This is a genomic window from Plasticicumulans lactativorans, from assembly GCF_004341245.1.
Lineage (GTDB): Bacteria > Pseudomonadota > Gammaproteobacteria > Competibacterales > Competibacteraceae > Plasticicumulans_A > Plasticicumulans_A lactativorans.
Map to the genome: position 1 here is coordinate 55,157 of NZ_SLWY01000005.1, position 54,348 is coordinate 109,504.

General features: G+C 65.8%; 62 protein-coding genes, 1 tRNA gene and 1 other RNA gene (2 of these 64 only partly in view). 60 read left to right on the forward strand and 4 right to left on the reverse strand.

Annotation, left to right across the window (positions count from 1 at the left end):
• From rpoB to EV699_RS05115, 48 genes are all read left to right on the forward strand, one after another.
• Positions 1 to 3,979 carry the 3' portion of a DNA-directed RNA polymerase subunit beta gene (rpoB, locus tag EV699_RS04880; RefSeq protein WP_132539554.1) on the forward strand. 98 nt of this gene lie to the left of the window's left edge, so only the last 3,979 of its 4,077 coding nucleotides appear in the window; its start codon lies off the left edge, out of view; the stop codon is at positions 3,977 to 3,979.
• Positions 3,980 to 4,045: 66 nt separating this feature from the next.
• Entirely contained in the window at positions 4,046 to 8,269 is a 4,224-nt protein-coding gene (gene rpoC, locus EV699_RS04885; RefSeq protein ID WP_132539556.1) for a DNA-directed RNA polymerase subunit beta', read from the forward strand.
• Between the two features lie 210 nt (positions 8,270 to 8,479).
• On the forward strand, positions 8,480 to 8,854 hold the full coding sequence (gene rpsL, locus EV699_RS04890) for a 30S ribosomal protein S12 (RefSeq protein ID WP_132539558.1): 375 nt from the start codon (positions 8,480 to 8,482) through the stop codon (positions 8,852 to 8,854).
• A gap of 56 nt (positions 8,855 to 8,910) precedes the next feature.
• On the forward strand, positions 8,911 to 9,381 hold the full coding sequence (gene rpsG / locus EV699_RS04895; RefSeq protein ID WP_132539560.1) for a 30S ribosomal protein S7: 471 nt from the start codon (positions 8,911 to 8,913) through the stop codon (positions 9,379 to 9,381).
• Between the two features lie 17 nt (positions 9,382 to 9,398).
• A complete protein-coding gene (gene fusA, locus EV699_RS04900) occupies positions 9,399 to 11,495 on the forward strand; it encodes an elongation factor G (protein ID WP_132539562.1) in 2,097 nt (698 codons plus the stop codon).
• A gap of 34 nt (positions 11,496 to 11,529) precedes the next feature.
• On the forward strand, positions 11,530 to 12,720 hold the full coding sequence (gene tuf, locus EV699_RS04905) for an elongation factor Tu (protein WP_132539540.1): 1,191 nt from the start codon (positions 11,530 to 11,532) through the stop codon (positions 12,718 to 12,720).
• Between the two features lie 6 nt (positions 12,721 to 12,726).
• A complete protein-coding gene (rpsJ, locus tag EV699_RS04910; protein WP_132539564.1) occupies positions 12,727 to 13,038 on the forward strand; it encodes a 30S ribosomal protein S10 in 312 nt (103 codons plus the stop codon).
• 78 nt (positions 13,039 to 13,116) lie between these two features.
• Entirely contained in the window at positions 13,117 to 13,761 is a 645-nt protein-coding gene (gene rplC / locus EV699_RS04915; RefSeq protein ID WP_132539566.1) for a 50S ribosomal protein L3, read from the forward strand.
• 11 nt (positions 13,762 to 13,772) lie between these two features.
• The gene (rplD, locus tag EV699_RS04920; RefSeq protein WP_132539568.1) at positions 13,773 to 14,393 is read left to right on the forward strand and encodes a 50S ribosomal protein L4; all 621 of its coding nucleotides are present in this window, start codon (positions 13,773 to 13,775) and stop codon (positions 14,391 to 14,393) included.
• Positions 14,390 to 14,686, forward strand: a complete 297-nt coding sequence (gene rplW / locus EV699_RS04925; protein WP_132539570.1) for a 50S ribosomal protein L23 — start codon at positions 14,390 to 14,392, stop codon at positions 14,684 to 14,686. The genes rplD and rplW overlap by 4 nt, the downstream gene beginning before the upstream one ends.
• Positions 14,687 to 14,739: 53 nt before the next feature.
• Positions 14,740 to 15,564 carry a 50S ribosomal protein L2 gene (rplB, locus tag EV699_RS04930; protein WP_132539572.1) on the forward strand — a complete coding sequence of 275 codons (825 nt, stop codon included), beginning with the start codon at positions 14,740 to 14,742 and terminating at the stop codon, positions 15,562 to 15,564.
• Positions 15,565 to 15,582: 18 nt separating this feature from the next.
• A complete protein-coding gene (gene rpsS / locus EV699_RS04935) occupies positions 15,583 to 15,855 on the forward strand; it encodes a 30S ribosomal protein S19 (protein ID WP_132539574.1) in 273 nt (90 codons plus the stop codon).
• A gap of 11 nt (positions 15,856 to 15,866) precedes the next feature.
• Positions 15,867 to 16,199 carry a 50S ribosomal protein L22 gene (rplV, locus tag EV699_RS04940; RefSeq protein WP_132539576.1) on the forward strand — a complete coding sequence of 111 codons (333 nt, stop codon included), beginning with the start codon at positions 15,867 to 15,869 and terminating at the stop codon, positions 16,197 to 16,199.
• Positions 16,200 to 16,213: 14 nt separating this feature from the next.
• Entirely contained in the window at positions 16,214 to 16,888 is a 675-nt protein-coding gene (gene rpsC / locus EV699_RS04945) for a 30S ribosomal protein S3 (protein WP_132539578.1), read from the forward strand.
• 75 nt (positions 16,889 to 16,963) lie between these two features.
• Positions 16,964 to 17,377 (forward strand): 50S ribosomal protein L16, encoded by a 414-nt coding sequence (rplP, locus tag EV699_RS04950; protein ID WP_132539580.1) that lies wholly within the window; start codon positions 16,964 to 16,966, stop codon positions 17,375 to 17,377.
• The gene (gene rpmC, locus EV699_RS04955; protein ID WP_132539582.1) at positions 17,377 to 17,577 is read left to right on the forward strand and encodes a 50S ribosomal protein L29; all 201 of its coding nucleotides are present in this window, start codon (positions 17,377 to 17,379) and stop codon (positions 17,575 to 17,577) included. The genes rplP and rpmC overlap by 1 nt, the downstream gene beginning before the upstream one ends.
• A complete protein-coding gene (gene rpsQ, locus EV699_RS04960) occupies positions 17,574 to 17,837 on the forward strand; it encodes a 30S ribosomal protein S17 (RefSeq protein ID WP_132539584.1) in 264 nt (87 codons plus the stop codon). Before rpmC ends, rpsQ begins: the two co-directional genes overlap by 4 nt.
• Before the next feature lie 73 nt (positions 17,838 to 17,910).
• Entirely contained in the window at positions 17,911 to 18,279 is a 369-nt protein-coding gene (gene rplN / locus EV699_RS04965; RefSeq protein ID WP_132539586.1) for a 50S ribosomal protein L14, read from the forward strand.
• 19 nt (positions 18,280 to 18,298) lie between these two features.
• Positions 18,299 to 18,616 carry a 50S ribosomal protein L24 gene (gene rplX, locus EV699_RS04970; protein ID WP_132539588.1) on the forward strand — a complete coding sequence of 106 codons (318 nt, stop codon included), beginning with the start codon at positions 18,299 to 18,301 and terminating at the stop codon, positions 18,614 to 18,616.
• Positions 18,617 to 18,628: 12 nt separating this feature from the next.
• Positions 18,629 to 19,168, forward strand: a complete 540-nt coding sequence (gene rplE, locus EV699_RS04975) for a 50S ribosomal protein L5 (RefSeq protein ID WP_132539590.1) — start codon at positions 18,629 to 18,631, stop codon at positions 19,166 to 19,168.
• Positions 19,169 to 19,182: 14 nt separating this feature from the next.
• On the forward strand, positions 19,183 to 19,488 hold the full coding sequence (gene rpsN, locus EV699_RS04980; protein WP_132539592.1) for a 30S ribosomal protein S14: 306 nt from the start codon (positions 19,183 to 19,185) through the stop codon (positions 19,486 to 19,488).
• An 80-nt stretch (positions 19,489 to 19,568) separates the two neighbouring features.
• A complete protein-coding gene (gene rpsH / locus EV699_RS04985) occupies positions 19,569 to 19,964 on the forward strand; it encodes a 30S ribosomal protein S8 (protein WP_132539594.1) in 396 nt (131 codons plus the stop codon).
• Positions 19,965 to 19,983: 19 nt separating this feature from the next.
• Positions 19,984 to 20,517 (forward strand): 50S ribosomal protein L6, encoded by a 534-nt coding sequence (rplF, locus tag EV699_RS04990; protein ID WP_132539596.1) that lies wholly within the window; start codon positions 19,984 to 19,986, stop codon positions 20,515 to 20,517.
• A gap of 11 nt (positions 20,518 to 20,528) precedes the next feature.
• Positions 20,529 to 20,882: a 50S ribosomal protein L18 gene (gene rplR, locus EV699_RS04995; RefSeq protein ID WP_132539598.1), complete on the forward strand. Its 354-nt coding sequence runs from the start codon at positions 20,529 to 20,531 to the stop codon at positions 20,880 to 20,882.
• Positions 20,883 to 20,893: 11 nt separating this feature from the next.
• Positions 20,894 to 21,403 carry a 30S ribosomal protein S5 gene (gene rpsE / locus EV699_RS05000; RefSeq protein ID WP_132539600.1) on the forward strand — a complete coding sequence of 170 codons (510 nt, stop codon included), beginning with the start codon at positions 20,894 to 20,896 and terminating at the stop codon, positions 21,401 to 21,403.
• 3 nt (positions 21,404 to 21,406) lie between these two features.
• Positions 21,407 to 21,595: a 50S ribosomal protein L30 gene (rpmD, locus tag EV699_RS05005; RefSeq protein ID WP_132539602.1), complete on the forward strand. Its 189-nt coding sequence runs from the start codon at positions 21,407 to 21,409 to the stop codon at positions 21,593 to 21,595.
• Positions 21,596 to 21,597: 2 nt separating this feature from the next.
• Positions 21,598 to 22,032: a 50S ribosomal protein L15 gene (gene rplO, locus EV699_RS05010; RefSeq protein WP_132539604.1), complete on the forward strand. Its 435-nt coding sequence runs from the start codon at positions 21,598 to 21,600 to the stop codon at positions 22,030 to 22,032.
• A gap of 5 nt (positions 22,033 to 22,037) precedes the next feature.
• A complete protein-coding gene (gene secY, locus EV699_RS05015; RefSeq protein WP_132539606.1) occupies positions 22,038 to 23,366 on the forward strand; it encodes a preprotein translocase subunit SecY in 1,329 nt (442 codons plus the stop codon).
• A 91-nt stretch (positions 23,367 to 23,457) separates the two neighbouring features.
• The gene (gene rpmJ, locus EV699_RS05020) at positions 23,458 to 23,571 is read left to right on the forward strand and encodes a 50S ribosomal protein L36 (protein WP_132539608.1); all 114 of its coding nucleotides are present in this window, start codon (positions 23,458 to 23,460) and stop codon (positions 23,569 to 23,571) included.
• Positions 23,572 to 23,668: 97 nt separating this feature from the next.
• On the forward strand, positions 23,669 to 24,025 hold the full coding sequence (gene rpsM, locus EV699_RS05025; RefSeq protein WP_132539610.1) for a 30S ribosomal protein S13: 357 nt from the start codon (positions 23,669 to 23,671) through the stop codon (positions 24,023 to 24,025).
• A gap of 49 nt (positions 24,026 to 24,074) precedes the next feature.
• Positions 24,075 to 24,464 carry a 30S ribosomal protein S11 gene (rpsK, locus tag EV699_RS05030; RefSeq protein WP_132539612.1) on the forward strand — a complete coding sequence of 130 codons (390 nt, stop codon included), beginning with the start codon at positions 24,075 to 24,077 and terminating at the stop codon, positions 24,462 to 24,464.
• 14 nt (positions 24,465 to 24,478) lie between these two features.
• Complete coding sequence (gene rpsD / locus EV699_RS05035) at positions 24,479 to 25,099, forward strand: 30S ribosomal protein S4 (protein WP_132539614.1); 621 nt, start codon at positions 24,479 to 24,481, stop codon at positions 25,097 to 25,099.
• A gap of 20 nt (positions 25,100 to 25,119) precedes the next feature.
• On the forward strand, positions 25,120 to 26,124 hold the full coding sequence (locus EV699_RS05040) for a DNA-directed RNA polymerase subunit alpha (protein ID WP_132539616.1): 1,005 nt from the start codon (positions 25,120 to 25,122) through the stop codon (positions 26,122 to 26,124).
• 78 nt (positions 26,125 to 26,202) lie between these two features.
• Positions 26,203 to 26,568, forward strand: a complete 366-nt coding sequence (gene rplQ, locus EV699_RS05045) for a 50S ribosomal protein L17 (protein ID WP_132539618.1) — start codon at positions 26,203 to 26,205, stop codon at positions 26,566 to 26,568.
• Between the two features lie 422 nt (positions 26,569 to 26,990).
• Positions 26,991 to 27,443, forward strand: a complete 453-nt coding sequence (gene rimP, locus EV699_RS05050) for a ribosome maturation factor RimP (RefSeq protein WP_132539901.1) — start codon at positions 26,991 to 26,993, stop codon at positions 27,441 to 27,443.
• A 26-nt stretch (positions 27,444 to 27,469) separates the two neighbouring features.
• Positions 27,470 to 28,969, forward strand: coding sequence for a transcription termination factor NusA (gene nusA, locus EV699_RS05055; RefSeq protein WP_132539620.1), 1,500 nt, complete (start codon positions 27,470 to 27,472; stop codon positions 28,967 to 28,969).
• Positions 28,970 to 28,994: 25 nt separating this feature from the next.
• A complete protein-coding gene (infB, locus tag EV699_RS05060; protein WP_132539622.1) occupies positions 28,995 to 31,901 on the forward strand; it encodes a translation initiation factor IF-2 in 2,907 nt (968 codons plus the stop codon).
• A gap of 11 nt (positions 31,902 to 31,912) precedes the next feature.
• Complete coding sequence (gene rbfA, locus EV699_RS05065; protein WP_132539624.1) at positions 31,913 to 32,299, forward strand: 30S ribosome-binding factor RbfA; 387 nt, start codon at positions 31,913 to 31,915, stop codon at positions 32,297 to 32,299.
• On the forward strand, positions 32,300 to 33,247 hold the full coding sequence (gene truB, locus EV699_RS05070; protein ID WP_243662565.1) for a tRNA pseudouridine(55) synthase TruB: 948 nt from the start codon (positions 32,300 to 32,302) through the stop codon (positions 33,245 to 33,247).
• Between the two features lie 94 nt (positions 33,248 to 33,341).
• On the forward strand, positions 33,342 to 33,611 hold the full coding sequence (rpsO, locus tag EV699_RS05075; protein ID WP_132539626.1) for a 30S ribosomal protein S15: 270 nt from the start codon (positions 33,342 to 33,344) through the stop codon (positions 33,609 to 33,611).
• Between the two features lie 46 nt (positions 33,612 to 33,657).
• Positions 33,658 to 35,739, forward strand: a complete 2,082-nt coding sequence (gene pnp / locus EV699_RS05080) for a polyribonucleotide nucleotidyltransferase (RefSeq protein WP_132539628.1) — start codon at positions 33,658 to 33,660, stop codon at positions 35,737 to 35,739.
• A gap of 92 nt (positions 35,740 to 35,831) precedes the next feature.
• Positions 35,832 to 35,922, forward strand: a tRNA-Ser gene (locus EV699_RS05085).
• A gap of 67 nt (positions 35,923 to 35,989) precedes the next feature.
• An RNA gene (gene ffs / locus EV699_RS05090) (signal recognition particle sRNA small type) lies at positions 35,990 to 36,086 on the forward strand.
• Between the two features lie 63 nt (positions 36,087 to 36,149).
• Complete coding sequence (dnaX, locus tag EV699_RS05095) at positions 36,150 to 38,015, forward strand: DNA polymerase III subunit gamma/tau (protein WP_132539630.1); 1,866 nt, start codon at positions 36,150 to 36,152, stop codon at positions 38,013 to 38,015.
• A 5-nt stretch (positions 38,016 to 38,020) separates the two neighbouring features.
• Positions 38,021 to 38,347, forward strand: a complete 327-nt coding sequence (locus tag EV699_RS05100; protein WP_132539632.1) for a YbaB/EbfC family nucleoid-associated protein — start codon at positions 38,021 to 38,023, stop codon at positions 38,345 to 38,347.
• A gap of 4 nt (positions 38,348 to 38,351) precedes the next feature.
• Positions 38,352 to 38,951: a recombination mediator RecR gene (gene recR, locus EV699_RS05105; protein ID WP_132539634.1), complete on the forward strand. Its 600-nt coding sequence runs from the start codon at positions 38,352 to 38,354 to the stop codon at positions 38,949 to 38,951.
• A 17-nt stretch (positions 38,952 to 38,968) separates the two neighbouring features.
• Complete coding sequence (locus tag EV699_RS05110) at positions 38,969 to 39,616, forward strand: alpha-ketoglutarate-dependent dioxygenase AlkB family protein (protein WP_243662567.1); 648 nt, start codon at positions 38,969 to 38,971, stop codon at positions 39,614 to 39,616.
• A 5-nt stretch (positions 39,617 to 39,621) separates the two neighbouring features.
• Entirely contained in the window at positions 39,622 to 39,960 is a 339-nt protein-coding gene (locus EV699_RS05115; RefSeq protein ID WP_132539638.1) for a histidine triad nucleotide-binding protein, read from the forward strand.
• Positions 39,961 to 40,037: 77 nt separating this feature from the next.
• Here the strand turns inward: EV699_RS05115 and EV699_RS05120 are convergent, their stop codons facing one another.
• The 3 genes from EV699_RS05120 to EV699_RS05130 form a co-directional block, all read right to left on the reverse strand.
• Complete coding sequence (locus EV699_RS05120) at positions 40,038 to 40,646, reverse strand: peptidoglycan-binding domain-containing protein (protein ID WP_165904036.1); 609 nt, start codon at positions 40,644 to 40,646, stop codon at positions 40,038 to 40,040.
• Between the two features lie 166 nt (positions 40,647 to 40,812).
• Complete coding sequence (gene rsgA / locus EV699_RS05125; RefSeq protein WP_132539642.1) at positions 40,813 to 41,826, reverse strand: small ribosomal subunit biogenesis GTPase RsgA; 1,014 nt, start codon at positions 41,824 to 41,826, stop codon at positions 40,813 to 40,815.
• Complete coding sequence (locus EV699_RS05130) at positions 41,823 to 43,091, reverse strand: M48 family metallopeptidase (protein ID WP_132539644.1); 1,269 nt, start codon at positions 43,089 to 43,091, stop codon at positions 41,823 to 41,825. Before EV699_RS05130 ends, rsgA begins: the two co-directional genes overlap by 4 nt.
• Positions 43,092 to 43,176: 85 nt before the next feature.
• On the opposite strand from EV699_RS05130, the gene orn reads away from it, so the two are divergent.
• Complete coding sequence (gene orn / locus EV699_RS05135) at positions 43,177 to 43,725, forward strand: oligoribonuclease (protein WP_132539646.1); 549 nt, start codon at positions 43,177 to 43,179, stop codon at positions 43,723 to 43,725.
• Between the two features lie 279 nt (positions 43,726 to 44,004).
• The gene (locus EV699_RS05140) at positions 44,005 to 44,394 is read left to right on the forward strand and encodes a hypothetical protein (protein ID WP_132539648.1); all 390 of its coding nucleotides are present in this window, start codon (positions 44,005 to 44,007) and stop codon (positions 44,392 to 44,394) included.
• An 87-nt stretch (positions 44,395 to 44,481) separates the two neighbouring features.
• Here EV699_RS05140 and EV699_RS05145 read toward each other — a convergent pair whose 3' ends face one another.
• Complete coding sequence (locus EV699_RS05145; RefSeq protein WP_165904037.1) at positions 44,482 to 45,306, reverse strand: sulfurtransferase; 825 nt, start codon at positions 45,304 to 45,306, stop codon at positions 44,482 to 44,484.
• 139 nt (positions 45,307 to 45,445) lie between these two features.
• Here EV699_RS05145 and EV699_RS05150 point away from each other — a divergent pair, with 139 nt between their 5' ends.
• The 10 genes from EV699_RS05150 to EV699_RS05195 all read left to right on the forward strand — a co-directional run.
• Complete coding sequence (locus tag EV699_RS05150; protein ID WP_132539652.1) at positions 45,446 to 46,495, forward strand: HDOD domain-containing protein; 1,050 nt, start codon at positions 45,446 to 45,448, stop codon at positions 46,493 to 46,495.
• 7 nt (positions 46,496 to 46,502) lie between these two features.
• Positions 46,503 to 47,456, forward strand: a complete 954-nt coding sequence (gene thiL / locus EV699_RS05155) for a thiamine-phosphate kinase (RefSeq protein WP_165904038.1) — start codon at positions 46,503 to 46,505, stop codon at positions 47,454 to 47,456.
• Complete coding sequence (locus EV699_RS05160; RefSeq protein ID WP_132539654.1) at positions 47,440 to 47,937, forward strand: phosphatidylglycerophosphatase A family protein; 498 nt, start codon at positions 47,440 to 47,442, stop codon at positions 47,935 to 47,937. Before thiL ends, EV699_RS05160 begins: the two co-directional genes overlap by 17 nt.
• Positions 47,938 to 48,012: 75 nt before the next feature.
• On the forward strand, positions 48,013 to 49,287 hold the full coding sequence (locus EV699_RS05165; protein ID WP_132539656.1) for a bifunctional O-acetylhomoserine aminocarboxypropyltransferase/cysteine synthase: 1,275 nt from the start codon (positions 48,013 to 48,015) through the stop codon (positions 49,285 to 49,287).
• A 7-nt stretch (positions 49,288 to 49,294) separates the two neighbouring features.
• A complete protein-coding gene (locus tag EV699_RS05170; RefSeq protein ID WP_165904039.1) occupies positions 49,295 to 49,882 on the forward strand; it encodes a thermonuclease family protein in 588 nt (195 codons plus the stop codon).
• Positions 49,883 to 49,911: 29 nt separating this feature from the next.
• Positions 49,912 to 50,832 carry a bestrophin family protein gene (locus EV699_RS05175; RefSeq protein ID WP_132539660.1) on the forward strand — a complete coding sequence of 307 codons (921 nt, stop codon included), beginning with the start codon at positions 49,912 to 49,914 and terminating at the stop codon, positions 50,830 to 50,832.
• A gap of 43 nt (positions 50,833 to 50,875) precedes the next feature.
• On the forward strand, positions 50,876 to 51,988 hold the full coding sequence (locus EV699_RS05180; RefSeq protein ID WP_132539662.1) for an MlaE family ABC transporter permease: 1,113 nt from the start codon (positions 50,876 to 50,878) through the stop codon (positions 51,986 to 51,988).
• Positions 51,988 to 52,755, forward strand: coding sequence for an ABC transporter ATP-binding protein (locus EV699_RS05185; RefSeq protein ID WP_132539664.1), 768 nt, complete (start codon positions 51,988 to 51,990; stop codon positions 52,753 to 52,755). Before EV699_RS05180 ends, EV699_RS05185 begins: the two co-directional genes overlap by 1 nt.
• 79 nt (positions 52,756 to 52,834) lie before the next feature.
• A complete protein-coding gene (locus EV699_RS05190) occupies positions 52,835 to 53,770 on the forward strand; it encodes an MlaD family protein (RefSeq protein WP_132539666.1) in 936 nt (311 codons plus the stop codon).
• Positions 53,771 to 53,790: 20 nt separating this feature from the next.
• Positions 53,791 to 54,348: the 5' portion of an ABC-type transport auxiliary lipoprotein family protein gene (locus EV699_RS05195; protein WP_165904040.1), read on the forward strand. It continues 90 nt past the right edge of the window; only the first 558 of its 648 coding nucleotides appear in the window; its start codon is at positions 53,791 to 53,793; its stop codon lies beyond the right edge, outside the window.

Genomic DNA, 54,348 nt, shown 5'->3' on the forward strand with positions numbered 1-54,348 from the left:
TTCGTATCGCGAGTTCCTGCAGGCCGAGCGTCCGCTGGATGCGCGGCGCGACATGGGGTTGCATGCTGCCTTCAAGTCGGTGTTCCCGATTACGAGCTATTCGGGCAACGCGGCGCTGGAGTACGTCAGCTACGAGCTGGGCGAGCCGGTATTCGACGTGCGCGAATGCCAGTTGCGCGGGCTCACCTATGCGCGCCCGCTGCGCGTGAAGCTGCGCCTCGTGATCTTCGACAAGGAGTCGGACAACAAGGCCGTCAAGAAGGTCATCGAGCCGGAAAGCGTCTACATGGGCGAGCTGCCCATCATGACCGAGAACGGCACCTTCGTGATCAACGGTACCGAGCGCGTCATCGTTTCGCAGCTGCACCGCTCGCCCGGCGTGTTCTTCGATCACGATCGTGGCAAGACACACAGTTCGGGCAAGCTGCTGTTCTCGGCGCGCGTGATTCCCTACCGCGGTTCGTGGCTCGACTTCGAATTCGACGCCAAGGACATCGTCTATGCGCGCATCGACCGTCGCCGCAAGCTGCCGGTGACGATCCTGCTGCGGGCGCTGGGTTACGGCAACGAGCAGATCCTGTCGATGTTCTTCGAGACCAACACCTTCCGTCTGCACGACGGGCAGGTGATGCTCGACCTCGTGCCCGAGCGCCTGCGCGGCGAAACGGCGAGCTTCGACATCCGCGTCGGCGAGCAGGTGATCGTCGAGGCCGGGCGCCGCATCACGGCGCGCCACATCCGCGATCTCAGCAAGGCCGGCATCAGCGAGCTCGAGGTGCCGCCGGAGTATCTGCTCGGCAAGATCCTCGCGCACGATGTCGTCAACACCCAGACCGGCGAGGTCGTCCTCACGGCCAACGAGGAGCTGACGATCGAGCAGCTCGAGAAGATCGCGATGGCCGGCGTGCGCGAGTTCCGCACGCTGTTCGTCAATGATCTCGACCGCGGGCCGTACATCTCGCAGACCCTGCGCATCGACCCGACCCGTACCGAACTCGACGCGCAGGTCGAAATCTACCGGATGATGCGTCCGGGCGAACCGCCGACCAAGGAAGCCGCGCAGAACCTCTTCAACAACCTGTTCTTCTCCGAAGAGCGCTACGACCTGTCGGCGGTCGGGCGCATGAAGTTCAACCGCCGCGTGGGCCGCGACAGCGACGTCGGCCCGGGCGTGCTCTCGCGCGAGGACATCATCAATGTCCTCAAGGTGCTGATCGACATCAAGAACGGCAACGGCAGCGTCGACGACATCGACCACCTCGGCAACCGGCGCATCCGCTGCGTCGGCGAGATGGCGGAGAACGTCTTCCGCGTCGGCCTCGTGCGTGTCGAGCGCGCCGTCAAGGAGCGCCTGAGCCTCGCCGAAAGCGAGAACCTGACGCCGCGCGATCTGATCAACGCGAAGCCGGTGGCGGCGGCGATCAAGGAGTTCTTCGGTTCGAGCCAGCTCAGCCAGTTCATGGACCAGAACAACCCGCTGTCGGAGGTCACCCACAAGCGCCGCGTGTCGGCGCTCGGTCCGGGCGGCCTGACCCGCGAGCGCGCGGGCTTCGAGGTGCGCGACGTGCACGCCACGCACTACGGCCGCGTGTGCCCGATCGAAACCCCTGAAGGCCCGAACATCGGCCTGATCAACTCGCTCGCCGTGTACGCGCGCACCAACGAGTACGGCTTCCTCGAAACGCCGTACCGGCGCGTGCTCGACGGCCGCGTCACCGACCAGATCGACTATCTGTCGGCGATCGAGGAAGGCAAGTACGTGATCGCGCAGGCCAACGCCACGCTCGACCAGGACGGGGCGCTGATCGACTCGCTGGTGTCGTGCCGCGTGCAGGGCGAGTTCACGCTGCGTTCGCCCGAGCAGATCCAGTACATGGACGTGTCGCCGAAGCAGATCGTCTCGGTGGCCGCGGCGCTGATCCCCTTCCTCGAGCACGACGACGCCAACCGCGCGCTGATGGGCTCGAACATGCAGCGCCAGGCGGTGCCGACGCTGCGCGCGGAGAAGCCGCTGGTCGGGACGGGCATCGAACGCGCCGTGGCGCGCGATTCCGGCGTGTGCGTGATCGCGCAGCGCGGCGGGGTGATCGACTCGGTCGATGCCGGGCGCATCGTGGTGCGCGTGCACGACGAGGAGACCGTCGCCGGCGAGCCCGGCGTCGACATCTACAACCTCACCAAGTACACGCGCTCGAACCAGAACACCTGCATCAACCAGCGGCCGCTGGTGAACCTGGGGGATGTCGTGGAGCGCGGTGACGTGCTCGCCGACGGCCCCTCGACCGACCTCGGCGAACTGGCGCTCGGGCAAAACCTGCTCGTCGCCTTCATGCCCTGGAACGGCTACAACTTCGAGGACTCGATCCTCATCTCCGAGCGCGTGGTGAAGGAGGATCGCTTCACGACGATCCACATCGAGGAGCTCACCTGCGTGGCCCGCGACACCAAGCTCGGGCCCGAGGAGATCACCGCCGACATCCCGAACGTCGGCGAGAGCGCGCTGGCCAAGCTCGACGAGGCGGGCATCGTCTACATCGGTGCCGAGGTCGCGGCGGGCGACATCCTGGTCGGCAAGGTGACGCCCAAGGGTGAAACCCAGCTCACCCCCGAAGAGAAGCTGCTGCGCGCGATCTTCGGCGAGAAGGCGTCCGACGTGAAGGACACCTCGCTGCGCGTGCCGACCGGCATGGACGGCACGGTCATCGACGTGCGCGTGTTCACCCGCGACGGCGTCGAGAAGGACAGCCGTGCCAAGAGCATCGAGGCCACCGAACTCACGCGCGTGAAGAAGGACCTCAACGACCAGCTGCGCATCCTCGAGGAGGACACCTACCTGCGCGTCGAGCGGATGCTGATCGGCAAGGCGGTCGAAGGCGGCCCCGAGGGGCTCGCGTCCGGTTCCAAGCTGACCAAGGCCTACCTCTCCCGGGTGCCGCGCGAACGCTGGTTCGAGATCCGCCTGAAGGACGACGAGTCCAACGAGCAGCTCGAACTGATCCAGGAGCAGATCCGCCAGCAGCGCAAGGAGTTCGACCGGCGCTTCGAGGACAAGCGCGCCAAGCTGATCCAGGGCGACGATCTCGCGCCGGGCGTCCTCAAGATGGTCAAGGTCTACCTCGCGGTGAAGCGTCGGGTGCAGCCGGGCGACAAGATGGCCGGCCGCCACGGCAACAAGGGCGTGGTATCGATGATCGTCCCCGAAGAGGACATGCCGTACATGGCCGATGGCACGCCGGTCGACATCGTGCTGAATCCGCTCGGTGTGCCGTCGCGTATGAACATCGGCCAGATCCTCGAAACCCACCTGGGATGGGCGGCGAAGGGGGTCGGCCTGAAGCTCGGCCGCATGCTGGATGCCAAGGCGAAGCTCGAGGAGCTGCGCGGCTATCTGCACGCGGTCTACAACACCACCGGTGGCGAGTCGGTCGACCTCGAGCAGTTCAGCGACGAGGAGGTCGTGCGCCTCGCGATCAACCTGCGCAGTGGCGTGCCGACGGCCACGCCGGTGTTCGACGGTTGCTCCGAGGACGAGCTGCGTCATCTGCTGCGCCTCGCCGAGTTGCCGGAGAGCGGGCAGACGCGGCTGATCGACGGTCGCACCGGGGACCTCTTCGACCGTCCGGTGACCGTCGGCTACATGTACATGCTCAAGCTGAACCATCTGGTCGATGACAAGATGCACGCGCGTTCGACCGGTCCGTATTCGCTCGTCACCCAGCAGCCGCTGGGTGGCAAGGCGCAGTTCGGCGGCCAGCGCTTCGGCGAGATGGAGGTGTGGGCGCTGGAGGCTTACGGGGCGTCGTACACCTTGCAGGAGATGCTCACGGTGAAGTCCGACGACGTGAACGGCCGTACCAAGGTCTACAAGAACATCGTCGACGGCGATCACCGGATGGAGGCCGGCATGCCCGAATCCTTCAATGTGCTGGTCAAGGAGATCCGCTCGCTTGCCATCAACATCGAGCTTGATCGGGACTGAGGCGCCATGCCCTCGGTTCAGATGGCACGCGGACGTTTAGACCGGTAACCCACGAGCGGTCACGAGATGAAAGACCTACTGAATCTGTTCAAGCAGACCGAAGCGCTGGACGATTTCGATGCCATACGGATCGGCCTCGCTTCCCCGGACATGATCCGGTCCTGGTCCTTCGGCGAGGTCAAGAAGCCGGAGACGATCAACTACCGCACCTTCAAGCCGGAGCGCGACGGGCTGTTCTGCGCCAAGATCTTCGGCCCGGTGAAGGACTACGAGTGCCTCTGCGGCAAGTACAAGCGGCTCAAGCACCGCGGCGTGGTCTGCGAGAAGTGCGGCGTCGAGGTCACGCTGGCCAAGGTGCGCCGCGAGCGCATGGGTCACATCGAGCTCGCGAGCCCGGTCGCCCACATCTGGTTCCTGAAGTCGCTGCCCTCGCGCATCGGCCTGCTGCTCGACATGACGCTGCGCGACATCGAGCGCGTGCTGTACTTCGAGTCCTTCGTCGTGATCGAGCCGGGTCTGACCCCGCTCGAACGCGGGCAGTTGCTGACGGACGAGACCTACCTCGATGCCATCGAGCAGTACGGTGATGACTTCGACGCCCGCATGGGCGCGGAGGCCGTGCACCAGCTGCTGAAGACCATGGACCTCAAGGAAGAGGCGACCAGGCTGCGTGAGGAACTCGTCGACTGCACCTCCGAAACCAAGCTCAAGCGCATCTCCAAGCGCCTGAAGCTGATGGAGTCGTTCCTCGAGTCCGGCAACCGTCCGGAGTGGATGGTGATGACGGTCCTGCCGGTGCTGCCGCCCGACCTGCGCCCGCTGGTGCCGCTGGACGGCGGGCGCTTCGCGACCTCGGATCTCAATGACCTGTACCGTCGCGTCATCAACCGCAACAACCGCCTGAAGCGCCTGCTGGAGCTGTCGGCGCCCGACATCATCGTGCGCAACGAGAAGCGCATGCTGCAGGAGGCGGTCGATTCCCTGCTCGACAACGGCCGCCGCGGTCGCGCCATCACCGGCACCAACAAGCGCCCGCTGAAGTCGCTCGCCGACATGATCAAGGGCAAGCAGGGGCGGTTCCGCCAGAACCTGCTCGGCAAGCGCGTCGACTACTCGGGGCGTTCGGTGATCGTGGTCGGCCCGACTCTGCGCCTGCACCAGTGCGGCCTGCCGAAGAAGATGGCGCTGGAGCTGTTCAAGCCCTTCATCTTCTCGAAGCTGATCCGCCGCGGTATCGCCACGACCATCAAGGCCGCGAAGAAGATGGTCGAGCGCGAGAGCGCCGAGGTCTGGGACATCCTCGAAGAGGTGATCCGCGAGCACCCGGTGATGCTGAACCGCGCCCCGACGCTGCACCGCCTCGGCATCCAGGCCTTCGAGCCGGTGCTGATCGAGGGCAAGGCGATCCAGTTGCACCCGCTGGTCTGCACGGCGTTCAACGCGGACTTCGACGGCGACCAGATGGCCGTGCACGTGCCGCTGTCGATCGAGGCGCAGCTGGAAGCGCGCGCGCTGATGATGTCGACCAACAACATCCTCAGCCCGGCGAACGGCGAGCCGATCATCGTGCCGTCGCAGGACGTGGTGCTGGGCCTCTATTACATGACCCGCGAGCGGGTCAACGCCGCCGGCGAAGGCATGCTCTTCACCGATGTCAAGGAAGTGCACCGGGCGTACGAGACGCGGCAGGTCGAACTGCAGGCGAGGATCCAGGTGCGGATCGAGGAGACCGTGATCCACGCCGACGGCAGCCGCGAGAAGATCAGGCGTCGGGTCGAGACCACCGTCGGGCGCGCCCTGCTGTTCGAGGTGTTCCCCGAGGGGCTGCCTTTCGAGCTCGCCAATCAGGTGCTGAAGAAGAAGACCATCTCGCAGCTGATCAACCAGTGCTACCGCCGGCTCGGGCTCAAGGACACGGTGATCTTCGCCGACCACCTGATGTACACCGGCTTCCACTACGCGATGCGTTCGGGGTCGTCGATCGGCTTCGAGGACATGGTGATCCCCACGGACAAGAGCCAGTTCCTCGAGCGCGCCGAGGCCGAGGTCAAGGAGATCGAGGGGCAGTACGCGTCCGGCCTGGTGACCAACGGCGAGCGCTACAACAAGGTCGTCGATATCTGGTCGCGCACCAACGACCAGGTTGCCAAGGCGATGATGGACAATCTCGGCACCGAGAGCGTCGTCAACCGTGAAGGCAAGACCGTACGCCAGCCCTCGTTCAACTCGGTGTTCATGATGGCGGACTCGGGCGCGCGCGGTAGCGCCGCCCAGATCCGCCAGCTCGCCGGCATGCGTGGCCTGATGGCCAAGCCGGACGGCTCGATCATCGAAACGCCGATCACCGCCAACTTCCGCGAAGGCCTCGACGTCCTGCAGTACTTCATCTCGACGCACGGTGCGCGCAAGGGTCTCGCCGACACCGCGCTGAAGACGGCGAACTCGGGCTACCTGACGCGCCGTCTGGTCGACGTCGCGCAGGATCTGGTGGTGACCGAGGCCGACTGCGGCACGACCGAGGGCTTGCTGATGACCCCGATCGTCGAGGGTGGCGACGTGGTCGAGCCCTTGCGCGAACGCGTGCTCGGTCGCGTGGTCGCCGTCGACGTGTGCCGGCCGGGCAGCGAGGAGGTGGTCGCACCGGCCGGCACCCTGCTCGACGAGCACTGGGTGGACGAGCTCGAGGCGAACGGCATCGACCAGGTGCTGGTGCGCTCGTCGATCACCTGCGAAACCCGCTACGGTGTGTGCTCGGCCTGCTACGGCCGCGACCTCGCGCGCGGACATCGCGTGAACATCGGCGAGGCCGTCGGCGTCATCGCGGCGCAGTCGATCGGCGAGCCCGGCACGCAGCTGACGATGCGCACCTTCCACATCGGTGGTGCGGCGTCGAGGGCGGCCGCGGTCAGCAGCGTGCAGGTGAAGGCCAAGGGCTCGATCCGGCTGCACAACCTGAAGCACGTCACCAACCGTGACGGTCATCTGGTCGCCGTGTCGCGCTCGGGCGAAATCACGGTGATGGATGAGTTCGGGCGCGAGCGCGAGCGCTACAAGGTGCCGTACGGCGCGGTGCTGAGCATCAAGGACGGCGACGGCGTCGAAGCCGGCCAGATCGTCGCCAACTGGGATCCGCACACCCATCCGGTGGTGACCGAGGTGGCGGGGCGCGTGCGCTTCGTCGACTTCGAGGAGAACGTCACCGTTCAGCGCAAGACCGACGACATCACCGGCTTGTCGAGCCTGGAGGTGATGGATCCGAAGCTGCGCGGATCGCTCGGCAAGGACAAGCGTCCGACCGTGAAGCTGGTCGATGCCGCCGAGCAGGCACTCAAGCTCGCGGGTACCGACCTCAATGCGCAGTACCCGCTGCCGGCCGGCGCCATCGTCAACCTGGCCGACGGCGCCGAGGTGGCGGTGGGCGACGTCATCGCCCGTATTCCGCAGGAGTCGTCGAAGACGCGTGACATCACCGGCGGTCTGCCGCGCGTGGCCGACCTGTTCGAGGCGCGCAAGCCCAAGGAGCCGGCGATCCTCGCGGAGATCTCGGGCTCGGTGAGCTTCGGCAAGGACACCAAGGGCAAGCAGCGCTTGATCATCACCGACAAGGATGGCGACACGCACGAGGAGCTCATCCCGAAGTGGCGGCACGTCAACGTGTTCGAGGGCGAGTTCGTGCAGCGGGGCGAGGTCATCGCCGATGGCGAACCGAACCCGATGGACATCCTGCGCCTGCTCGGTGTCCGCGAACTCGCGGCTTATCTGGTCAAGGAGATCCAGGACGTCTATCGCCTGCAGGGCGTGAAGATCAACGACAAGCACATTGAGGTGATCATTCGCCAGATGATGCGCAAGGTCGAGGTCAACGACCCGGGCGACGCCCGTTTCATCAAGGGCGAGCAGGTCGAGCGTACCCGCGTGTTCGAGGAGAACGACCGCGTGTTCGCCGAGAAGGGGCAGGACGGCGTGCCGGCCAGGTGGCAGCCGCTGCTGCTCGGCATCACCAAGGCGTCGCTGGCGACCGAATCGTTCATCTCGGCCGCGTCGTTCCAGGAAACGACGCGGGTGCTCACCGAGGCGGCCGTGCGCGGCAGCCGCGATGATCTGCGTGGGCTGAAGGAGAACGTGATCGTGGGACGCCTGATCCCCGCCGGCACCGGGCTGGCCTACCACGCCGATCGGCGTGGCGGGCGCACCATGCCGCTGCCGTCGTCGTCGAGCTTCAACTCCGAGTTCAGCACGGCCGAGTTCGGCACCGCCGATTTCGGCGCCGAGACGGAGAGCGATGCCTGAGCGAACCCCGTGCGGTGACGGGGGCGACGTTCGAAACGCTGGGTGAACGGGTCGGAGAAGGTCTTGACTTTACAGGGCCTTCCCGTCCGCTCAGCTTGACACCCTGGGGGCACCCGCCTAGAATCCCGCGCCTTCGTGAGGCTGCGGGTCGGCGAGCGGCCTGTCGTTCATGTTTGAAGGTTCAGCGCGAATTCCGGAGTAATCAAGCCGATGTCAACCATCAACCAGTTGGTGCGCAAGCCGCGTACCCACAAGGCCGAAAAGAGCACCGTTCCGGCTCTTAACGGCTGCCCGCAGAAGCGCGGTGTGTGCACCCGCGTGTATACGACGACGCCGAAGAAGCCGAATTCGGCGCTGCGTAAAGTTGCTCGCGTGCGCCTCACCAACGGCATGGAAGTGACGAGTTACATCGGTGGCGAAGGGCACAACCTGCAGGAGCACTCGGTGGTGCTGATCCGCGGGGGGCGTGTCAAGGACCTCCCCGGTGTCCGCTATCACACCATTCGCGGCAGTCTCGATACCTCGGGCGTGGCCAAGCGCCGCCAGGGACGTTCGAAGTACGGCGCGAAGCGGCCGAAGTCCTGATCGTCGGGCGGCCCGCCAGGGACGTCTGTCACTTGATGCAGATTTGAGTAGATCTCATGCCGAGAAGAAGAGAAGTACCCAAGCGCTCCGTCTTGCCGGATCCGAAGTTCGGGAGCGAAATGCTGGCCAAGTTCATGAACATGGTCATGGAGCGCGGCAAGAAGTCGGTGGCCGAGAAGATCGTGTACGGCGCGCTCGACGCGATCGCCGAGAAGGGCAAGAGCGAATCGGTCGGGGTGCTCGAGCAGGCGCTGGAAAACGTGCGGCCTGCCGTCGAAGTCAAGTCGCGCCGTGTGGGTGGCGCCACCTATCAGGTGCCCGTGGAGGTTCGCCAGGTGCGTCGCAACACCCTCGCGATGCGCTGGATCATCGATGCCGCGCGCAAGCGTGGCGAGAAGTCGATGGCCCGCCGACTGGCCGGCGAGTTGATCGATGCTGCAGAGAACCGCGGTGCCGCCGTCAAGAAGCGTGAAGACACGCATCGCATGGCCGACGCCAACAAGGCGTTCGCGCATTACCGCTGGTAGTCAACGAGGGCCCGACCGTGGCGCGTAAAACCCCTATCGAGCGCTACCGAAACATCGGTATCAGCGCCCACATCGATGCCGGCAAGACCACGACGACCGAGCGCATCCTGTTCTACACCGGGGTGAACCACAAGATCGGCGAGGTTCACGACGGCGCTGCGACGATGGACTGGATGGAGCAGGAGCAGGAACGTGGCATCACGATCACGTCGGCTGCGACCACCTGCTTCTGGAACGGCATGGCCCAGCAGTTCCCCGAGCACCGCATCAACATCATCGATACGCCCGGTCACGTCGACTTCACGATCGAGGTCGAGCGTTCGATGCGGGTGCTCGATGGTGCGTGCATGGTCTACTGTGCGGTGGGCGGCGTGCAGCCGCAGTCGGAAACCGTGTGGCGGCAGGCGAACAAGTACGGGGTTCCGCGCATCGCGTTCGTCAACAAGATGGATCGCGCGGGGGCCAATTTCCTGCGGGTCGTGCAGCAGATGAAGGATCGTCTGCGCGCCAATCCGGTGCCGCTGCAGATTCCGATCGGCGCCGAGGACGGCTTCGAGGGCGTGATCGATCTGATCTCGATGAAGGCGATCTACTGGGATGACGCGGCCCAGGGCACGACCTTCGAGCTGCGCGACATCCCGGCGCATCTGCAGGCGGAGTGCGAGGAGTGGCGCGAGAAGCTCATCGAGGCCGCGGCCGAAGCCAATGAAACCCTGATGGAGAAGTACCTCGAAGGCGAGGAGCTGACCGCGGACGAACTGCATGCGGCGCTGCGCGCGCGCACCATCGCCGGCGAGATCGTCCCGGCGCTGTGTGGCTCCGCCTTCAAGAACAAGGGCGTGCAGGCCATGCTCGATGCGGTGGTGCGCTATCTGCCGGCGCCGGTCGACATCCCGGCCATCAAGGGCGCATTGGAGAACGGCGAGGAGGCGGAACGTCATCCCTCGGACAAGGAGCCCTTCGCGGCGCTCGCCTTCAAGATTGCGACCGATCCCTTCGTTGGCACGCTGACGTTCTTCCGCGTCTATTCGGGGGTGCTCAATTCCGGCGACTCGGTGCTCAATTCGGTCAGGGGCAAGAAAGAGCGCATCGGTCGCATCGTGCAGATGCACGCCAATTCGCGTGAGGAAATCAAGGAAGTCTGTGCCGGCGACATTGCCGCTGCGGTCGGTCTCAAGGACGTGACGACGGGTGACACGCTGTGTCACCCGGAGCGGGTGATCGTGCTGGAGCGGATGGAGTTCCCGGAGCCGGTGATCTCGGTTGCGGTCGAACCCAAGACCAAGAGCGATCAGGAAAAAATGGGTGTTGCGCTGAACAAGTTGGCGCAGGAAGACCCGTCGTTCCGGGTGCATACCGACGAAGAGTCCGGGCAGACGATCATTTCGGGCATGGGCGAATTGCACCTCGAAATCATCGTCGACCGGATGAAGCGCGAATTCAAGGTCGAGGCCAATGTCGGTGCCCCGCAGGTGGCCTACCGTGAAACGATCCGGGCGTCGGTCGAGCAGGAAGGCAAGTTCGTGCGCCAGTCGGGTGGTCGCGGTCAGTACGGCCATGTGTGGCTGAAGATCGAGCCGCAGGAGGCGGGGAAAGGCTACGAGTTCGTCAATGGCATCGTTGGTGGCGTCGTCCCGCGCGAATACGTGCCGGCCGTCGACAAGGGCATCCAGGAGCAGATGGAAAATGGCGTCATCGCCGGCTTCCCGGTGGTGGACGTCAAGGTCACGCTGTTCGACGGCTCCTACCACGAAGTCGACTCCAATGAAATGGCGTTCAAGATTGCCGGCTCGATGGGCTTCAAGGAAGGTGCGCGCAAGGCCAAGCCTGTCCTGCTCGAACCGATCATGAACGTCGAAGTCGAGACCCCCGAGGATTACATGGGCGACGTCATCGGCGACCTCAATCGTCGGCGCGGCCTCGTGCAGGGGATGGACGATTCTCCCTCCGGCAAGATCGTCCGTGCCGAGGTGCCGCTCGCCGAGATGTTCGGCTATGCGACCTCGCTGCGTTCCGCCACGCAGGGGCGCGCGACTTATTCGATGGAGTTCTCCAAGTACAGTGAGGCCCCGGCGAACGTCGCCGAGGCCGTGATCAAGAAGGCGTCGTCCTGAGACGGCTTCCTGGAATTCATGAGGTAAAGCAAAAGTGGCTAAAGAGAAGTTCGAGCGTACGAAGCCGCACGTGAACGTTGGCACGATCGGTCACGTGGACCACGGCAAGACGACGCTGACGGCGGCGCTGACGAAGGTGGGGGCGGAGCGGTTCGGTGGCGTGTTCAAGGCGTATGACCAGATCGACGCGGCGCCGGAAGAGCGCGCCCGCGGGATCACGATCGCCACGGCGCACGTCGAGTACGAGAGCCCGAACCGGCACTACGCGCACGTGGACTGCCCGGGCCACGCCGACTACGTGAAGAACATGATCACGGGCGCGGCGCAGATGGACGGCGCGATCCTGGTGTGCTCGGCCGCGGACGGTCCGATGCCGCAGACGCGCGAGCACATCCTGCTGGCCCGCCAGGTGGGCGTGCCCTACATCGTCGTGTACCTGAACAAGGCCGACATGGTCGACGATCCCGAGCTGCTCGAGCTCGTCGAGATGGAAGTGCGCGACCTGCTGTCGAGCTACGACTTCCCGGGCGACGACACTCCGATCATCACCGGCAGCGCGCTGAAGGCGCTCGAGGGCGACCAGAGCGAGATCGGCGTGCCGTCGATCATCAAGCTGGTCGATGCGCTGGACACCTACATCCCGCAGCCCGAGCGCGAGGTCAACAAGCCGTTCCTGATGCCGATCGAGGACGTGTTCTCGATCTCCGGGCGTGGCACCGTGGTGACCGGGCGCATCGAGCGCGGTCGGGTGAAGGTGGGTGACGAAGTGGAGATCGTCGGCATCCGCGCGACGACCAAGACCACCTGCACGGGCGTCGAGATGTTCCGCAAGCTGCTGGATTCGGGCGAGGCGGGGGACAACGTCGGCGTGCTGCTGCGCGGCACCAAGCGCGAGGACGTGGAGCGTGGCCAGGTGCTGGCCAAGCCGGGCACGATCAAGCCGCACACCAAGTTCGAAGCCGAGGTGTACGTGCTGTCGAAGGAGGAGGGCGGCCGTCATACGCCGTTCTTCAAGGGCTACCGGCCGCAGTTCTACTTCCGCACCACGGACGTGACGGGCGCGTGCGAGTTGCCGGAAGGCGTCGAGATGGTGATGCCGGGCGACAACATCAAGATGGTGGTGAGCCTGATTGCCCCGATCGCGATGGAAGAGGGCTTGCGTTTTGCGATTCGCGAAGGCGGTCGCACCGTCGGCGCCGGTGTCGTCGCCAAGGTGATCGAGTAAACCAGCATGGCCAATCAACGGATCCGTATTCGCCTCAAGGCCTTTGATCATCGGCTGATCGATCAGTCGGCGCGGGAAATCGTCGAAACGGCCAAGCGTACCGGTGCGCAGGTGCGCGGGCCGATTCCGCTGCCGACGAAGAACGAAATCTTCACCGTCCTGATTTCGCCGCACGTCAACAAGGATGCGCGTGATCAGTACGAGTTGCGTACACACAAGCGCCTGATGGACATCGTCGATCCCAACGACAAGACGGTCGACGCGTTGATGAAGCTCGATCTGGCCGCGGGTGTCGACGTCCAGATCAAACTTAACTAAACTGTCGGGCTTTCCGCGCCATGAGGAGTTTGCCACTCCTCCTCTGGCGCGTCGTGGTTTGCGTGGGAGTTCCTAGATATGGCAATTGGATTGATCGGCCGCAAGGCTGGCATGACTCGCGTGTTCACCGACGAGGGCGTATCGGTTCCGGTCACGGTAATCGAAGTCGAGCCCAATCGCGTCACTCAGATCAAGACCGACGACGTCGATGGTTATCGGGCGCTCCAGGTGACGACCGGTGAGCGTCGCGCCAGTCGCGTGACGAAACCTCTCGCCGGCCACTATGCGGGTGCCGGCGTCCTCGCCGGTCGCGGGCTGTGGGAGTTCCGGCTCGCCGGTGACGAAGGGACCGACATCGCCGTCGGTACCGAACTGAAAGTGGACCTGTTTTCCGCCGGGCAGAAGGTCGATGTCACGGGCACGTCGATCGGCAAGGGCTTTGCCGGCGGCATCAAGCGCCACAACTTCCATCATCAGCGCAACAGCCACGGTAACTCCGTCTCCCACCGGGCGCCGGGTTCGATTGGTCAGAACCAGACACCGGGCCGCGTCTTCAAGGGCAAGCGCATGTCCGGGCATCTCGGTGCCGTCCAGCGCAGCACGCTGAACCTCGAAGTGGTGCGCGTGGATATCGAGCGCAACCTGCTGCTGGTCAAGGGAGCCGTGCCGGGTTCTAAGGGTGGCGACGTGATCGTCCGTCCAGCCATCAAGTCGCGTGGTTGAGGGGAGGGGTTATGGAACTCGTAGTGAAGACCGTCAGCGGTCAGCCCTCCGGAGCGGTGCTCACCGTTGCCGATGAGACCTTCGGGCGGGAGTTCAATGAGACGCTCGTCCATCAGGCCGTCGTCGCCTACATGGCTGCCGGTCGGGCCGGCACCCGCGGGCAGAAGACGCGTTCGGAAGTCAGTGGCGGCGGCATCAAGCCGTGGCGGCAGAAGGGTACCGGCCGGGCGCGTTCGGGTACCAGTCGCAGTCCCTTGTGGCGTGGGGGTGGCGTGACGTTCGCGGCGCGCCCCCAGGATCATTCGCAGAAACTCAACAAGAAGATGTATCGCGCGGCGATGCGCTCCATCTTCTCCGAACTGGTGCGTCAGGACCGCCTGGTCGTGGTCGACGATCTGTCGATCGCCGAGCCCAAGACCAAGCTGATGGCGGCCCGCATGCGGGATCTGGGGACCGATAGCGCCTTGTTCGTCACGGAAGACATCGACCTCAACCTTTATCTGTCGGCCCGCAATCTGCACAAGGTCGACGTGCGCGACGTCGTAAGCCTCGATCCTGTCAGCCTGATCGGATTTGACCGTGTGGTGATGACTGTCGGAGCGGTGAAGCGAGTTGGAGAGTGGCTAGCATGAACCAGGAGCGCTTGTTGAAAGTGCTGCTTGCGCCGCATGTCTCGGAGAAGAGCGCTGGCGTCGCGGAGTCTGGCAGTCAGGTTGTTTTCAAGGTTGCGGCCGATGCAACCAAGCCCGAGATCAAGGGCGCCGTTGAGATGTTGTTCAACGTCAAGGTGAAGTCGGTCAACGTGTCCAACGTCAAAGGCAAGCGCAAGCGCTTTGGCGCGCGGTTCGGTGTGCGCTCGGACTGGAAGAAAGCCTATGTCGCGCTGGAGGCCGGCCAGGAAATCGACTTCCTGGGTGGCCAGTAAGGCGAGACGGAAGATCCTGTCCAGGCCAACACACCAAATCGAGGTCAACGAACATGGCGATTGTCAAAACCAAACCGACGTCCCCGGGGCGTCGCTTTGTGGTCAAGATCAGCACGCCGGGCTTGCATAAGGGGCGTCCCTTTGCTGCGCTGGTCGAGAAGCAGACCAAGTCCGGCGGCCGCAATAATGTCGGCCGAATTACGACCCGCCATCAGGGTGGCGGACACAAGCAGCACTACCGGTTCATCGATTTCAAGCGCGACAAGGACAACATCCAGGCGCGGGTCGAGCGCATCGAGTACGACCCGAACCGCAGCGCGCACATTGCGCTGATGCTTTACGCCGACGGCGAGCGCCGCTACATCATCGCGCCGCGCGGCGTCGCTGCAGGGGCTGTGCTGGTTTCGGGGGCTTCCGCGCCGATCAAGGTCGGCAACGCCCTGCCCCTGCGCAACATACCCGTCGGCTCGACGATCCATTGCGTCGAGATGCGGCCGGGCAAGGGGGCACAGCTTGCCCGTAGTGCCGGGGCCGGTGTTCAGTTGGTGGCCCGCGAGGGTTCCTATGCGACGCTGCGTTTGCGCTCCGGTGAGATGCGCAAGGTCCACGTCGACTGCAAGGCCACGATCGGTGAGGTTGGCAACGAGGAGCACAGCCTGCGCTCCCTCGGCAAGGCGGGGGCGAAACGCTGGCTGGGGGTTCGGCCGACTGTGCGCGGTGTGGCGATGAACCCGGTCGACCACCCGCACGGTGGCGGTGAAGGGCGCACTTCCGGTGGGCGTCATCCCGTCACGCCTTGGGGTGTCCCGACCAAGGGCTACAAGACCCGCGCCAACAAGCGCACCGACGGCTTCATCGTCCGCCGCCGCACGAAGTAATTCGAGAGGAATCGTTCAGTGCCACGTTCGATCAAGAAGGGGCCGTTCGTCGACCTCCACCTCGCCAAGAAGGTGGAGGAGGCGGTGGCCACGAATAGCAAGAAGCCGATCAAGACCTGGTCGCGTCGCTCCATGGTGTTGCCGGACATGATCGGCATCACGATCGCCGTTCACAACGGCCGCCAGCACGTGCCCGTTCTCATCACCGAGAACATGATCGGGCATAAGCTCGGCGAATTTGCCGCGACACGTACCTACAAGGGTCATGTCGCCGACAAGAAGTCCAGGTGAGGGCAGACGTCATGCAAGCCTATGCAAAGCTCAAGCATGCGCGCATCTCGCCGCAGAAGGCGCGCCTGGTGGCTGACCAGGTGCGCGGTCTTCCGGTCGGCAGTGCATTGCAGTTGTTGACCTTCAGCAACAAGAAGGCGGCCCATCTGGTCAAGGGCGTGCTCGAATCGGCGATTGCCAATGCCGAGCACAACGAGGGCGCCGACGTCGATGAACTGAAGGTTTCCGCAATCTGCGTGGACGAGGGCCCTGTCCTGAAGCGCATGCATGCGCGTGCGAAAGGCCGCGGTAACCGGATTGTCAAGCGCACCAGCCATATCACGGTCACGGTTGCCGAGAAGTAATTCAGGAGGCCGACATGGGTCAAAAAGTACATCCTACGGGAATTCGCCTCGGCATCGCCTCGGACTGGACGTCGAAGTGGTATGCGGATTCGAAGAATTTTCCCGATTTTCTTGAGCAGGATCTCGCTGTCAGGAGCTTTCTCAAGAAGAAGCTGGCTCACGCATCGGTGAGCCGCATTCAGATCGAGCGTCCGGCCCGTACCGCTCACATCACCATTCATACGGCGCGTCCGGGCGTGGTGATCGGCAAGAAGGGCGAAGACATCGAAGCGCTGCGCAAGGAAGTGTCGCAGCGCATGGGTGTGCCGGTGCACATCAATATCGAAGAGATCCGCAAGCCGGAACTTGATGCGCAGCTGGTTGCCGAGGGTGTCGCGCAGCAGCTTGAGCGACGCATCATGTTCAGGCGCGCGATGAAGCGTTCGGTCACGAACGCTATGCGTTTGGGCGCACAAGGTATTAAAATACATATTTCTGGCCGGCTGAACGGCGCCGAGATTGCCCGGAGTGAGTGGTACCGGGAAGGTCGTGTTCCCCTTCACACCTTGCGTGCCGACATCGATTATGGCTTCGCCGAAGCGCGTACGACGTATGGCGTGATTGGTATCAAGGTGTGGGTGTTCAAGGGCGAGGTCTTCGGTCTTGAGCGTCAGACGGAATCCAAGTCCGATCGGGCGTCTGCAGCCTGACGTTTCATGCTGGTGACTCCGAGGAGCTCCGCGTGGTAGGCGCGGAGTTTCTTTTTTAGCTGACGGGGAAAGAAAATGTTACAGCCGAAGAGAACGAAATTCCGCAAGCAGCGCAAAGGGCGCAATCGCGGACTCGCGACCAGCGGCAATAAGGTGAGTTTCGGCGAGTTCGGGTTGAAGTGTGTTGGCCGTGCGCGCATTACCGCCCGGCAGATTGAGGCCGCGCGTCGTGCCATCAGTCGCCATGTCAAGCGTGGCGGCAAGATATGGATCCGCGTCTTCCCTGACGTCCCGATTTCTCAGAAGCCTCTGGAAGTTCGTATGGGTAGCGGCAAGGGCAATGTCGAGTACTGGGTGGCGAAGGTGCAGCCCGGAAAAGTTCTGTATGAAATCGAAGGCGTGTCGGAAGAGATCGCACGCCAGGCTTTTCGCCTCGCTGCCGCGAAGCTCCCCGTGCAAACCACGTTCGTCAACCGGACGGTGATGTGATGAATGCCAACGAACTTCGCGCAAAGAGTGCGGATGAGCTGAAGCAGGAACTGCTGGCATTGCTGCGCGAGCAGTTCAACCTGAGAATGCAGCGTGCCACCGGACAGTTGAACAAGCCGCATCTGTTCCGGCAGGCGCGTCGCAATATCGCCCGGGTGAAATTGGTTCTTGATGAGAAAGCGAAGGCTGGTGTGGCATGAGTGACGAACGCAAGGTATCGCGCACCGTTACCGGGCGGGTGTCCAGCAACAAGATGGACAAAACGATCACCGTGGTGGTCGAGCGGCTCGTTAAGCACCCGGTCTACGGCAAGTACGTGCGCCGTTCGAGCAAGCTCCATGCACACGACGAATCGAACCAGTGCCGCGAAGGAGACGTGGTGACCATCGAACAGTGCCGCCCGCTCGCCAAGACCAAGGCTTGGAAGTTGGTTCGCATCGAGTCGCGAGCTACTGAATGAAGGGCAGCCCCCGCAGCAACAACTGCGGATAAGCTGGTTGTGTGAGTCCACGCAGTACATGCGGTAATAAGTCATGATTCAGATGCAAACGAGCTTGGATGTCGCTGACAACAGCGGCGCCCGTCGCCTTATGTGCATCAAGGTGCTGGGTGGCTCCCACCGGCGCTACGCGCAGATTGGCGATGTCATCAAGGTCAGCGTCAAGGAAGCGATTCCGCGCGGCAAGGTCAAGAAGGGCGATGTGTACAATGCGGTGGTGGTGCGTACCCGCAAGGGTGTGCGCCGCGCTGATGGCTCGCTGATCCGTTTTGATGGAAATGCGGCGGTTCTGCTGAACAACAAACTTGAACCCATCGGTACCCGTATCTTTGGACCGGTGACGCGTGAGTTGCGCGGCGAGCGCTTCATGAAAATCATCTCTCTGGCACCTGAAGTGCTTTGAGTAGGGAAAGGGTCAAGCGATGCGCAAGATCAGAAAGGGTGACGAAGTCATCATCGTCGCCGGCAAAGATAAAGGCCGCACTGGCAAGGTGATCCGTGTTACCGCCGACGAGCGTGTGTTCGTCGAAGGCGTGAACATGATCAAGAAGCATGCGAAGCCGAATCCCACCCGTGGTGTGGCGGGCGGCATCATTGAGCGTGAAGCGTCTCTCCACGTTTCAAATGTGGCGCTGTTCAATCCTGCGACCAAGTGTGCCGACCGCGTCGGTTTCCGAATCCTCGATGATGGCCGCAAGGTTCGTTACTTCAAGTCCAACAACGAGATTGTGGACGTCTGAGGCTAGATTCCGATGGCAAGATTGCATGACCACTACCGTGACGTGGTGGTAAAACAACTTACCGAGCGTTTCGGTTACAGAAATGTAATGGAAGTGCCGCGCATCACCAAGATCACCCTTAATATGGGGGTTGGTGAAGCCGTGGGCGACAAGAAGGTGATTGAGCACGCGGTCGGTGATATGACAGCCATCGCCGGGCAGAAGCCGGTGGTGACGCTGGCCCGTCAGTCAATCGCTGGTTTCAAGATCCGCGAAGGCTGGCCGATCGGTTGCAAGGTGACGCTGCGTCGCGAGCGCATGTACGAGTTCCTCGACCGACTGATCAGCATTGCCATGCCACGGATTCGTGATTTCCGCGGAATTAACGGCCGTGCTTTCGACGGGCGTGGCAATTTCAGCATGGGTCTCAAGGAGCAGATCATGTTTCCTGAGATCGATTACGATCGCGTTGATGCCGTTCGTGGCATGGACATCACCATTACCACCACGGCACGTACGGATGAAGAAGGGCGGGCATTGCTGGCCGCTTTCAACTTCCCGTTCCGCAACTGATCCGGAGTTCGGTCATGGCTAAGTTGTCAATGAAGAATCGCGAAGCCAAACGCATTGCTACGGTCAAGAAATACGCCCAGCGGCGCGCCGAACTGAAAGCTGTGATCAGCAATCCGGGAAGTGATGACGAGGCGAGGCGAGAGGCTCAGGCGAAACTGCAGGCCATGCCGCGTGATGCCAGTCCGGTCCGTATCCGCAACCGTTGCCGGTTGACCGGTCGGCCTCACGGCTTCTACCGCAAGTTTGGCCTTTCGCGAAATAAGCTGCGTGAAGCGGCAATGCGCGGTGACGTCCCCGGCCTGCGCAAGGCGAGCTGGTAAAGAAGTTTTTCCAGTCTTTAAGTCGATGGGCACGAACCAAGCGCGGCCCTGACACTGACCATGACGGAGCGTAGTTCATTATGAGTATGAGTGATCCTATTGCGGATCTGTTGACCCGAATCCGCAACGGCCAAGCTGCCGGTAAAACACAGGTCGTGCTGCCTTCCTCAAAGCTAAAGGTCGCGGTTTGCCAGGTGCTCAAGGATGAAGGCTATATTGCTGCCTATTCGGTAAGTGAAGCCGATGGCAAGCCGATCTTGACGATTGTGCTCAAATATCATCTGGGGCGCCCCGTCATCGAGACGATTCAAAGGGTAAGTCGTCCTGGACTGCGTATATTCCGGGGCTGCGCCGATCTGCCGAAAGTGATGGGTGGACTGGGCGTGGCGATCGTATCAACGTCACATGGCATCATGAGCGATCGTGCGGCGCGCGCTGCGGGGCACGGTGGCGAAGTGTTGTGCATCGTCGCCTGATCGCTAGGAGATCTTCGTTATGTCTCGTGTAGCGAAAAAACCGGTCGACATTCCCGCGGGCGTTAGCTTGTCGCTTGATGCCGGTAAGGTGACGGTAAAAGGCATGAAAGGAACGATGGAGCTCCAACTCCATCCCACCGTGCAGGCGGTCGCCGAGAACAACCAAGTCAAGGTTGTCCCGGCATCGGAAGAGGCGCATCACCGGGCCATGGCGGGCACCATGCGGGCTTTGCTCCAGAACATGGTGATGGGCGTAAGCCAGGGCTTTGAACGCAAACTGCAACTTGTCGGCGTTGGCTATCGTGCACAAGCCCAGGGTGCAGTTCTCAATCTGACACTCGGTTTCTCTCACCCCGTCGCTTTCGAAGTTCCGAAAGGCGTGAGCGTGGAAACGCCGAGCCAGACGGACATCATCGTCAAAGGCGTGGACAAGCAGCAAGTCGGTCAGGTTGCGGCCAAAATTCGGGCGTTCCGTCCACCGGAGCCTTACAAGGGCAAGGGTGTGCGTTACGCGGACGAGGTCATCGTCCTCAAAGAAGCCAAGAAGAAGTGAGAGTTGCCGCAATGGACAAGAAAGCTGCCCGTATTCGCCGGGGATTGCGTTCCAGGACCAAGATCCGCGAGTTGGGTGCCGTGCGCCTGTGCGTTCACCGCACGCCTCGGCACATTTATGCGCAGATTATCGCTCCGAATGGTGCCGAGGTACTGGCGGCCGCTTCGACCTTGGAGTCGGCCATAGCCGGGGCGCTGAAGTCGACAGGGAATATCGATGCCGCGCGCGCAGTAGGTAAGGCCATCGCCGAGAAAGCGACCAGCAAGGGTATCACCGAGGTGGCCTTTGATCGCTCCGGCTTCAAGTACCATGGCCGCGTCAAGGCCTTGGCTGATGCGGCCCGCGAAGGCGGATTGCAGTTCTAAGGGGTTAGCCAATGGCAAGCAATGTTGAGTCTTCGCAGAGCACCGATGGTCTGCATGAAAAGCTCATCGCCGTCAATCGCGTGGCCAAGGTCGTCAAAGGCGGGCGTCAGTTCGGTTTTACGGCGCTGACCGTTGTTGGTGATGGTCAGGGGCGGGTTGGCTTCGGCTACGGCAAAGCGCGAGAAGTGCCTGTAGCGATTCAGAAAGCCATGGAAAAGGCGCGCAAGAACATGAGCAATGTGACGCTGGCAGGGACCACCTTGCAGCACCCGTTGTCGGCGGAACACGGTGCAGCACGAGTGTTTATGCAGCCGGCTTCCGAAGGTACCGGCATTATCGCCGGAGGTGCCATGCGCGCCGTCTTCGAGGTGGTGGGTGTGAAGGATGTGCTGGCGAAATGCGTCGGTTCGCGCAATCCGGTAAACGTGGTTCGTGCCACCATTAATGGATTAAAACTAATGGCTTCACCGGATTACATTGCCGCTAAGCGCGGCAAGTCCGTTGTTGAAATTGGGGGCTGATGTATGTCGATGCCTAAGCAGGTTCGATTGACTTTGGTCAAGAGCACCGCCGGACGGCTCGCTGCTCACAAGGCATGCGTGCGCGGTTTGGGGCTGCGCCGGATGCATCATAGTTCCATCGTGCTCGACACGCCGGAGAACCGCGGCATGATCAGCAAGGTGCATTATTTGCTGAAGATCGAGGAAGTCTGATCATGCGCCTAAATTCACTGACGTTTGCTCCTGGCGCTCGCCAGGCCGCTAAGCGGGTCGGGCGCGGAATGGGCTCGGGATTGGGCAAGACCTGCGGCCGGGGACATAAGGGGCAGCATTCGCGTGCGGGCGGCTTCCACAAGGTCGGCTTCGAAGGTGGTCAGATGCCACTGCAGCGGCGCCTTCCCAAGCACGGGTTCCGGGCTCCGAATGATCATGCTACCGCTGAGGTTCGTTTGCACGAACTCAACTATGTCGAAGGCGATACGATCGACTTGGTCAGCTTGAAGGCTGCGAATGTCGTTCCTCAGTTCGCTACCAGGGCACGCATAATCTTGTCCGGCGAATTCGTGCGTGCTGTCGTTGTCCGCGGCGTGAACGTTAGCAAAGGGGCGCGTGCAGCAATCGAAGCTGCCGGCGGTAAGGTCGAAGAGTAGAGACTATGTCGACATCGCTGCCTTCGATGGGAAAGATGACGGAGCTGCGACAGCGCCTGCTGTTTCTGCTCGGGGCGCTTGTAGTGTTCCGTATTGGAACGCATATACCGGTGCCGGGCATCGATCCGCATGCGATGGCAAACCTCTTTCAGCAGCAGCGAGGAACCATCCTGGACATGTTCAACATGTTTTCGGGTGGTGCCTTGTCGCGGTTGAGCATTTTCGCCTTGGGCATCATGCCTTACATTTCGGCTTCGATCATCGTTCAACTGTTGACCGTGATCGTGCCGTCTCTGGAGCATTTGAAAAAGGAAGGTAATGCGGGGCGGCGCAAGATTACACAGTACACGCGTTATCTGACGCTGGTATTGGCCGCGTTTCAGTCGGTAGGTGTCAGCATTGCCTTGCAGAGCCAGGTTGCTGCAGGTCAGCACGTGGTGCCCAACCCGGGAATCGGCTTTATTTCGATCGCCGCGGTCACGCTGGTGGCAGGCACCATGTTCCTGATGTGGCTGGGTGAGCAGGTTACGGAGCGCGGAATTGGTAATGGAATTTCCATGATCATCTTCGCCGGTATCGTGGCAGGCCTGCCCGGCGCTTTGGGCGGGACGCTCGAACTTGCTCGCACCGGGGAGCTGAACGCGATTCTGGTCATCGCCTTGCTGGTCATTGCGGTTGCGGTTACTGCTCTCGTCATTTTTGTGGAACGAGGACAGCGTCGTATAACCGTTAACTATGCCAAACGCCAGCAGGGCCGCCAAGTTTATGCCGCCCAGTCGAGCCATTTACCTCTCAAGCTGAACATGGCGGGTGTCATTCCACCCATTTTTGCCTCGAGCCTGATCTTGTTTCCTGCCACGCTTGGTAACTGGTTTTCTTCGGCTCCCGGCATGGCATGGCTTCGGGACATAAGCTCGATGCTTTCGCCGGGGCAGCCGCTATACGTTGTCTTGTATGCTGCATTGATTATCTTTTTTTGCTTCTTTTATACGGCCCTCGTGTTCAATTCGCGGGAAACGGCAGAGCAGTTGAAGAAGTCGGGCGCTTTCATCCCGGGGATTCGACCAGGGGCGCAAACGGCGGGATATATCGATAAGGTACTGACGCGGCTTACGCTCGCTGGTGCGGTTTATATCACTGCGGTCTGTCTGCTTCCGGAGTTCCTGATCCTGTATTGGAGGGTGCCGTTTTACTTCGGTGGGACATCGCTGCTGATCATCGTCGTGGTTGTCATGGATTTCATGGCACAGGTTCAAGCGCATCTGATGTCGCATCAGTACGACAGCTTGATGAAAAAGGCCAATTTCAAGCCTGGTGGTACGACCCTGCGCTGAGTTGGCAAAGCGGTCGAGTGAGAAGTCGGAATTTCTGAATCATTATGGCGCTGGTTCGAAACTCAGAACACAGTCGCTGTAGGAGAGCGAAATGAAAGTACGTGCATCGGTCAAGAAGCTGTGCCGCAACTGCAAGATCGTGCGGCGAGAGGGTATCGTCCGGGTGATCTGCAAAGATGCCCGACACAAGCAGCGGCAGGGATAAAATCAGGCATTGTTGCCAAGCTCATGCTGAATGTGTAGAATCCTTCGCTTTTCCGCGATGACGGTTACGCACGACGGTTTTTTGGGAGTTCATTTAGATGGCCCGTATCGCTGGCATCAACATTCCGGTCAACAAGCATGTGGTGATCGCATTGCAATCGATCTATGGGGTGGGGACAACCCGCGCCCGCTTGATCTGTGCAAATGCGGGCGTCGCTCCCGAAACCAAGGTCAAGGATCTGGTCGAAGCGCAGGTCGAAGTCTTGCGGGCGGAAGTCGCGAAGTTTGTTGTCGAAGGCGACTTGCGTCGTGAAGTCTCGATGAACATCAAGCGCCTGATGGATTTGGGGTGTTACCGCGGTCTCAGGCACCGTCGTGGTTTGCCGTTACGCGGGCAGCGCACTCGCACCAATGCTCGTACTCGCAAGGGTCCGCGTCGGGCGATCAAGAAGTGATGCGGTTGAGCGCGATGTTCTCAACAATCATTGCTACTAGGTGTATGTAATGGCAAAACCTGCCGCTAAAACGCGCAAGCGCGTTAAGAAGAACGTGGTTGATGGCGTGGCGCATATCCATGCGTCCTTCAACAACACCATCATTACCATTACCGATCGCCAAGGCAATACGCTTGCGTGGGCGACTTCGGGTGGGTCGGGCTTTCGCGGGTCGCGCAAGAGTACGCCATTTGCAGCACAGGTTGCCGCGGAGCGTGCCGGATCGGTGGTCAAGGAATTTGGCTTAAAGAATCTCGAAGTCAATGTTAAAGGGCCGGGTCCAGGGCGGGAATCCGCTGTTCGGGCTCTGAATGCCCAAGGCTTCAAGATCACGAATATTATGGATGTCACGCCGATTCCTCATAACGGCTGCCGTCCGCCGAAGAAGCGTCGGGTTTAAGTGAGGTTTCGGTCGTGGCAAGGTATATTGGTCCAAAATGCAAGCTGAGTCGTCGCGAAGGCGTCGACCTGGGGCTGAAGTCGTCGGCTCGTTCGTTGGAGTCGAAATGCAATATTGAGCGCGCTCCTGGCCAGCATGGCGCGAAGCGTGCGCGCTTGTCTGACTATGGTCTGCAGCTGCGTGAAAAGCAGAAGCTCCGCCGTATCTATGGTGTATTGGAGCGGCAGTTCAGGCGTTACTACGAAGAAGCGGCGCGCCGTAAAGGCTCCACGGGTGAGAACCTGCTGAAGTTGCTGGAGTCGAGACTGGATAACGTCGTTTACCGCATGGGCTTTGGGGCGACGCGTGCAGAGGCACGCCAGCTGGTTTCGCACAAGGCGGTTTTGGTCAATGGCGCGACGACCAATATTCCGTCTTATGCGCTCAAATCCGAAGACGTGATTTCGGTGCGCGAAAAGTCACGCAATCAAGCCCGCATTCAGCAGTCTCTGGCGCTGGCGCAGTCGCGTGGTTTTGCCGAGTGGCTGGATGTCGATACCTCCAAGATGTCGGGGGTCTTTAAGCGGGTCCCGGATCGCGGAGACCTTCCGGCCGACATCAATGAAGCTCTGGTTGTGGAGTTGTACTCCAAGTAATTGCCGGGAGGACATCGCAGATGTCGGGCTCTTTCGATTTTCTTAAGCCGCGCATCGTTGATGTGGAGCGTATCGGTGAAAAGAGTGCACGTGTCACGCTTGAGCCCTTGGAGCGGGGTTTTGGGCACACACTCGGGAATGCGCTGCGCAGGATTCTGCTGTCGTCGATTCCCGGGGCAGCTGTTGTAGAGTGCGAGATTGAAGGCGTCCTTCATGAGTACTCGTCAATAGAGGGCGTGCAAGAGGATGTCATTGATATTCTTTTGAACTTGAAGGGTCTTTCGCTGGTGATGCACGGTGTCAGCGAGGCGACCCTCACGCTCAGCAAGAAGGGCCCAGGCCCGGTATTGGCCAGTGATATCGAGGCAACGCACGCGGTTGAGATCATTGAGCCGAACTATGTGATCGCAACTCTCACGAAGAGTGGCGAACTCAATATGAGGCTGAAGGTTGCCCGTGGTCGTGGCTATGAACCGGCGACCCAGCGGCATTTGGGTGAAGGTGAAAGTCGGCCAATCGGAAGGCTGCAACTGGATGCGTCATTCAGTCCGATTAGTCGGGTGAGCTACAAGGTAGAAAGCGCTCGTGTCGAGCAGCGGACGAATTTGGACAAGCTGATCATCGACATCGAGACCAATGGCACCATTGATCCCGAAGAGGCGATTCGTAGCGCTGCGCGTATTCTGCTGGATCAGTTGTCAGTGTTCGTTGATCTTAAGGGCAAGGAAGAGGTCGAGCCGTTGCAGGAACAGGTTGATATCGACCCGATCTTGTTGCGTCCGGTCGATGATCTTGAGCTTACGGTTCGCTCTGCGAATTGCCTCAAGGCCGAGAGCATTTACTACATTGGCGACCTGATTCAGCGCACTGAGGTGGAGTTGTTGAAAACTCCAAACTTGGGCAAGAAATCTCTTACCGAGATTAAAGATGTCCTCGCATCGCACGGCCTGTCATTGGGAATGAAGCTCGAAAATTGGCCGCCCGTGGGGCTGTCTGGGCGTGACGACGATCGCGCGACGGCGTAACAGCCCTGGACGAGGTCGGCGAAGTGCAGGGCACGCTTCGCGGCTGGTATTGGTTTAACTTCTTAAGGAAGTTTCTAGATGCGTCATCATAAATCAGGCCGTAAGCTTAACCGTACGAGCAGTCATCGGCAGGCGATGTTTCGAAATATGGCGGCGTCTTTGATAACCCACGAGGTGATCAAGACGACGCTTCCGAAAGCTAAGGAGCTGCGACGGGTGGCTGAACCGCTTATTACCCTGGCGAAAACGGATAGTCTCGCCGGGCGTCGGTTGGCGTTCTCCCGCTTGCGGGACAGGGATGCCGTGACAAAATTGTTTGGAGAGCTCGGGCCGCGCTACAAGATTCGCCCCGGTGGTTATCTGCGCATTCTGAAGTGTGGTTTCCGTGCCGGAGACAACGCTCCGATGGCTTATGTTGAGCTGGTGGATCGCGCTTCAGATTAATTGAAGCAAGTTACGTCGCTGCGTCTAAGCAGACGTGGCAAAGCCAACCGACCGGCAGCCTCGAACTAAACCAGAGAGTAGACACAGGGGAGTGTCCTGAGGGAGTGAGAAGCTGCGGCGGTACAATTTGACTGTGAGATGCGAGGATCCCTCGCATCCTCCCTGTCGTTGCGTATTAAGCAGGTTTTAGGCTTGTGTTGATGCTTGTATGGTTTGCCCAAGGAATCAAGGCGAGGGCTTGTCAGTGTCACCCCTGAGTGGTAAGGTGACAAACTGAATGTGGATGTTGGTTTTTAGACGGGGCCCTTCATGGGCTTTTTTTGTATTGATACCTTATCACGATGCGATTATGCGTATGGTAGGGTTGAAATCGGTGATCGTCGAGAGTGGGCCATCGGCCCACTTTTAGTTTTGGCGGACAGATGCGGGCGGATCATTACAAACTGCACGAATTGCTTGGTCCCGTTGTCGTGGGGATGGGCTACGAACTGGTTGGGATCGAGTTTCATCCTAACTCGGTGAACGCCCTGCTGCGGATCTATATCGATCATGGCAATGGCATAACCCTCGACGATTGTCAGCGCGTCAGTGGCCAGGTCAGTGGGGTGCTTGATGTGGCCGATCCGATTCCAAGCCGGTACACGCTGGAGGTTTCGTCGCCGGGTCTCGACAGGCCGTTGTTTACCGTCGAGCATTTCCAGCGGTTCGAGGGGCGTGAGGCAAAGATTCAGCTTAGCGTTCCACTGAATGGGCGGCGGAAATACAGAGGGGTACTGGGCGGCCTGCGTGAAGGTGCGGTGACTCTGATTTGCGAAGAGGGCGAGGTCACCATCCCGCTCGATCGGATTGACAGGGCTCGATTGGTTCCCGAATAACTGATCGGATAGGGGATGCGTCGGATATGAGTAAAGAAATTCTGGGCGTCGTTGATGCCGTCTCGAATGAGAAGGGTGTCAGCAAGGCTGTCATTTTCGAAGCGATCGAAGCGGCCCTGGCTTCGGCTGCGAAGAAACGCTATGCAGGCGATCCCGATGTGTGGGTCGAAATCAACCGGAAGACTGGCGAATACCAGACGTTTCGTCGATGGGCGGTGGTGGGCGACGGCGACGAGATCAGTGAGGTCGATCGTCAGTTGACGCTTGATCGCGCCCGCGAGATCAAGCCGGGCGCCGCCGTGGGGGACTTCATCGACGAAGTGCTCGAAAATGCCGGCTTCGGCCGCATTGCTGCACAAACGGCCAAGCAGGTGATCGTGCAGAAGGTTCGCGAGGCCGAACGCGCGCAGATCGTGGATGCTTACCTGCACCGCAAGGGTGAGTTGATCAGCGGCGTGGTCAAGCGGGTGGAGCGCGGCAACGTGATCGTGGACCTGGGCGGCAATGTCGAGGCCCTGGTGGTGCGCGAAGACATGATTGCGCGCGAGCCGGTCCGTAATGGCGACAGGATTCGCGGTTACCTGAAGGATGTGCATTACGAGCCGCGTGGTCCGCAACTGTTCCTCACGCGGGTGGCGCCTGAGTTCCTGATCGAACTGTTCAAGCTCGAAGTGCCGGAAGTCGGTCAGGGCGTCATCGAAATCAAGGGTGCGGCACGGGACCCCGGGGTGCGGGCGAAGATCGCGGTGAAGACGAACGATCAACGCATCGATCCGGTAGGTGCTTGTGTGGGTATGCGAGGTTCACGCGTCCAGAGTGTTTCGAACGAACTCGGTGGCGAACGCATCGATATCGTCCTGTGGAACGACAACCCGGCGCAGTTCGTCATCAACGCGATGTCTCCGGCAGAAGTCGTCTCCATCGTGGTCGATGAGGATCGCCATAGTATGGACATCGCCGTGGCGGAGGAGAAACTATCGCAGGCGATCGGCCGGGGCGGGCAGAATGTCCGGCTGGCGAGTGAGCTGACCGGATGGGAACTGAACGTGATGACGGTCGCTCAGGCTGAGGCCAAGAGCGGCCTTGAGGTTCAGGCGCTGCAGGAGATGTTCATGGCGGCGCTCGATGTCGATGAGGAAGTAGCAGTCATCTTGGTGCGGGAAGGTTTTTCAAGTCTCGAAGAGATCGCCTATGTGCCGGCACACGAGATGCTGGAGATCAGCGAATTTGATGCCGACATCGTAGACGAGCTGCGTGGCAGGGCGCGTGATGCCTTGCTGACGCGCGCGATCGCGGCAGAGGAGCAAGTGGGAAATGCCGAGCCGGCGAGTGATCTGCTGGCGCTCGAAGGCATGGACGAGGAACTGGCATATCTCTTGGCCGGCAAAGGCGTTGCTACGCAGGAGGCGTTGGCGGAGTTGTCGGTCGACGATCTCATCGATATGACTGCGCTTGGCGCAGAGCGCGCAGCTGCGCTGATCATGGCTGCACGCGCACCGTGGTTTAGCAACGAGCAGCAGGCGTAGCCGGCGACGGCGGGGCACAGAATACATGACAGACGTCACGGTTAGGCAGTTCGCAGCAGTGGTTGGAACGCCCGTTGAGCGGCTTCTGGTCCAATTGGCGGAAGCAGGAATTGTCGTCAGCGGCGCGGAAGCGACGATTACTGACAAGCAGAAACTCGATCTGCTCGCTCATTTACGGAAGAGCCACGGCAAGAAGGAGTCTTTGAGCATCGCGGAGCCGCGCAAGATTACGCTGCAGCGTAAGACGCACAGCGAAATCAAGGTTTCGGGAGCGCCAGGGCAGGTCAAGACGGTGAGCGTCGAGGTGCGGAAGAAGCGCACCTATGTCAAGCGGCAGACGCCTGCGGAGTTGACCTCGTCTGCAGAGGCTGGAGAGGTGTCGGTCGGTGTGGAGCCTCAGATTGCTCCCGATGCCGACATCGGCCAGGTCGTGGCGGAGCACGAGCAGGAATTGTTCGAGGCTGCCGAAGCCCATCGGGATGACAGCGAATTCCAGGAAATTGCTGCCATCGCCTCCTCTGCAGCGGACGAGAAATCGTCGCTCGAGGAGGCTGTGCCCGTTGAAGCGAACGTGAAGCCCTCGGCGCCCGTGGCGCCGCGTCCGGCGATTACGCGCTCGACGGCGGTGCTGGCGCGCCCGCGTCAGGAGTTCGGGGCGCGGCCGCGCGGTGACGTGAGCGAACCGGTGCTGCGTGCGGAGGTTGTCGACGCGCAGCTTCGGCCGAAGGTCGTTGGTGTCATTTCGAAGAAGCAGGTTCGCGAGGAAGCCGCGCCCGCGGCACCCGCCGCAGCGCCTGCCCGTCGGCCTGCACGACCGGAAGGAGGGCCGCCGGCGCCGGCGGCCCGTACCGACCGCCCCGCGCGCAGTGAGCGCCCGGAGCGCAGTGGCGTGCCGTCCACGGCAGCCTCGCCTCGCGGGGGTGATGAGACGCGCAGGCGCAGTGCTCCAGCGGAGGCGACGGCGGTAGTGACGACGGCTACACCGGCGCCGGATGCCGGGGCCGGGCGGCGGCGTGACGACACGCGCGGGAAGCGACGGGATGGGGCTGAGGAGCGCGGTGGAAAGTTCGAGTCCGACAGCGATCGTCGGGGGAAGGGTCGCAAGGGGGGCAAGGCCGGGCGTCTGGCGAGTGTCGCGGAGAACAAGCAGGCTTTCGTGAAGCCCGTGGCGCCGGTCGCACGCGAGATCGCGATCCCCGAGACGATCACGGTCGCGGAACTTGCGCAGAAGATGGCGGTGAAGGCGACCGAGGTGATCAAGGCGCTGATGAAGCTCGGCACCATGGTCACGATCAACCAGGTCCTGGATCAGGAAACGGCTGCGATCGTCGCCGAAGAGATGGGGCATCCGTACAAGCTGCTGTCGGAGAGCGCGCTGGAGGATGAACTCGCCGCCGAAACGGGGGCGAGCCATAACGAAGAACGTCCGCGTGCGCCCGTGGTCACGATCATGGGCCATGTCGACCACGGCAAGACCTCGCTGCTCGATTACATCCGTCGCACCAAGGTGGCGGCCGGGGAGGCGGGCGGCATCACGCAGCACATCGGTGCCTACCACGTCGAAACTCCGAAGGGGGTGATCACCTTCCTCGATACCCCGGGCCATGCGGCGTTCACCGCCATGCGCGCCCGCGGTGCCAAAGTCACCGACATCGTCGTGCTGGTCGTCGCGGCTGACGATGGCGTGATGCCGCAGACGGTCGAGGCGATCCAGCACGCCAAGGCGGCCGGCGTGCCCCTGGTGGTGGCCGTCAACAAGATCGACAAGTCCTCGATCGACCTGGAGCGCGTCAAGAGCGAACTGTCGCAGCACGAGGTGATCTCGGAGGAGTGGGGCGGCGACACGCTCTTTGCCTACGTATCGGCCAAGAGCGGGCAGGGCGTCGATGACCTTCTCGACAAGATTCTGGTGCAGGCCGAGGTGCTCGAACTCAAGGCGGTCGTCGACGGACCGGCCAAGGGCGCGGTCATCGAGTCGCGATTGGACAAGGGGCGTGGCCCGGTCGCATCGGTGCTGGTGCAAAGCGGCACGCTGCGCAAGGGCGACATCCTGCTGACCGGCCTCGAATACGGGCGGGTGCGCGCGATGCTGGACGAGAACGGCCAGCAGGTGGACGAGGCCGGGCCTTCGATTCCGGTCGAAGTGCTGGGCCTGTCGGGCACGCCGAATGCCGGGGACGAAGTCGTGGTGGTCAGCGACGAGCGCAAGGCGCGGGAGATCGCCTTGTTCCGGCAGGGCAAGTTCCGCGAGGTCAAGCTGGCGCGCCAGCAGAAGGCCAAGCTGGAGAACGTGTTCAGCCAGATGGAAGCGGGGGCCGTTGCGACGCTCAACGTCGTGCTCAAGACGGACGTGCAAGGCTCTGCCGAAGCCCTCTCCGACGCCCTCACCAAGTTGTCGACGGCGGAGGTGCGCGTCAAGATCGTGTCCGCCGGCGTGGGCGCGATCAACGAGTCCGATGCGAATCTGGCCGTCGCTTCGGAGGCCGTCCTCATCGGCTTCAACGTGCGTGCCGACAGCGCCGCGAAGAAGGTGATCGAGGAGGAAGGCGTCGATCTGCACTACTACAGCGTGATCTACGACGTCATCGACGAGATCAAGAAGGCGCTGTCCGGCATGCTGTCGCCCGAAGTCAAGGAGCAGATCATCGGGCTGGTACAGGTGCGCCAGGTATTCCGCCACCCGAAGTTCGGCGCCATCGCGGGCTGCATGGTGATCGACGGTATCGTCAAGCGCAGTGCACCGATCCGCGTGCTGCGTGACCATGTGGTGATCTTCGAGGGCGAACTCGATTCCTTGCGCCGGTTCAAGGATGACGTGGCCGAGGTGCGCCAGGGCTTTGAATGCGGCATCGGCGTGCGCAACTACAACGACGTGCGCGAAGGGGACCACATCGAGGTCTTCGAGCGCATCGAAGTTCAGCGCACGCTGTGAGGGGCTGACCCGTGCCAAGGGAGTTCTCGCGTACCCGCCGCATCGGCGAGCAGATTCGACGCGATCTCGCCGCGCTCATCCGCAGCGAGATCGGCGATCCGCGCGTGCTGATGGTGTCGATTACCGGGGTCGAGGTTTCGCGGGATCTCGCGCACGCCAAGGTGTTCGTCACCTTCCTCGGCGATGCGCAGGCACGTACCGACGTCATGCGCCTGCTCGCCGAGCACGCCGCGCACTTGCGGCAGTTGCTCGGTCGCGAAATGCGCATCCGCACCGTACCCCGCATCGTCTTCACCTATGACGAATCCATCGAGCGCGGCGCCCGCCTGTCATCCCTGATCGATGCTGCCGTTGCGGCCGATGCCGCCCGGCATCGCAGCGACGACGAGACCGACTGAATGATGGTGCAGCAGGACGCACCGCGGCGCCGTCGGGAGCGGCGCGATGTCCACGGCATCGTGCTGCTCGACAAGCCCGCAGGGCTGTCGTCCAACCTGGCCCTGCAGATCGTCCGGGGCATCTACGGGGCGCGCAAGGCGGGGCACGGCGGCAGCCTCGATCCGCTGGCGACCGGCCTGTTGCCGCTGTTGTTCGGTGAGGCCACCAAGGTGTCGGGGCGCCTGCTGGAGGCGACCAAGGGCTACCGCTTCACCGCACGCCTCGGTATCACGACGAGCACGGGGGACGCCGAGGGCGCCGTCCTCGAGGAGCGGCCGGTCGAACGCTACGACCGGGCGGTGTTCGAGACGGTATTCGAGCGCTTCCGTGGCGAGATCCTGCAGGTCCCGCCGATGCATTCGGCCCTGAAGCGAGAGGGGCAGCCCTTGTATCGCCTGGCGCGCAAGGGGGTGGAGGTCGAGCGGGAGCCCCGTCCCGTCACCATCCACGCGCTGACCCTGCTCGGCTGGGACGACACGAGTTTCACCGCGGATGTGCGCTGTTCGAAGGGCACCTACATACGCACCCTCGCCGTCGATATCGGTGCCGCACTGGGTTGTGGTGCCCATGTCGTGTCCTTGCGCCGCACCGAGGTCGCACCTTACGACGCGACGCGGATGGTGACGCTCGAGGCGCTGCGGGAATGCGCCGAGAACGGGGGCGATGCGGCCCTCGATGCATGGCTGCTGCCGATCGATTCGGCCCTGGTCGATTGGCCCGAGGTCCGCCTGGGCGCGGATGCCGCGCACTATTTCGTCTGTGGCAACGCCGTGCAGACACGCACGGCGCCGCGGCAGGGCTGGGTGCGCGTCTATGCCGACGGTGGCCGTTTCGTGGGGCTGGGAGAGGTTCTCGACGACGGTCGTGTCGCACCGCGTCGTGTTCTGCTGCCGGGAGCGGGGGCGTGACGTGCGCAGCCCGGCGAGGTCTTGCTTGTGACGCCCTTGGGGCGTCGTTACAATTTCGCGTTCAACGCACCATACCGAATCTGGAGTTTCACCCATGTCTCTGAGCACCGAACACAAGGCGCAAGTCGTGCAGGAGTTTCAGCGCGCGGCCGCCGATACCGGCTCGCCCGAAGTACAGGTCGCCCTGCTGACCGCCCGCATCAATGGGCTGCAGCCGCATTTCTCGGCGCACAAGCAGGATCATCACTCCCGCCAGGGGCTGCTGAAGATGGTCAACCAGCGCCGCAAGCTGCTCGATTACCTCAAGCGCAACGATGCGCCGCGCTACCAGGAACTGATCGCCCGCTTGGGACTGCGTCGCTGAACCTCCGGTGTCTTTCGCCTTTCCGCAAGTTTTCTAGGATGGTTCCGTGGCAGCAGTAAGTAAGACCTTTCAGTACGGCAATCATGCCGTCACGCTCGAAACCGGCGAGATCGCGCGTCAGGCCGACGGTGCGGTGATCGTCAGCATGGCCGACACCGTGGTGCTGGTGACGGCGGTCGGCGCCAAGGAAGCCGCTCCTGGTCGTGATTTCTTCCCGTTGACGGTCGACTACCAGGAGCGAACCTATGCGGCAGGTCGCATCCCCGGGGGGTTCTTCCGTCGCGAAGGACGACCCTCCGAGAAGGAGACCCTGACGTCGCGCCTCATCGACCGTCCGCTGCGACCGCTGTTTCCGGAAGGGTTTTACAACGAGGTCCAGATCATCGCGACCGTGCTGTCGGTGAACAGCGAGGTCGATCCCGACATTCCGGCCTTGATCGGCGCCTCCGCTGCCGTCGCCCTGTCGGGCATGCCCTTCAACGGCCCCATCGGTGCAGCCCGCGTGGGCTATCGGGACGGTCGTTACCTCCTCAATCCGACCCATGCCGAGCTTGCAGAATCCCAGCTCGATCTGGTCGTGGCAGGTACCTCGAACGCCGTGCTGATGGTCGAGTCCGAGGCGCATGAGCTGTCGGAGGACGTGATGCTGGGGGCCGTCGTGTTCGGCCACGAGCAGATGCAGGCGGCGATCGACGCCATTCGCGAGCTCGTCGCCGCGGTTGGTGTCGCCCCTTGGGCGTGGACGCCGCCGGCGGGTGACGCCGATCTGGATGCCGCGGTGCGCGATGCTGCGGGCGGGGCGCTGGTGGACGCGTACCAGATCGCCGTCAAGCAGGACCGGCAGAGCCGCGTGCGTGAAGTCCGCGCGACGGCGCTCGAGCGCCTCGCGGCCGGTGACAGCCCGGCGTATCCGGCGGAGGCGGTCAGGAATGCCTTCGCCAACCTCGAGTACCGCATCGTCCGCGATCGCATCCTCGACGGGCATCCGCGCATCGACGGGCGCGACACCCGCACCGTGCGTCCCATCAACATCCGTGTCGGCGTGCTGCCGCGCACGCACGGTTCGGCCTTGTTCACGCGTGGCGAAACGCAGGCCCTGGTGGTCACCACGCTCGGCACCGGCCGCGATTCGCAGATCATCGATGCGATCGAGGGCGAGTACCGCGAGCCCTTCATGCTGCATTACAACTTCCCGCCGTTCTCGGTCGGTGAGACCGGCCGGGTCGGCAGCCCGAAGCGCCGCGAGATCGGTCACGGGCGGCTGGCGAAGCGCGGCGTCCAAGCGGTCATGCCCGACATGGAGAAGTTCCCCTATGTCGTGCGCATCGTGTCGGAAATCACCGAATCGAACGGATCGAGTTCGATGGCCTCGGTGTGTGGCAGCAGCCTCGCGCTGATGGATGCGGGCGTGCCCGTGCGGGCGCCGGTCGCCGGCATCGCCATGGGGCTGATCAAGGAAGGCGAGCGCTTCGCGGTGCTGTCCGACATCCTCGGTGACGAGGATCATCTGGGCGACATGGACTTCAAGGTCGCCGGTACCGAGCGCGGCGTGACGGCGCTGCAGATGGACATCAAGATCGACGGCATCACCAAGGAGATCATGCAGGCGGCGCTCGCCCAGGCGCGCGAGGGACGCTTGCACATCCTCGGCTGCATGAACGCCGTGATCGCCGCGCCGCGCGCCGACATCTCGGCCTTCGCCCCGCGCATCGTCACCATCAAGATCAACCCCGACAAGATCCGTGACGTCATCGGCAAGGGCGGTGCGGTGATCCGGGCCCTCACCGAGGAAACCGGGACGACGATCGACATCGAAGACGACGGAACGGTGAAGATCGCTGCCGTCGACAAGCGTGCCAGCGACGAAGCCCGGCGGCGGATCGAGCAGATCACCGCGGACGTCGAAGTCGGCACGGTGTACGAAGGCAAGGTGGTCCGCATCATGGACTTCGGCGCCTTCGTCAGCATCCTTCCGGGTCGGGACGGGATGGTGCACATCTCCCAGATCTGCGACGAGCGCCTGCAGGCGGTGACCGACAAGCTCACCGTGGGCGATACCGTGCGCGTGAAGGTGATGGAGATCGACAAGCAGGGGCGCGTGCGCCTCACCATGAAGTCGGTCGACTGACGTTCCGGCGCGACCTTGTGGCCCCGGCGGCAAGCGGTTATTCTCGCGCGCCGCTGGCGCCTCAGGGTCGGAGGCCGTTCCAGCAGGATCCCGGAGAAGTGGCCGAGTGGTCGAAGGCGCACGACTGGAAATCGTGTATACGGTAACACCGTATCGAGGGTTCGAATCCCTCCTTCTCCGCCAATGATCTTGTCGGAAGCCGCCTGATCAGGTGGCTTCGCGCTTGTACACCGGTTGCTATGGTGGCCCGTGCCGGTCCCCTCGCGACGAGAAGCTGTGAACCCCGTCAGGCCCGGAAGGGAGCAGCGGCAGCAGCTGTATCGGGCGCCGGGGTGTGGCTGGCACGGGTCGCCACCCCCGATGCCGTTCCGATATAGTGTCGGCCCGCTCCCGAGAACCTCCAGGCGCCCATGAGTCACCAGGTTTTGGCCCGCAAGTGGCGGCCGCGCAACTTCGCGCAACTGGTCGGCCAGGAGCACGTCGTGCGGGCACTCGGTAACGCGCTCGATCACGACCGTCTGCACCACGCGTTCCTGTTCACCGGCACGCGGGGCGTGGGCAAGACCACGCTGTCACGCATTCTCGCCAAGTCGCTCAATTGCCAGCGCGGCGTCAGCTCCACGCCCTGTGGCGAGTGCACGGCCTGCCGCGAGATCGACGAGGGCCGCTTCGTCGACCTGATCGAGGTCGACGCCGCGTCGCGTACCAAGGTCGAGGATACGCGTGAGCTGCTGGAGAACGTCCAGTACGCGCCCACGCTCGGCCGCTACAAGGTGTACCTCATCGACGAGGTGCACATGCTGTCGGCGCACAGCTTCAATGCGCTGCTGAAAACGCTCGAAGAGCCGCCGCCGCACGTCAAGTTCCTGCTCGCCACCACCGATCCGCAGAAGCTGCCGGTCACGGTGCTGTCGCGCTGCCTGCAGTTCAGCCTGAAGCGCCTGCCCAGCCCGGCGATCGCGCGGCATCTCGCCTACATCCTGGGCGAGGAGGGCATCAGCGCGGAGGTCGCCGCCCTCGACCTCATCGCCCGGGCGGGCGACGGCAGCATGCGCGATGCGCTGAGCCTGCTCGATCAGGCCATCGCCTTCGGCAACGGCCGCGTGCTCGCCGCCGACACCGCGGCGATGCTGGGCACCATCGACCGCCGGCACGTGCTGCACCTCGCGGCGGCGCTGGCGGACGGCGAGGCCGAGGCGCTGTTCGCCGCGATCGAGCAACTGGACCGCCAGGCGCCGGACTACGGGGCCGTGCTCGCCGACCTGCTCGCGCTGTGGCAGCGCGTCGCGGTGGTGCAGCTGGTGCCGGGCGCGCCGCTGGACGAGCATTTCGATGCCGAGGTCGTCGCCGGGCTCGCGGCGCGGATGTCGCCGGAAGACGTGCAGCTTTACTACCAGATCGGCTTGCACGCCCGCCGCGACCTGCCGCTCGCCCCGGACCCGCGGGGCGGCTTCGAGATGGGGCTGCTGCGCATGCTGTGTTTCCGTCCGGCCACCGAAGCGGCGCCCGTGCGGCGCGACGAGACCCCACCGCCCGGCGCGGGGGCGCCGCCGGGGCCGACCGGCGGCCGGCGGCGTGGGGCGGCGGCATTGTCGGCGGCACTCGGCGGGCGTTCGGAGAGCGCGACCGTCGTCGCTGCGGAGCGGTCCACCCCGGCGACGGAGCGAATCGTCGCGGTGCCACGGCCGGACACACGCGTCCCTGCCGGCGAGCCTCAGGCACCGACTCAGGGCAAGGAAGTCGTCGCGTGCACCGAAGCGGCGCCGCCGCCTGCGCCGCCGGTGGCGGTCGAGCCATCCGTGGCGGGCGGCGGACCGCGTGCGCCGGCGCCGTCGACCCCGGCAGCCGCGGCGGTCGACTGGGAAGCGTTGCTCGCGGTGCTGGATCTGCGCGGCCTGACGCTCGAGCTCGCACGCCATTGCTCGTGGGGGCATCGCGACGGCGCTCGGGTCACGCTCTGGCTGGATCCCGCGATGGCGCGCGCGCGCACGCCACAAGCCGAAGAGCGCCTCGAAGCCGCCCTGGCGCGGCATTTTGGAACATCCCTGCGCCTGCAGATCGATACCAGTGCCGCGCCGTTGCGGACGCCGGCGGCGGAAGCCAGGCGCCGGGCGGACGAGCGGCAGTCGGCGGCCGAACGTGCGTTTCGTGACGATCCGATGGTACGCACCTTGCTTTCCACCTTCGAGGCAAAGCTGCGCCCCGGATCGATCACGCCGCTCGACAGCGAGCCCGTACCGGTCGCGATCCCATCCGATTCAGTCAGCGAGGAGTAACTGCCATGATCAAAGGCGGCTTGGGCAACCTGATGAAGCAGGCCCAGAAGATGCAGGAAAACCTGCAGAAGGCGCAGGCCGAGATTGCGGCGATGGAGATTTCGGGGGAGTCCGGCGGTGGCCTGGTGCAGGTCGTGCTGACCGGGCGGCACGAGGTGCGGCGGGTGAGTATCGATCCCAGCCTGCTCGCCGACGACAAGGACATGCTGGAAGATCTGGTCGCGGCGGCCTTCAACGATGCCGTGCGCAAGGTCGAGCGCGTGAGCCAGGAGCGCCTGTCCGGCATGACCGCGGGGCTCGGATTGCCGGCGGACCTCAAGCTGCCGTTCTGAGGCCGTGGCCGCCTACCCGCGCCTGCTCGGACAACTGATGGAGGCCCTGCGTTGCCTGCCCGGCGTCGGGCCGAAGTCGGCGAGCCGCATGGCCTTTCATCTCGTCGAGCGCGACCGGGTCGGGGCCGAACGCCTGGCCCACGCGCTTCTCGCCGCCGCCGAGGGGGTGCGCCACTGCCGCCGCTGCCGCAACCTCAGCGAGGCCGAGCTGTGCAGCGTGTGCGCGGATCCCGCACGTGACGCCAGCCTGCTGTGTGTGGTCGAGACGCCGGCCGACGTGCTGGCGATCGAACAGGCCACGGGCTTCCGCGGCCAGTATTTCGTGCTGATGGGGCGGCTGTCGCCGCTCGACGGCATCGGTCCCTCGGAACTGGGGCTCGATCGGCTCGAAGCCCGGCTCGACGAAGGCCAGGTGCGTGAACTGATCCTCGCCACCAATCCCACCGTCGAAGGCGAGGCGACGGCGCACTACCTCGCCATGCTCGCGCGCGAACGCGGCATCCGCAGCACGCGCATCGCCCACGGCGTGCCGATGGGCGGCGAACTCGAATACATCGACGGCGGCACGCTCGCGCACGCCTTTTCCGGCCGGCGCGAGGTCTGAGGCGCGTCGCGACGACCGTGATCACGGCCGACCTGTTCGCCAGCACCGCTACCTGCGAGCGCACCGCGCTGCCGGGGGGCGCCTGGGACTACTGGCCCGCGTGGCTCGATGCCGGGCGGGCCGATCGCTGCCTCGCCTGGCTGCTGCAGCCGGGCGCCATCGCCTGGCGCCGCGACGTGATCCGCATCCAGGGCCGTGAGATACCGGTGCCGCGCCTCACCGCGTGGTACGGCGACGCCGGGCGCGACTACGCCTACTCGGGCATCGCCATGCAGGCGCTGCCGTGGAACCGTGGCCTCACCACGCTGCGGGCGAAGGTCGAGGCGACGACCGGCCATGCCTTCAACGCGGTGTTGCTCAACTTCTACCGCGACGGCCGTGACAGCGTGGCCTGGCACGCCGACGACGAACCCGAACTGGGGGCGGAGCCGGTGATCGCCTCGCTCAGTTTCGGCGCCGAACGCGATTTCCTGCTGCGCCACCGGGCCCGTCGCGTCAACGGGTTACCGCTGCAGCGCCTGACGCTCGCGCACGGCAGCCTGCTGCTGATGCACGGCGTCACCCAGCGCCACTGGGAGCACTGCCTGCCCAAGCGCACCGGCGTCGTCGGGCCGCGCGTCAATCTCACGTTTCGATTCATCCACCCTGACCAGCACACCGAGTGACGCCGATGAGTGACTGCATCTTCTGCAAGATCGTGGCGGGAGCGATCCCCGCCCGCATCGCCTATGAGGACGAGCACGTGCTCGCCTTCCACGACATCAGCCCCCAGGCGCCGGTACACGTCCTGGTGATACCGCGCCGCCACATCGCCACGCTCAACGATCTCGCTCCCGACGACGCGGGCCTGGTGGGGGCGATGACGCTCACGGCGCAGAAACTCGCACGCGACCTCGTCGTCGACGGCACGGGTTTCCGGCTGGTGCTGAACTGCAACGCCGATGGCGGGCAGGACGTTTTCCACCTGCACCTGCTCGGCGGGCGGCGCATGAAGTGGCCGCCGGGCTGAGGGGCGGCTGCTTCTGCCGCTGAAACGAAAGACCCCGCCTGTGCGGGGTCTCGGGTAAGGGGGCGCGGTAGCGCGCCTTACTTCGGTGCCGACTGGCCACCGTTGGACGGCTGGAACAGGCGTGCCAAGGTGATCGGATCGGGCAGGCCGGTTTCCTGCAGCCCCTCCTTCTTCTGGAAGGCCTTGAGGGCGTCGCGCGTCTTGCCGCCCCACTTGCCGTCGGCCGTGCCGCTGAACACCCCCTTGTCCTTCAGGGACTGCTGCGCGCGCTTCAGGGTTTCCGCGTACATCGCACCCTTCTTGTCACCTTCCTTGATCTCGACGATCTCCGACTTGGCCGTCAGGCGCTCTTTCGCCATGCTGGAGATCAGCGCACGGTTGACGGCGAACACCGAGTCCTTGGGGTTCTTGCGGCAGTGGTTGAGGATCAGTTCGCCGAGCAGTTCAGGGGGCTGCCAGGGAGCGATGTCATAGGTGTCGGTAGCGGTCTGGTTGACCGCGGTGATATAGCCCTCGATCCATCCGATCAGGCGTGCCGCATCCGGCCCCTTCGACTCGGCGATCTTGACGAAGGCCTCGCACGACAGCATGCCCGCGCCCTTGGGCGCGAAAGAGCCATCCTTATCGGCTGCGAACGAGGTGAAGGGCAGCAGGCCGAGCAGGCCGAGCAGGGCAATGCGTTTCATGGTGTCTCCGGAACCAGGGCGGGCGCTGCACCGCCACCGTGCGGGCGACCTCATGGGCGAAGCTGACGACGGCGGGGCTGGGGTGCCGGGCCATTGCGGGCAGCCCGGCGAGGGCCGCATCTTAGGCGGGGCGGTGGAGTCGCACAAGTGCGTACGCCGGCGCCTGTCAACGTGCCGCGAGGCTGTCGCGGATCTGGTGGAACGCCGCCAAGCGGCGCGGGTCGACGGCGCCTTCGGCCACCGCGGCGAGCAGCGCGCAGCCCGGTTCGACACGGTGGCTGCAGTCACCGAAGCGGCAATGTCCGAGGTAGGGCGCGAACTCGACGAAGCCGCGCTCGAGTTCGCCGGGGCTGACCTCGGCAAGCTCGAAGCTGCGCACGCCGGGCGAGTCGATCAGTTCGCCACCGCCGGGCAGGTGGTAGAGCATCGTGGTGGTGGTGGTGTGGGTGCCGTGCCCGGTGGCCGCCGACAGCGCGCGCGTCTGGATGTCGAGATCGGGCAGCAGCGCCTGCACCAGCGATGATTTCCCCACCCCCGACTGGCCGACGAGGATGCTCGTGTGGCTACCGAGCCGCGCGCGCAGGGCGTCGAGACCGTGGGCGGCACGGGTGCTGGCGGGGAGCACCGTGTAGCCGATGCGCCGGTAGGTCGCGAGGCGCGCGTCGACGCGTTCGCGGCCGGCGTCGTCGAGCAGGTCGATCTTGTTGACGACGATCAGCGGTTCGACGCCGATCAGGGCGATCGCCACCAGATAGCGGTCGATCAGGAACTCGTTGAAATCGGGCGCGACCGCGATCACCACGGCGACCTGATCGAGGTTCGCGGCCACCGGCTTGAGCCGGCCGCCGTAGTCGGGGCGCGACAGCAGCGAGCGGCGCGGCTCGACCGCCACCACCACGCCGTCGCCCGAGCGCGCCGCCTGCCACAGCACGTGGTCGCCACAGGCGAGCGCACCGAGGTTCTGCCGCACCAGGCAGCGGTGCAGGCTCGCATCGGCGGCGGCCACGATCAGCGACGCGCCGTGGTTGGCGACCACACGCCCCGCCTGCGGCGGCTCCAGGTCGCCGTCGAGCAGCGCCTCGGCGGCGTCGCCGGCGCGGTCGCGGGCGCGTTCGCGTCGCTGTGCCTGGCTGTCGCGGATGCGCTCGATCTGGCGCCGCGTGAGCCGGCGCCCGCTCATGCGCTGGCCCGCGGGCGTTGCAGCAGCGCCTCCAGATGGGCGATGCGGATCGGTGCCGGCGGGTGCGAGTCGTAGAACGCCGAATGCAGCGGGTCGGGCGTCAGCGTGGTGGCGTTGTCCCGGTACAGGCGCACCAGCGCGTGCACCAGCGCGGCGCCGTCGCTCTGGGCCGCGGCGTAGGCGTCGGCCTCGAACTCGTGGCGGCGCGACACCCAGGCCCCGAGCGGCTGCAGGAAGATGAAGAAGCTGCCCGCGGCGAGCAGGAACAGCAGCAGGCCCAGGTACGGCGAGGGGTGGGTGACGCCGAGCCCGGCGAAGAACCACGGCTGGACGAGCAGCCAGTCGAGCAGCACGAGCGCCGCCAGGCTGGTGGCGAACAGCACCACCACGCGTGCCAGCACGTGCCGGTGGTGGAAATGGCCGAGCTCGTGCGCGAGCACGGCCTCGACCTCGTCGGTCGCGAGCCGGTCGAGCAGGGTGTCGTAGAAGACGATGCGCTTGGCCTTGCCGATGCCGGTGAAGTACGCGTTGCCGTGGCCCGAACGCCGTGAGCCGTCCATCACGAACACCCCCGAGGCCTTGAAGCCGCAGCGCGCCAGCAGGGCTTCGATGCGGGCACGCAGGGCGGTGTCGGCGAGCGGTGTGAAGGCGTTGAACAGCGGCGCGATGAGCGTCGGGTAGGCCCACAGCATCAGCAGGTTGAAACCGGCCCACACGCCCCACACCCACAGCCACCAGCGCGCACCGCCGGCCTCCATCAGCCACAGCACGAGCGCCGTCAGCGGCACGCCGAAGGCCAGCGACACCAGCATGCCCTTGGCCAGATCGGCGACGAACAGGCCCGCCGGGCTGCGGTTGAAGCCGAAACGCGCCTCCAGCACGAACTGCCGGTAGATCCGCAGCGGCAGCTCGAGCAGCCCGCCGAGCAGCAGCGCGCTGACGATCACGCCGACCCCGGTCGCGATCGAGCCGAGGCCGAAGCCCCGCCACAGCCGGTCGAGCGCATCGAGGCCGCCGCCGAGCGTCCAGCCGAGCAGCACCAGCGCACCGAGCAGCAGTTCGACGGCGCCGAGGCGGGTGCGCGCACGCGTGTAGTCGGCGGCCCGCTGGTGCTCGGCGAGGCTCACGCTGGCGGCGAAGGCGCCCGGCACGCGGTCGCGGTGACGCGCCACGTGATGGTTGTGGCGCCAGGCCAGCCACAGCTGCAGGGCCGTGCCGAGCACCAGCAGTGTCAGGAAGATCAGCGTAAAATCGTGCGCTTGCATGAGGGCGGACTCCAGGAGCGGGCGCAGGGTAGCGGTCGGCTCCGGGGGCCGCAACCGAACCCGCGACCGCACCACCGAGGCCCCCATGCCGCAACAGGCCGACAATCTGATCTGGATAGACCTCGAGATGACCGGACTCGTGCCCGAGCGCGACCGCATCATCGAAATCGCCACCGCCGTCACCGACAGCGAGCTGAACCTGCTCGCCGAGGGGCCGGTGTTCGCCATCCACCAGCCGGAGGACGTGCTCGCCGGCATGGACGACTGGAACCGCAACCAGCACGGCAGGTCGGGGCTGCTCGCGCGGGTGCGGGCGAGCACGGTCGACGAGGCGGCCGCCGAGCGCGCCACGCTCGCCTTCCTGGAGGCCTGGGTGCCGCGCGGACGTTCGCCGATGTGCGGCAACAGCATCTGCCAGGACCGGCGCTTCCTCGCGCGCGGCATGCCGCAGCTCGAAGCCTTCTTCCACTACCGCAACCTCGACGTCAGCACCGTCAAGGAGTTGGGGCGGCGCTGGTACCCGGAGCGCGTCAAGGGGTTCAGCAAGGAGTCGAGCCACCTGGCGCTCGACGACATCCGCGATTCGATCGCCGAACTGCGCTTCTACCGCGAACGGCTGTTCGTGACGCCCTGAGGCCAGGCCGCTGGTGCCGCAGGCGGTTGCGTCCGTCCGCGGCACCACGCTGTCGTCATTCGGCGACAGATTCTTTCCTTTCCGTTCAAGTCCTTGGCGCCGGATGCCCGGCACTGTCGCCGCAGCCCGACGCCGCCGCCCCGGCGCGGCCCGCCCGCGTACCTGCAGAGTGGCTGCAAGCTGCTGATCGTCAAGCCGGTTTCAGGAGCTGGCACGGACACTGCTTAAGTCCTTGGCACCGGGCTTGAAGCCCCGCTGGAACCGACGATGGAGGCAGTCATGAACGCGATTTCGTCCCGCACCCTCACCGCCCTCGGCCTTGCCGCGTCGCTGTTCGTGCTCGCCGCCTGCGACGATGCACCGAATGCGCAGGCCGAAAAGGACGCCGCCGCTGCCCGCAGCGCGGCCAGTGCCGCGGCCGATTCCGCCAAGACGGCCGTCGAGCAGGCCGGCCAGGCCGTGAGCCACGGCGCCGCGGCCGCCACCGAGAACGCCAGGCAGGCCGGCGCGGCAGCGGCCGAGGCCACCCGCGAAACCGCCGAGCAGGCGACCGAGGCGACGCGCCAGGCGGCGCAGCAGGCCGGCGAGGCGATCCGCAGCGGCTACGACGCCGCCAAGCAGGCGGTCACCGAGTCGACGGACAAGAACAAGGCCGCGACGACCAACTGACCCGGTCGTCGCCGCACCCGAACCCTGTGCGAGGGGATTTGCCCGGCCCGGCAGGCGCTGCCAGGCCGGGCATCTTTTTTTGGGCGCTCAGGTCTCGATCGGCAGGCCCGGCGTGTTGCCCCACTCCGACCAGGCGCCGGCGTAGCCGCGCACGCGCGGGTAGCCGAGGTGGGTGAGCACGGCCCAGGTGTGGGCCGAGCGGTGGTGGGTCTGGCAGTAGACGACGATCTCGCGGTCGGGCGTCGCGCCGACCGCCTCGAACTGCGCGCGCAGCACCGCCTCCGGCTTGCAGCGGCCGGTCTGCGGATCGAAGGCGCGCGTCCAGTCGAGGTGCACCGCGCCGGGGATGTGGCCGCCGCGGGCGGCGCGCCGGTCCTGCCCGGTGTACTCGCCGCTGGTGCGCGTGTCGAGCAGCAGCACCGACGGGTCGCCGAGGTGCGCGAGCACCCATTCGCGATCGGCCATCACGCGCGCGCCCGCGGTGTAGGCGAGTTCGAGCGTGCGCGGCTCGACCTCGACCCAGTCGTCGGCGAGCGGCAGCCCGGCGTCGAGCGCTGCGGGCACGCCGCCGTCGATCAGGGCCATGCCGCCGGGGTGGCCGATGGCGGCGAGGGTCCACAGCAGGCGCCCGGCCTTGCCGCTGATGCCCTCGTCGCAACCGACCACGCAGCGCTGCGGCGAGTAGCCGACGCGGCCGAGGCAGTCGGCCAGCACGTCGGGGTAGGGCGCAAAGCCGGCGGCCGGCGGCGCCTCGCGGACCAGCGTGAGGTAGGGCAGGTTGACGGCGCCCGGCAGGTGGCCGGCGGCATAGGCGTCGGGCTCACGCATGTCGAGCAGCAGCACGTCGGCGCTGGCGGCGAGCTCGGGCAGCGCTTCGGGGGCGAGCAGCACGGGGGGCGGCAGGGCGGGCATCGGGGCCTCCGGAGTGGCGGTGGGAGCGGTCGCGGTCGCTGCTTGGGCTGCCGTAGTATACGCGGCGGCTGCCAGGGCCCGCTGCCCGGCACCAGGCCCGTCCAGGCCGCCGCGCCCATTCTTCGAAGGAGTCGTCATCATGGTCAAGCGCCTGTTCGCCCTGCTGTTCGGTCGGAGCTCCAGCAACCCGCCCGCGTCGACCAGCCGGCGCGCAGGGCCGCCGCCAGCGCAGGCCCCGGCCCCCGTCGTCGTCGCGGTGGCGCCCGATCCCGCCGCCTACCGCGAGCTCCTGCAGGCCTTCGATGCGGTGCTGTTCGATGACGAGGTCGACGCCATCGGCGGCGCGCTGAGCGAACTCGAGCAGCGGGTGCTCGACCACGTGGAGGCACGCGTGCGCGACGAACTGCCGGCCGGCGAACTGCCCAAGCTGCCCGCCACGGTGAGCCAGCTGATGCGCGAGCTGAACCGCGACGACGCCGGCACCCGGCAGATCGAGGAGCTGGTGCGGCGCGACCCGGCGCTCGCCGGCGACCTGCTGCGCCTCGCCAACAGCCCGGCCTTCCGCAGCGGCACGCAGCCGGTGTCGAGCATCGAGCATGCGCTGCGGCTGGTCGGCCAGGAGGTCCTGCGCAGCATGGTCGTGGCCTTGCTGATGAAGCCGCTGCTGCGCATCCGCCCCGACTACTTCGAGCGCTTCGGCAAGCGCCTGTGGGAGCACGCGATGGCGACCGCCGTGGCCTGCCGCGCGCTCGCCCGCGAGCACGACTGCGACCCCTTCGTCGCCTATTTCGCCGGCCTCGCGCTCAACGTCGGGCGCATCGCGCTGTTCCGCCAGACCGCCGACACCTTCGCCCGCACCGCGCCGCGGCGCGAACCGCGCGCCGCGGTGTTCCGCCTCCTGATGCAGCGCCACGCCCTGGTGCTGGCGGCCAACATCGTGCGCCAGTGGGGCGTGGAGGCCGCGGTGCCGCTGGCGATCCACGACCAGGAGCGGGTCGCGCGGGGCACTCCGCCCGAGATGTTGATGCCCTTCGGCCGGCTGCTGTTCCGCGCCAACCTGCTCGCGGCCGCCGCGCTGCTGCGCCGCGAGGGGGCGCTGCCGGATGTCCGCCTCGAGGCGGCGCTCGCCCCGCACGGACTGAGCCTCGCCCTCGCCGGGCAGCTCGGGCTGGCCGACGTGGACGTGTGAGCGCGGCATGGCACTGGCGGAATTCGAACTGATCCGGGAGCACTTCCAGCGTGCCGGCACGCGCGCCGACGTCGTCCTCGGCGTCGGCGACGACTGCGCGCTGCTGACGGTCCCGGCGGGGATGCAGCTCGCGGTGAGCCTCGACCTGCTGGTGAGCGGCGTGCACTTCCTGCCCGACGTCGCCCCCGAGGCGCTCGGCTGGAAGGCGCTCGCGGTGAACCTGTCGGACCTCGCGGCGATGGGCGCCGAGCCGGCCTGGGTCACGCTCGGGCTGACCCTGCCGGCCGCCGACGCGGGCTGGCTCGCCGCCTTCTGTCGCGGCTTCTACGCGCTCGCGGCTGAGCACGGCGTGGAGCTGGTCGGCGGCGACACCACGCGCGGGCCGCTCGCGATCGCCGTGCAGGTGCACGGCTTCGTCGCCCCCGGCGCGGCGCTCACCCGCGCCGGTGCGCGCCCGGGCGACCTGATCTGCGTCAGCGGCACGCCGGGCTTCGCCGCGCTCGGGCTCGCGCGGTGCCTCGGGCGCACCGAGCTGCCCGAGCCGCTCGCCGCCACCGCGCTCGAGCGGCTCGAACGGCCGCAGCCGCGCGTGGCGCTGGGGCGGGCGCTGCGCGGGCTGGCGACGGCGTGCATCGACGTCTCCGACGGCCTCGCGCAGGACCTCGGCCACATCCTCGAGGCGAGCGGGGTGGGCGCGAGCGTCGAGGTCGAGCGCGTGCCGCGCCCACCGCTCGCCGACGCCGACGCGGCGCTGCAGGCCGCGCTGGCCGGCGGCGACGACTACGAGCTGTGCTTCACGCTGCCGCCCGGGCGCCTGCCCGGGCTCGCCGCGGCGGCCGCGGCCGGCGGCTGCGCCTGCAGCGTGATCGGCCGCATCGAGGCCGCGCCGGGCCTGCGCCTGCGGCGCGCCGACGGCAGCCTGCTCCCGCTCGCCCGTGGCGGCTATGAGCACTTCGGCTGAGCGGCCGGCGCGCATCCCGGCGCGGCTGCTGCGCGATCCCGGCCACTGCCTCGCGCTCGGCTTCGGCAGCGGGCTCGCGCCGGTCGCCCCCGGCACCTTCGGTACGCTGGCCGGCGTGCCGGTCTACCTCCTGCTCGCCGGCCTGCCGCTGCCGGCCTACCTGCTCGCCACGCTGCTGCTGGCGGCGCTCGGCGTGTGGCTCACCGGGCGCACCGCGCGGGCGCTCGGCGTGCACGACCACGGCGGCATCGTCTGGGACGAGATCGTCGGCCTGCTGGTGACGCTGACCGCGCTGCCGCCGGCGCCGTGGACGCTGCTCGCCGGCTTCGCGGCGTTTCGCCTGTTCGACGTGTGGAAGCCCTGGCCGATCCGCGTGCTCGATGCGCGCGTGCACGGCGGGCTCGGCATCATGGCCGACGATCTGCTGGCGGGCGTGTATGCTGCCGCCGCCCTGCACGCCGGCCGCGCCCTGCTGGGCTGACGACCGGCGCGCCGACGTCGCCCCGCCGGGTCGCGCGCGTGCGCCCCGCGTCTGCCTGCCCTGGAGAACCCCGTGATGAAGCTCGAAACGCTCGCAGTCCACGCCGGCTACAGCCCCGATCCGACCACCAAGGCGGTCGCGGTGCCGATCTACCAGACCACCAGCTACGCCTTCGACGACACCCAGCACGGCGCCGACCTGTTCGACCTCAAGGTCGCCGGCAACATCTACACGCGCATCATGAACCCGACCACCGCGGTGCTGGAGCAGCGCGTGGCGGCGCTCGAAGGCGGCATCGGCGCGCTCGGCCTGGCGTCGGGGCAGGCGGCGATCACCTACGCGATCCTGACCATCGCCGAGGCCGGCGACAACATCGTCGCCACCGCCACGCTGTACGGCGGCACCTACAACCTGTTCGCGCACACGCTGCCGCAGTACGGCATCGAGGTGCGCTTCGTCGACCACCGCGACCCGGCCTCGGCGGCGGCGCTGATCGACGCGCGCACCAAGGCGGTGTACTGCGAGTCGATCGGCAACCCGCTCGGCAACGTGGTGGACTTCGCCGCCTTCGCCGAGGTCGCGCACGCCCACGGCGTGCCGCTGATCGTCGACAACACCGTGCCGACGCCCTGCCTGTGCCGGCCGTTCGAGCACGGCGCCGACATCGTCGTGCACTCGGTCACCAAGTACATGGGCGGCCACGGCACCAGCATCGGCGGGGTGCTGGTGGATTCCGGCCGCTTCCCCTGGGCCGAGCACAAGGCGCGCTTCCGCCGCCTCAACGAACCCGACGTGTCGTACCACGGCGTCGTCTACACCGAGGCGCTCGGCGCCGCGGCCTTCATCGGCCGTGCGCGCGTGGTGCCGCTGCGCAACATGGGCGCGGCGATCTCGCCGTTCAACGCCTTCCTGGTGCTGCAGGGCATCGAGACGCTGGCGCTGCGCATGGACCGCCACTGCACCAACGCGCTGGCGGTGGCTGAGTTCCTGCAGGGCCACGCCAGGGTCGAGTGGGTCAACTACGCCGGCCTGCCGGGGCATGCCTCGCGGGAGCTGGTCGAGCGCTACTTCGGCGGCCGCGCCTCGGGCCTGCTGACCTTCGGCGTCAAGGGCGGGCGTACCGCCGGCGCGCAGTTCCAGGACGCGCTGCAGCTGGTCACGCGGCTCGTCAACATCGGCGACGCCAAGAGCCTCGCCTGCCACCCGGCGAGCACCACGCACCGGCAGCTCAACCCGCAGGAGCTGGCCAGGGCCGGCGTCAGCGAGGACATGGTGCGCCTGTCGATCGGCATCGAGCACATCGACGACATCCTCGCCGATCTCGACCAGGCCCTCGCGGCGGTCGGCTGAGGCGGCGTTGCGCCCCTGGCTCGAGCGCCTGCAGCGGCGCGTCTACCCCGCCATCGGCGGCGAGCGGCGGCGGCTGCGGGGATGGCCCGCGCCGTTCGCGCTGGCTGGCGTGGCGGTGCTCGGCTACGCGCTGCTCGCCGGCGCGCCGCCGCAGGCCGAGGCGCTGGCGGCCGGCCGCTCGCTGGACTGCCGCGTGCTCGAGGTGCACGACGGCGACACCGTCACGCTGCGCTGCGAGCGCTCGGTGCGGCGCGTGCGCGTGTGGGGGATCGACGCCCCCGAACTCGCGCAAGTGCCGTGGGGCGAACTCGCGCGCACCGCGCTCGCGGTGATGCTGCCGCCGCAGACGCCGGTGCGCCTGGAGGTGCTCGACACCGACAGCTACCGGCGCACCGTCGGCCGGCTGTGGACCGGCACGCGCGACCTCGGCCTCGAACTGGTGCGCGCCGGGCGCGCGGCGGTGTACACGCGCTACAACCGCGATCCGGTCTACCAGGCGGCGCAGGCCGCCGCGCGCGCCTCGCGGCTCGGCGTCTGGGCCACGCCGGGGGCGCAGCAGGCGCCGTGGACCTGGCGCCATCTCAACCCGCGCTGACGGCGCGCAGCAGGCAGCGGAGTACACGCATGATCGTGCTCGACACGCCGACCGGGCTGGAACTGCTGTTCCGCCTGCGCGGCTCGATCATCCCCTACATCATGCGCTCGTGGCTGGCGACGGTCGGCATCGCCTGCGCGGTCACCGTGGTGCACGACGGGCTGTGGCCCTTCGCCGACGGGCTCACGGTGGCGCCGTTCAGCCTGATCGGCATCGCGCTCGCGATCTTCCTCGGCTTTCGCAACAGCGTGAGCTACGAGCGCTTCTGGGAGGGGCGGCGGCTGTGGGGCGACGTGCTGATCGTCGCCCGCAACCTCGCGCGCCAGAGCGCGAGCCTGAGCGCGCCCGTGGTGGCGAGTGACGCCTGGCGCCGGGCGCTGCTCTACCGGGTGATCGCCTTCGCCCATGCGCTGCGCCACCACCTGCGCGGCAGCCGCGCGGCGCCCGACCTGGAGCGCCTGCTCGGCACCGAGGCGCGCCCCTTCGTGGCGGCGCGCCACGCCCCCGCCGCGCTGCTCGCCGCCCTCGGCAGCGCCTGCGCCGAGGCGCGCCGCGGCGGGCTGGTCGAGCCGGTGCTGATCCCGGTGCTCGAAGGCGAGCTGCGGGCGCTGACCGTGGCGATGACCGGCTGCGAGCGCCTCGCCAACACGCCCATTCCCTATCCGTACCGGCTGCTGCTGCACCGCACCGTGTACCTGTACTGCCTGCTGCTGCCGTTCGGGCTGGTGGCGACCGCCGGCGCGGCGACGCCGCTGGTGGTGGGCTTCCTCGCCTACGCCTTCTTCGGCCTCGATGCGATCGGCGAGCAGATCGAGGAGCCCTTCGGCGAGCTGCCCAACGACCTGCCGCTCGAAGCCTTCTGCCGCACCCTCGAGATCGACCTGCGCGAGGCGCTCGGCGAGACCGCGCTGCCGCCGCCGCTGCTGCCGCGCGACGACCTGCTGCTGTAGCGCGGTTGCGGGCGGCGGCGGGGGCGTGGAAGACTCGCCGACCATGCCAGATGCCCCGCCCGAACCCCTCGCCCCGCCGCTCGCCGAGTGCCAGGCCGGGCGCGTGCGCCTCGCCGGCGCGTGGACCGTCACCGCGCTGTCGGCGCACGGCGACCCGCTGCCCGCCGGCGAGCTGCCGACGTGCTTCGACGCCAGCGCGCTGGGCGCGCTCGACACCACCGGCGCGCTGCTGCTGGTGCACGCCGAAGGCCGCTGCGCCGGGGCGGTGGCGTGGGAGGGGCTGCGCGACGAGCACGCCGAGCTGCTCGACCTGGTGCGCCGCCACCGCCATGCGGCCGCGCCGCACGCGGACGCCGCGTCCGTGGGCGTGCTCGCGCTGCTCGGCCGCGACACCTGCCGGCGCCTCGCCGAGGCGCGCGACATCCTGGCCTTTCTCGGCGAGGCCTGCGTGGCCTGCTGGCGCGCGCTGCTGCTGCCGCACCGCCTGCGCCTCACGCCGCTGCTCGCCAACGTGCAGCGCGCCGGCTTCGAGGCGCTGCCGATCGTCGGCCTGCTGTCCTTCCTGATGGGCATCGTCATCGCCTACCAGGGCGGCCAGCAACTGCGCACCTACGGGGCGTCGCTGTTCGTGGTCGACCTGGTGACGCTGACGATGCTGCGCGAGATGGCGGTGATCCTCACCGCGATCATTGTCGCCGGGCGCACCGGCTCAGCCTACACCGCGCAGATCGGCACGATGCGCGTCACCGAGGAGATCGACGCGCTGCGCACCATCGGCATCCGCCCGCTCGACCTGCTGGTGGTGCCGAAGATCTTCGCGCTGGTGCTGGTGCTGCCGCTGCTCACCGTGTACGCCGACATGATGGGCGTGTTCGGCGGCATGTTCATCGCCGACCTGATGTTCGGCGTGAGCTTCACCGAATTCCTGCAGCGCCTGGAGCAGGTGGTGAGCCTGCGCCATTTCCTGGTCGGCGTCGGCAAGGCGCCGGTGTTCGCGCTGCTGATCGCGCTGGTGGGCTGTTACCAGGGCTTCAAGGTCAGCGGCGGCGCCGATGCCGTCGGCCGGCAGACCACGGTGAGCGTGGTGCAGGCGATCTTCCTGGTGATCGTGGTCGACGCCGCGTTCTCCGTGCTGTTCAGCGCGCTGCGCGTCTGATGGCGACGCCGGTGATCGAGGTGCGCGGCCTGCGCACGCAGTTCGGCCTCAAGGTGGTGCACGAGGACCTCGACTTCAGCGTGCGCCGCGGCGAGATCGTCGCGCTGGTCGGCGGCTCGGGCTCGGGCAAGACCACGTTGCTGCGCGAGATCACGATGCTCGACGCGCCCAGCGCGGGCAGCGTCCGGCTGTTCGGCGAGGAAACCGTCGGCATCGGCGAGGCCGCCGCCTTCGCGCTGCGCCGGCGCTTCGGCATGATGTTCCAGCTCGGCGCGCTGTTCTCCTCGCTCACCGTGCGCGAGAACGTCGCGGTGCCGCTGCGCGAGCACACGCGGCTGCCGGCGGCGCTGATCGACGACATCGCCGAGCTCAAGATCGCGCTGGCGGGGCTGCCGCCCGACGCCGCCGAACGCTACCCGGCGCAGCTCTCCGGCGGCATGATCAAGCGCGCCGCGGTGGCGCGCGCGATCGCGCTCGACCCCGACCTGCTGTTCCTCGACGAGCCCACCGCCGGGCTCGACCCGGTGGGCGCGGCGGCGCTGGACGAACTGGTGCTGCAGCTGCGCGACACGCTGGGGCTGACCGTGGTGATCGTCACCCACGACCTCGACACCCTCTGGCGGGTCACCGACCGCGTGGCCTTCCTCGGCGAGCGCCGCGTGCTCGCCTGCGAGCCGATGCCGGTGCTGACGCGCAGCGAGCACCCGCTGATCCGGGCCTACTTCACCGGCCCGCGTGCCCGCGCCGCGGCGGCGGCGCAGGCATGAGCGCGGCGGTGCCGGGTGCCGGGCCGGGGCGGGCGCGGCATAATCGGCCGGGGCCCCGGGGCGGGGCGGGCGAGGGCGCATGGAATCGAAGGTGAACTACGCGCTGGTCGGCGCCTTCGTGCTCGGCCTGGGGGCGGTGCTGATCGGTGCCGTGCTGTGGCTGGCCGTCGGCACGCAGGAGAAGACCTACGACCTCTACCGCGTGTACTTCAGCGAATCGGTGGCCGGGCTCAACGTGAAGGCGGCGGTGAAGTACCGCGGCGTCGCGGTCGGGGAGGTGGCCGACATCGCCCTCGACCCCGACAACCCGGAGCGCGTCGAGGTCAACCTGCGCATCGAGCGCGGCACCCCGATCCGCACCGACACCCGCGCGGTGCTCACCACCCAGGGCCTGACCGGGCTCGCCAGCATTGAGCTCACCGGCACCAGCCGTGCCGCCAAGCCGCTGACGCGCCAGGGCGATGAGCCCTACCCGGTGATCGCAACGGGGCCGTCGCTGGTCAAGCGCCTCGACGACGCGCTCAACAAGCTGCTCGGCGATGCCGGGCGGCTGACCGACCGGCTCGACCGCCTGCTCGGCGACGACAACCAGGCGGCCTTCCGCGAACTCGTCACCAACCTCGCGCAACTGTCGGCCGCGCTGGCGCGCAACGGCGACGGCGTGCTCGACAGTTCGCGGGCTACGCTCGACGAGGCCCGGCGCGCGGCGCAGGAGATCACCGCGCTCGGTGCGCGGGCGAAGAAGTCGCTCGACGGCGTCGACCGTACCGTTGCCGCCTTCGGCGACACGGCGCGCAGCCTCGGCGCCACCGGGCGCAGCGTCGAGCGGGTCGTGCTCGACACCCGCCGCGAGGTGCAGCAGTTCAGCGGCAGCGTCGGTCCCGAGGTGGCGGCGCTGCTCGCCGAGTCGCGGCGGCTGGTGGAAGTGATCCAGCGCGTCGGTGGCGAGCTCGAGCGCGAGCCGCGCATGCTGCTGTTCGGCAAGCCCTCCGAGCGCCCGGGACCGGGCGAGTGATGATGCAGGAGCCCCGACCGATGCCCGACTTCCGTGCCCGGCGCCGTGCCGCGCTGCTCGCCGCCTGCCTGCTGGCCGGCTGCGGCGCCGTCGATCTGCGCACGCCGACGCCACCGCGCACCACCTACGTGCTCGACGCCGTGCCGGCGCTGCCGGCGGCGCTGCGGCGCTCGACCGCGGTGCTGCTGGTGGACGTGCCCGCGGCGGCCCCCGGCTACGCGACGCCGCGCATCGCCTATGCGCGCGCGCCGCAGCAGCTCGACTACTACAGCCGCAGCGAATGGGCGGACACGCCGGCGCGGCTGCTCACGCCGCTGGTCGTGCGCACGCTCGAACGCCAGGGGGCGTGGGCCGCGGTGCTCGCGGCGCCGGCGCCGGTGCGCGCCGACCAGCGCCTGGCGCTCGAACTGCTCGAATTCGTCCACCACGACCTCGCCCCGCCGGGCACGGTGCGGGTGGCGCTGCGCGCGACCCTGCTCGACGTGGAGTCGCGCGCGGTGCGGGCGACGCGGGTGATCGAGGCCGAGGAACCCGTTGCCAGCGACGATGCCGCCGGCGCGGCGGCCGCCTTCAACCAG

What these genes read in the sequence shown, in the direction of transcription:
- infB (WP_132539622.1), top strand. Translation starts at nt 28,995, where the DNA reads ATGACAGACGTCACGGTTAGGCAGTTCGCAGCAGTGGTTGGAACGCCC.
- EV699_RS05185 (WP_132539664.1), top strand. Translation starts at nt 51,988, where the DNA reads ATGGCGACGCCGGTGATCGAGGTGCGCGGCCTGCGCACGCAGTTCGGC.
- rplP (WP_132539580.1), top strand. Translation starts at nt 16,964, where the DNA reads ATGTTACAGCCGAAGAGAACGAAATTCCGCAAGCAGCGCAAAGGGCGC.
- rpsG (WP_132539560.1), top strand. Translation starts at nt 8,911, where the DNA reads ATGCCGAGAAGAAGAGAAGTACCCAAGCGCTCCGTCTTGCCGGATCCG.
- rpsO (WP_132539626.1), top strand. Translation starts at nt 33,342, where the DNA reads ATGTCTCTGAGCACCGAACACAAGGCGCAAGTCGTGCAGGAGTTTCAG.
- thiL (WP_165904038.1), top strand. Translation starts at nt 46,503, where the DNA reads ATGGCACTGGCGGAATTCGAACTGATCCGGGAGCACTTCCAGCGTGCC.
- rpsE (WP_132539600.1), top strand. Translation starts at nt 20,894, where the DNA reads ATGGCAAGCAATGTTGAGTCTTCGCAGAGCACCGATGGTCTGCATGAA.
- rpsQ (WP_132539584.1), top strand. Translation starts at nt 17,574, where the DNA reads ATGAGTGACGAACGCAAGGTATCGCGCACCGTTACCGGGCGGGTGTCC.
- rplW (WP_132539570.1), top strand. Translation starts at nt 14,390, where the DNA reads ATGAACCAGGAGCGCTTGTTGAAAGTGCTGCTTGCGCCGCATGTCTCG.
- rplR (WP_132539598.1), top strand. Translation starts at nt 20,529, where the DNA reads ATGGACAAGAAAGCTGCCCGTATTCGCCGGGGATTGCGTTCCAGGACC.
- rplO (WP_132539604.1), top strand. Translation starts at nt 21,598, where the DNA reads ATGCGCCTAAATTCACTGACGTTTGCTCCTGGCGCTCGCCAGGCCGCT.
- EV699_RS05115 (WP_132539638.1), top strand. Translation starts at nt 39,622, where the DNA reads ATGAGTGACTGCATCTTCTGCAAGATCGTGGCGGGAGCGATCCCCGCC.
- rpsL (WP_132539558.1), top strand. Translation starts at nt 8,480, where the DNA reads ATGTCAACCATCAACCAGTTGGTGCGCAAGCCGCGTACCCACAAGGCC.
- rpmC (WP_132539582.1), top strand. Translation starts at nt 17,377, where the DNA reads ATGAATGCCAACGAACTTCGCGCAAAGAGTGCGGATGAGCTGAAGCAG.
- EV699_RS05165 (WP_132539656.1), top strand. Translation starts at nt 48,013, where the DNA reads ATGAAGCTCGAAACGCTCGCAGTCCACGCCGGCTACAGCCCCGATCCG.
- rpsH (WP_132539594.1), top strand. Translation starts at nt 19,569, where the DNA reads ATGAGTATGAGTGATCCTATTGCGGATCTGTTGACCCGAATCCGCAAC.
- rimP (WP_132539901.1), top strand. Translation starts at nt 26,991, where the DNA reads ATGCGGGCGGATCATTACAAACTGCACGAATTGCTTGGTCCCGTTGTC.
- EV699_RS05160 (WP_132539654.1), top strand. Translation starts at nt 47,440, where the DNA reads ATGAGCACTTCGGCTGAGCGGCCGGCGCGCATCCCGGCGCGGCTGCTG.
- EV699_RS05180 (WP_132539662.1), top strand. Translation starts at nt 50,876, where the DNA reads ATGCCAGATGCCCCGCCCGAACCCCTCGCCCCGCCGCTCGCCGAGTGC.
- truB (WP_243662565.1), top strand. Translation starts at nt 32,300, where the DNA reads ATGATGGTGCAGCAGGACGCACCGCGGCGCCGTCGGGAGCGGCGCGAT.
- EV699_RS05145 (WP_165904037.1), bottom strand. Translation starts at nt 45,306, where the DNA reads ATGCCCGCCCTGCCGCCCCCCGTGCTGCTCGCCCCCGAAGCGCTGCCC.
- rpsJ (WP_132539564.1), top strand. Translation starts at nt 12,727, where the DNA reads ATGGCCAATCAACGGATCCGTATTCGCCTCAAGGCCTTTGATCATCGG.
- rplN (WP_132539586.1), top strand. Translation starts at nt 17,911, where the DNA reads ATGATTCAGATGCAAACGAGCTTGGATGTCGCTGACAACAGCGGCGCC.
- rsgA (WP_132539642.1), bottom strand. Translation starts at nt 41,826, where the DNA reads ATGAGCGGGCGCCGGCTCACGCGGCGCCAGATCGAGCGCATCCGCGAC.
- EV699_RS05150 (WP_132539652.1), top strand. Translation starts at nt 45,446, where the DNA reads ATGGTCAAGCGCCTGTTCGCCCTGCTGTTCGGTCGGAGCTCCAGCAAC.
- EV699_RS05120 (WP_165904036.1), bottom strand. Translation starts at nt 40,646, where the DNA reads ATGAAACGCATTGCCCTGCTCGGCCTGCTCGGCCTGCTGCCCTTCACC.
- rpoC (WP_132539556.1), top strand. Translation starts at nt 4,046, where the DNA reads ATGAAAGACCTACTGAATCTGTTCAAGCAGACCGAAGCGCTGGACGAT.
- rplD (WP_132539568.1), top strand. Translation starts at nt 13,773, where the DNA reads ATGGAACTCGTAGTGAAGACCGTCAGCGGTCAGCCCTCCGGAGCGGTG.
- rpmJ (WP_132539608.1), top strand. Translation starts at nt 23,458, where the DNA reads ATGAAAGTACGTGCATCGGTCAAGAAGCTGTGCCGCAACTGCAAGATC.
- rpmD (WP_132539602.1), top strand. Translation starts at nt 21,407, where the DNA reads ATGTCGATGCCTAAGCAGGTTCGATTGACTTTGGTCAAGAGCACCGCC.
- rplV (WP_132539576.1), top strand. Translation starts at nt 15,867, where the DNA reads ATGCAAGCCTATGCAAAGCTCAAGCATGCGCGCATCTCGCCGCAGAAG.
- EV699_RS05175 (WP_132539660.1), top strand. Translation starts at nt 49,912, where the DNA reads ATGATCGTGCTCGACACGCCGACCGGGCTGGAACTGCTGTTCCGCCTG.
- EV699_RS05040 (WP_132539616.1), top strand. Translation starts at nt 25,120, where the DNA reads ATGTCGGGCTCTTTCGATTTTCTTAAGCCGCGCATCGTTGATGTGGAG.
- rpsK (WP_132539612.1), top strand. Translation starts at nt 24,075, where the DNA reads ATGGCAAAACCTGCCGCTAAAACGCGCAAGCGCGTTAAGAAGAACGTG.
- EV699_RS05140 (WP_132539648.1), top strand. Translation starts at nt 44,005, where the DNA reads ATGAACGCGATTTCGTCCCGCACCCTCACCGCCCTCGGCCTTGCCGCG.
- rplC (WP_132539566.1), top strand. Translation starts at nt 13,117, where the DNA reads ATGGCAATTGGATTGATCGGCCGCAAGGCTGGCATGACTCGCGTGTTC.
- dnaX (WP_132539630.1), top strand. Translation starts at nt 36,150, where the DNA reads ATGAGTCACCAGGTTTTGGCCCGCAAGTGGCGGCCGCGCAACTTCGCG.
- rplX (WP_132539588.1), top strand. Translation starts at nt 18,299, where the DNA reads ATGCGCAAGATCAGAAAGGGTGACGAAGTCATCATCGTCGCCGGCAAA.
- rpsN (WP_132539592.1), top strand. Translation starts at nt 19,183, where the DNA reads ATGGCTAAGTTGTCAATGAAGAATCGCGAAGCCAAACGCATTGCTACG.
- rpsM (WP_132539610.1), top strand. Translation starts at nt 23,669, where the DNA reads ATGGCCCGTATCGCTGGCATCAACATTCCGGTCAACAAGCATGTGGTG.
- EV699_RS05100 (WP_132539632.1), top strand. Translation starts at nt 38,021, where the DNA reads ATGATCAAAGGCGGCTTGGGCAACCTGATGAAGCAGGCCCAGAAGATG.
- EV699_RS05130 (WP_132539644.1), bottom strand. Translation starts at nt 43,091, where the DNA reads ATGCAAGCGCACGATTTTACGCTGATCTTCCTGACACTGCTGGTGCTC.
- rplF (WP_132539596.1), top strand. Translation starts at nt 19,984, where the DNA reads ATGTCTCGTGTAGCGAAAAAACCGGTCGACATTCCCGCGGGCGTTAGC.
- EV699_RS05190 (WP_132539666.1), top strand. Translation starts at nt 52,835, where the DNA reads ATGGAATCGAAGGTGAACTACGCGCTGGTCGGCGCCTTCGTGCTCGGC.
- rplE (WP_132539590.1), top strand. Translation starts at nt 18,629, where the DNA reads ATGGCAAGATTGCATGACCACTACCGTGACGTGGTGGTAAAACAACTT.
- nusA (WP_132539620.1), top strand. Translation starts at nt 27,470, where the DNA reads ATGAGTAAAGAAATTCTGGGCGTCGTTGATGCCGTCTCGAATGAGAAG.
- rplQ (WP_132539618.1), top strand. Translation starts at nt 26,203, where the DNA reads ATGCGTCATCATAAATCAGGCCGTAAGCTTAACCGTACGAGCAGTCAT.
- rpsC (WP_132539578.1), top strand. Translation starts at nt 16,214, where the DNA reads ATGGGTCAAAAAGTACATCCTACGGGAATTCGCCTCGGCATCGCCTCG.
- rplB (WP_132539572.1), top strand. Translation starts at nt 14,740, where the DNA reads ATGGCGATTGTCAAAACCAAACCGACGTCCCCGGGGCGTCGCTTTGTG.
- orn (WP_132539646.1), top strand. Translation starts at nt 43,177, where the DNA reads ATGCCGCAACAGGCCGACAATCTGATCTGGATAGACCTCGAGATGACC.
- secY (WP_132539606.1), top strand. Translation starts at nt 22,038, where the DNA reads ATGTCGACATCGCTGCCTTCGATGGGAAAGATGACGGAGCTGCGACAG.